Source organism: Vibrio sp. 1731, from assembly GCF_033339955.1.
GTDB lineage: Bacteria > Pseudomonadota > Gammaproteobacteria > Enterobacterales > Vibrionaceae > Vibrio > Vibrio alginolyticus.
Genome location: NZ_JAWOVO010000024.1, coordinates 1 through 57,671 on the forward strand (window position 1 = coordinate 1; position 57,671 = coordinate 57,671).

The 57,671-nt window shown below is 44.0% G+C and carries 55 protein-coding genes and 1 pseudogene (1 of these 56 running past the window's edge); 19 read left to right on the top strand and 37 right to left on the bottom strand.

Annotated features, from left to right (window positions below; genetic code table 11):
• Positions 1-345: 345 nt before the first annotated feature.
• The 3 genes and pseudogenes from R7035_RS20935 to R7035_RS20945 form a co-directional block, all read right to left on the bottom strand.
• Positions 346-867 (bottom strand): annotated as a pseudogene (locus R7035_RS20935) (hypothetical protein); the annotation flags it as partial.
• A gap of 12 nt (positions 868-879) precedes the next feature.
• Positions 880-2,439 (bottom strand): type I restriction-modification system subunit M, encoded by a 1,560-nt coding sequence (locus tag R7035_RS20940; protein WP_318146249.1) that lies wholly within the window; start codon positions 2,437-2,439, stop codon positions 880-882.
• Between the two features lie 62 nt (positions 2,440-2,501).
• Positions 2,502-2,636: a hypothetical protein gene (locus R7035_RS20945; protein WP_318146250.1), complete on the bottom strand. Its 135-nt coding sequence runs from the start codon at positions 2,634-2,636 to the stop codon at positions 2,502-2,504.
• Positions 2,637-3,355: 719 nt separating this feature from the next.
• Here R7035_RS20945 and R7035_RS20950 point away from each other — a divergent pair.
• The 3 genes from R7035_RS20950 to R7035_RS20960 all read left to right on the top strand — a co-directional run bounded on the left by R7035_RS20950 (position 3,356) and on the right by R7035_RS20960 (position 5,458).
• Positions 3,356-4,474, top strand: coding sequence for a replication initiation protein (locus tag R7035_RS20950; protein WP_318146251.1), 1,119 nt, complete (start codon positions 3,356-3,358; stop codon positions 4,472-4,474).
• 176 nt (positions 4,475-4,650) lie between these two features.
• Positions 4,651-5,007 carry a hypothetical protein gene (locus tag R7035_RS20955; RefSeq protein WP_065765541.1) on the top strand — a complete coding sequence of 119 codons (357 nt, stop codon included), beginning with the start codon at positions 4,651-4,653 and terminating at the stop codon, positions 5,005-5,007.
• Between the two features lie 88 nt (positions 5,008-5,095).
• Positions 5,096-5,458, top strand: a complete 363-nt coding sequence (locus R7035_RS20960) for a hypothetical protein (protein WP_139103574.1) — start codon at positions 5,096-5,098, stop codon at positions 5,456-5,458.
• Positions 5,459-5,560: 102 nt separating this feature from the next.
• On the opposite strand, the gene R7035_RS20965 is transcribed toward R7035_RS20960, so the two are convergent.
• The 6 genes from R7035_RS20965 to R7035_RS20990 form a co-directional block, all read right to left on the bottom strand.
• Positions 5,561-5,740: a hypothetical protein gene (locus R7035_RS20965; protein WP_065765539.1), complete on the bottom strand. Its 180-nt coding sequence runs from the start codon at positions 5,738-5,740 to the stop codon at positions 5,561-5,563.
• Positions 5,741-5,828: 88 nt separating this feature from the next.
• Positions 5,829-6,329, bottom strand: coding sequence for a hypothetical protein (locus R7035_RS20970; RefSeq protein WP_153646089.1), 501 nt, complete (start codon positions 6,327-6,329; stop codon positions 5,829-5,831).
• Positions 6,330-6,654: 325 nt separating this feature from the next.
• Complete coding sequence (locus tag R7035_RS20975; RefSeq protein WP_065765537.1) at positions 6,655-8,019, bottom strand: relaxase/mobilization nuclease domain-containing protein; 1,365 nt, start codon at positions 8,017-8,019, stop codon at positions 6,655-6,657.
• Complete coding sequence (locus tag R7035_RS20980; protein WP_318146254.1) at positions 8,016-8,360, bottom strand: plasmid mobilization protein; 345 nt, start codon at positions 8,358-8,360, stop codon at positions 8,016-8,018. Before R7035_RS20980 ends, R7035_RS20975 begins: the two co-directional genes overlap by 4 nt.
• Positions 8,361-8,584: 224 nt before the next feature.
• Positions 8,585-9,373 carry a hypothetical protein gene (locus tag R7035_RS20985; protein ID WP_318146252.1) on the bottom strand — a complete coding sequence of 263 codons (789 nt, stop codon included), beginning with the start codon at positions 9,371-9,373 and terminating at the stop codon, positions 8,585-8,587.
• An 87-nt stretch (positions 9,374-9,460) separates the two neighbouring features.
• A complete protein-coding gene (locus R7035_RS20990) occupies positions 9,461-9,748 on the bottom strand; it encodes a pyocin activator PrtN family protein (RefSeq protein WP_085344359.1) in 288 nt (95 codons plus the stop codon).
• Between the two features lie 720 nt (positions 9,749-10,468).
• Here R7035_RS20990 and R7035_RS20995 point away from each other — a divergent pair.
• From R7035_RS20995 to R7035_RS21015, 5 genes are all read left to right on the top strand, one after another.
• On the top strand, positions 10,469-11,536 hold the full coding sequence (locus R7035_RS20995) for a site-specific integrase (protein WP_005398082.1): 1,068 nt from the start codon (positions 10,469-10,471) through the stop codon (positions 11,534-11,536).
• Between the two features lie 277 nt (positions 11,537-11,813).
• On the top strand, positions 11,814-12,896 hold the full coding sequence (locus tag R7035_RS21000) for a site-specific integrase (RefSeq protein WP_005398080.1): 1,083 nt from the start codon (positions 11,814-11,816) through the stop codon (positions 12,894-12,896).
• A 15-nt stretch (positions 12,897-12,911) separates the two neighbouring features.
• Positions 12,912-13,163, top strand: coding sequence for a hypothetical protein (locus R7035_RS21005; RefSeq protein ID WP_025562229.1), 252 nt, complete (start codon positions 12,912-12,914; stop codon positions 13,161-13,163).
• Between the two features lie 93 nt (positions 13,164-13,256).
• A complete protein-coding gene (locus R7035_RS21010; RefSeq protein WP_005398076.1) occupies positions 13,257-14,318 on the top strand; it encodes a helicase RepA family protein in 1,062 nt (353 codons plus the stop codon).
• 344 nt (positions 14,319-14,662) lie between these two features.
• On the top strand, positions 14,663-15,370 hold the full coding sequence (locus R7035_RS21015; RefSeq protein WP_005398074.1) for a hypothetical protein: 708 nt from the start codon (positions 14,663-14,665) through the stop codon (positions 15,368-15,370).
• A 108-nt stretch (positions 15,371-15,478) separates the two neighbouring features.
• Here R7035_RS21015 and R7035_RS21020 read toward each other — a convergent pair whose 3' ends face one another.
• The 5 genes from R7035_RS21020 to R7035_RS21040 form a co-directional block, all read right to left on the bottom strand.
• Positions 15,479-18,727 (bottom strand): type I restriction endonuclease subunit R, encoded by a 3,249-nt coding sequence (locus tag R7035_RS21020; protein ID WP_318146253.1) that lies wholly within the window; start codon positions 18,725-18,727, stop codon positions 15,479-15,481.
• Positions 18,728-18,806: 79 nt separating this feature from the next.
• Positions 18,807-20,144, bottom strand: a complete 1,338-nt coding sequence (locus R7035_RS21025) for a restriction endonuclease subunit S (protein ID WP_005395687.1) — start codon at positions 20,142-20,144, stop codon at positions 18,807-18,809.
• On the bottom strand, positions 20,137-21,168 hold the full coding sequence (locus tag R7035_RS21030; RefSeq protein ID WP_005395688.1) for an Abi family protein: 1,032 nt from the start codon (positions 21,166-21,168) through the stop codon (positions 20,137-20,139). Before R7035_RS21030 ends, R7035_RS21025 begins: the two co-directional genes overlap by 8 nt.
• 196 nt (positions 21,169-21,364) lie before the next feature.
• Complete coding sequence (locus tag R7035_RS21035) at positions 21,365-23,686, bottom strand: class I SAM-dependent DNA methyltransferase (protein ID WP_005395691.1); 2,322 nt, start codon at positions 23,684-23,686, stop codon at positions 21,365-21,367.
• A gap of 121 nt (positions 23,687-23,807) precedes the next feature.
• Positions 23,808-24,191, bottom strand: coding sequence for a hypothetical protein (locus R7035_RS21040; RefSeq protein WP_229651237.1), 384 nt, complete (start codon positions 24,189-24,191; stop codon positions 23,808-23,810).
• 171 nt (positions 24,192-24,362) lie between these two features.
• On the opposite strand from R7035_RS21040, the gene R7035_RS21045 reads away from it, so the two are divergent.
• Together R7035_RS21045 and R7035_RS21050 are read left to right on the top strand one after the other, a co-directional pair.
• On the top strand, positions 24,363-25,193 hold the full coding sequence (locus R7035_RS21045) for a hypothetical protein (protein ID WP_025562326.1): 831 nt from the start codon (positions 24,363-24,365) through the stop codon (positions 25,191-25,193).
• A gap of 5 nt (positions 25,194-25,198) precedes the next feature.
• On the top strand, positions 25,199-25,495 hold the full coding sequence (locus R7035_RS21050; protein WP_049873555.1) for a hypothetical protein: 297 nt from the start codon (positions 25,199-25,201) through the stop codon (positions 25,493-25,495).
• 37 nt (positions 25,496-25,532) lie between these two features.
• Here the strand turns inward: R7035_RS21050 and R7035_RS21055 are convergent, their stop codons facing one another.
• Positions 25,533-25,814, bottom strand: coding sequence for a pyocin activator PrtN family protein (locus tag R7035_RS21055; RefSeq protein WP_017044173.1), 282 nt, complete (start codon positions 25,812-25,814; stop codon positions 25,533-25,535).
• A gap of 605 nt (positions 25,815-26,419) precedes the next feature.
• Between R7035_RS21055 and zur the strand changes: the two genes are divergently transcribed.
• Together zur and R7035_RS21065 are read left to right on the top strand one after the other, a co-directional pair.
• Positions 26,420-26,884 (top strand): zinc uptake transcriptional repressor Zur, encoded by a 465-nt coding sequence (zur, locus tag R7035_RS21060; RefSeq protein ID WP_005381268.1) that lies wholly within the window; start codon positions 26,420-26,422, stop codon positions 26,882-26,884.
• A 9-nt stretch (positions 26,885-26,893) separates the two neighbouring features.
• Positions 26,894-27,355 carry a chemotaxis protein CheX gene (locus R7035_RS21065; RefSeq protein WP_005381269.1) on the top strand — a complete coding sequence of 154 codons (462 nt, stop codon included), beginning with the start codon at positions 26,894-26,896 and terminating at the stop codon, positions 27,353-27,355.
• Positions 27,356-27,454: 99 nt separating this feature from the next.
• Here R7035_RS21065 and pgi read toward each other — a convergent pair whose 3' ends face one another.
• Positions 27,455-29,107 (bottom strand): glucose-6-phosphate isomerase, encoded by a 1,653-nt coding sequence (gene pgi, locus R7035_RS21070; protein WP_005381270.1) that lies wholly within the window; start codon positions 29,105-29,107, stop codon positions 27,455-27,457.
• Positions 29,108-29,413: 306 nt separating this feature from the next.
• Between pgi and R7035_RS21075 the strand changes: the two genes are divergently transcribed.
• Positions 29,414-29,833, top strand: coding sequence for a secondary thiamine-phosphate synthase enzyme YjbQ (locus R7035_RS21075; RefSeq protein WP_042523680.1), 420 nt, complete (start codon positions 29,414-29,416; stop codon positions 29,831-29,833).
• Between the two features lie 38 nt (positions 29,834-29,871).
• On the opposite strand, the gene alr is transcribed toward R7035_RS21075, so the two are convergent.
• Entirely contained in the window at positions 29,872-30,948 is a 1,077-nt protein-coding gene (alr, locus tag R7035_RS21080; RefSeq protein ID WP_031777284.1) for an alanine racemase, read from the bottom strand.
• Between the two features lie 13 nt (positions 30,949-30,961).
• Positions 30,962-32,362, bottom strand: a complete 1,401-nt coding sequence (locus R7035_RS21085) for a replicative DNA helicase (RefSeq protein ID WP_005382759.1) — start codon at positions 32,360-32,362, stop codon at positions 30,962-30,964.
• 221 nt (positions 32,363-32,583) lie between these two features.
• On the opposite strand from R7035_RS21085, the gene R7035_RS21090 reads away from it, so the two are divergent.
• Complete coding sequence (locus R7035_RS21090; RefSeq protein ID WP_005381276.1) at positions 32,584-33,348, top strand: DUF481 domain-containing protein; 765 nt, start codon at positions 32,584-32,586, stop codon at positions 33,346-33,348.
• A 77-nt stretch (positions 33,349-33,425) separates the two neighbouring features.
• Here R7035_RS21090 and rplI read toward each other — a convergent pair whose 3' ends face one another.
• The 14 genes from rplI to pilM all read right to left on the bottom strand — a co-directional run bounded on the left by rplI (position 33,426) and on the right by pilM (position 44,614).
• Positions 33,426-33,878, bottom strand: coding sequence for a 50S ribosomal protein L9 (rplI, locus tag R7035_RS21095; RefSeq protein ID WP_005381278.1), 453 nt, complete (start codon positions 33,876-33,878; stop codon positions 33,426-33,428).
• 33 nt (positions 33,879-33,911) lie between these two features.
• Positions 33,912-34,139 carry a 30S ribosomal protein S18 gene (rpsR, locus tag R7035_RS21100; RefSeq protein WP_000090472.1) on the bottom strand — a complete coding sequence of 76 codons (228 nt, stop codon included), beginning with the start codon at positions 34,137-34,139 and terminating at the stop codon, positions 33,912-33,914.
• Between the two features lie 16 nt (positions 34,140-34,155).
• Positions 34,156-34,458: a primosomal replication protein N gene (gene priB, locus R7035_RS21105; protein ID WP_005381298.1), complete on the bottom strand. Its 303-nt coding sequence runs from the start codon at positions 34,456-34,458 to the stop codon at positions 34,156-34,158.
• Between the two features lie 8 nt (positions 34,459-34,466).
• The gene (rpsF, locus tag R7035_RS21110; RefSeq protein WP_005381299.1) at positions 34,467-34,856 is read right to left on the bottom strand and encodes a 30S ribosomal protein S6; all 390 of its coding nucleotides are present in this window, start codon (positions 34,854-34,856) and stop codon (positions 34,467-34,469) included.
• A gap of 244 nt (positions 34,857-35,100) precedes the next feature.
• Complete coding sequence (gene rpe, locus R7035_RS21115) at positions 35,101-35,772, bottom strand: ribulose-phosphate 3-epimerase (RefSeq protein WP_149191991.1); 672 nt, start codon at positions 35,770-35,772, stop codon at positions 35,101-35,103.
• A 92-nt stretch (positions 35,773-35,864) separates the two neighbouring features.
• Positions 35,865-36,704, bottom strand: a complete 840-nt coding sequence (locus tag R7035_RS21120) for a Dam family site-specific DNA-(adenine-N6)-methyltransferase (RefSeq protein WP_005382762.1) — start codon at positions 36,702-36,704, stop codon at positions 35,865-35,867.
• A 69-nt stretch (positions 36,705-36,773) separates the two neighbouring features.
• Positions 36,774-38,285, bottom strand: a complete 1,512-nt coding sequence (locus tag R7035_RS21125; protein WP_206954853.1) for an SPOR domain-containing protein — start codon at positions 38,283-38,285, stop codon at positions 36,774-36,776.
• A gap of 52 nt (positions 38,286-38,337) precedes the next feature.
• Positions 38,338-39,438: a 3-dehydroquinate synthase gene (aroB, locus tag R7035_RS21130; protein WP_138939165.1), complete on the bottom strand. Its 1,101-nt coding sequence runs from the start codon at positions 39,436-39,438 to the stop codon at positions 38,338-38,340.
• Positions 39,439-39,470: 32 nt separating this feature from the next.
• On the bottom strand, positions 39,471-39,989 hold the full coding sequence (gene aroK / locus R7035_RS21135; protein ID WP_005381319.1) for a shikimate kinase AroK: 519 nt from the start codon (positions 39,987-39,989) through the stop codon (positions 39,471-39,473).
• 187 nt (positions 39,990-40,176) lie between these two features.
• Positions 40,177-41,922, bottom strand: a complete 1,746-nt coding sequence (locus tag R7035_RS21140; protein ID WP_262652200.1) for a type IV pilus secretin PilQ — start codon at positions 41,920-41,922, stop codon at positions 40,177-40,179.
• A gap of 25 nt (positions 41,923-41,947) precedes the next feature.
• Entirely contained in the window at positions 41,948-42,463 is a 516-nt protein-coding gene (locus R7035_RS21145) for a pilus assembly protein PilP (protein ID WP_005382766.1), read from the bottom strand.
• Positions 42,453-43,046: a type 4a pilus biogenesis protein PilO gene (locus R7035_RS21150; protein WP_033907305.1), complete on the bottom strand. Its 594-nt coding sequence runs from the start codon at positions 43,044-43,046 to the stop codon at positions 42,453-42,455. Before R7035_RS21150 ends, R7035_RS21145 begins: the two co-directional genes overlap by 11 nt.
• The gene (locus R7035_RS21155; protein ID WP_054577259.1) at positions 43,039-43,614 is read right to left on the bottom strand and encodes a PilN domain-containing protein; all 576 of its coding nucleotides are present in this window, start codon (positions 43,612-43,614) and stop codon (positions 43,039-43,041) included. Before R7035_RS21155 ends, R7035_RS21150 begins: the two co-directional genes overlap by 8 nt.
• A complete protein-coding gene (gene pilM / locus R7035_RS21160; protein WP_017821733.1) occupies positions 43,598-44,614 on the bottom strand; it encodes a type IV pilus biogenesis protein PilM in 1,017 nt (338 codons plus the stop codon). The genes R7035_RS21155 and pilM overlap by 17 nt, the downstream gene beginning before the upstream one ends.
• Before the next feature lie 144 nt (positions 44,615-44,758).
• Here pilM and R7035_RS21165 point away from each other — a divergent pair, with 144 nt between their 5' ends.
• Positions 44,759-47,320, top strand: coding sequence for a penicillin-binding protein 1A (locus R7035_RS21165; RefSeq protein WP_005381325.1), 2,562 nt, complete (start codon positions 44,759-44,761; stop codon positions 47,318-47,320).
• A 53-nt stretch (positions 47,321-47,373) separates the two neighbouring features.
• On the opposite strand, the gene oxyR is transcribed toward R7035_RS21165, so the two are convergent.
• Positions 47,374-48,285, bottom strand: coding sequence for a DNA-binding transcriptional regulator OxyR (gene oxyR / locus R7035_RS21170; protein WP_005381326.1), 912 nt, complete (start codon positions 48,283-48,285; stop codon positions 47,374-47,376).
• Positions 48,286-48,454: 169 nt separating this feature from the next.
• Here oxyR and R7035_RS21175 point away from each other — a divergent pair, with 169 nt between their 5' ends.
• The 3 genes from R7035_RS21175 to R7035_RS21185 all read left to right on the top strand — a co-directional run bounded on the left by R7035_RS21175 (position 48,455) and on the right by R7035_RS21185 (position 51,501).
• Positions 48,455-49,183 carry a redoxin family protein gene (locus tag R7035_RS21175; RefSeq protein WP_053350732.1) on the top strand — a complete coding sequence of 243 codons (729 nt, stop codon included), beginning with the start codon at positions 48,455-48,457 and terminating at the stop codon, positions 49,181-49,183.
• Positions 49,184-49,374: 191 nt separating this feature from the next.
• Entirely contained in the window at positions 49,375-50,847 is a 1,473-nt protein-coding gene (locus R7035_RS21180; RefSeq protein WP_053304156.1) for a dihydrolipoyl dehydrogenase, read from the top strand.
• Positions 50,848-51,219: 372 nt separating this feature from the next.
• On the top strand, positions 51,220-51,501 hold the full coding sequence (locus R7035_RS21185) for a DUF3624 domain-containing protein (RefSeq protein ID WP_025768083.1): 282 nt from the start codon (positions 51,220-51,222) through the stop codon (positions 51,499-51,501).
• A gap of 194 nt (positions 51,502-51,695) precedes the next feature.
• On the opposite strand, the gene argH is transcribed toward R7035_RS21185, so the two are convergent.
• The 4 genes from argH to argC all read right to left on the bottom strand — a co-directional run bounded on the left by argH (position 51,696) and on the right by argC (position 56,929).
• A complete protein-coding gene (gene argH, locus R7035_RS21190) occupies positions 51,696-53,570 on the bottom strand; it encodes an argininosuccinate lyase (RefSeq protein WP_138939166.1) in 1,875 nt (624 codons plus the stop codon).
• A 242-nt stretch (positions 53,571-53,812) separates the two neighbouring features.
• A complete protein-coding gene (locus tag R7035_RS21195) occupies positions 53,813-55,027 on the bottom strand; it encodes an argininosuccinate synthase (protein WP_017821738.1) in 1,215 nt (404 codons plus the stop codon).
• Between the two features lie 84 nt (positions 55,028-55,111).
• Positions 55,112-55,903 carry an acetylglutamate kinase gene (argB, locus tag R7035_RS21200; RefSeq protein WP_005381333.1) on the bottom strand — a complete coding sequence of 264 codons (792 nt, stop codon included), beginning with the start codon at positions 55,901-55,903 and terminating at the stop codon, positions 55,112-55,114.
• A gap of 21 nt (positions 55,904-55,924) precedes the next feature.
• Positions 55,925-56,929 carry an N-acetyl-gamma-glutamyl-phosphate reductase gene (gene argC / locus R7035_RS21205; RefSeq protein WP_005382790.1) on the bottom strand — a complete coding sequence of 335 codons (1,005 nt, stop codon included), beginning with the start codon at positions 56,927-56,929 and terminating at the stop codon, positions 55,925-55,927.
• A gap of 144 nt (positions 56,930-57,073) precedes the next feature.
• Here argC and argE point away from each other — a divergent pair, with 144 nt between their 5' ends.
• Positions 57,074-57,671: the 5' portion of an acetylornithine deacetylase gene (argE, locus tag R7035_RS21210; protein ID WP_005381335.1), read on the top strand. 539 nt of this gene lie beyond the right edge of the window; 598 of the gene's 1,137 nt are visible here — the first part of the coding sequence; it begins with the start codon at positions 57,074-57,076; its stop codon lies beyond the right edge, outside the window.

Consider the following 57,671-nt stretch of genomic DNA (forward strand, 5'->3'; position numbering starts at 1 on the left):
GTTACATGGAAGTTACTGAAGAACTTAATGAAAACAGGATGTTAAGTCTTCAGCAACAATTAAAGGGAACATAGCCTGTGTAATAGCTAAAACAGGCAAATCAGAGTTATGATTTTTGTTTGAAATTGAAGCAAACAGCTTTGCGCCTTTTTTCGCTTCCCAGTCAGGAAATTCGCTACCGTCATCTGCCTTAAAACGTAGTGTTGGTGGGATAAAGATTAGCTGCCCATCTTGCTCTTCCCATTTGCCATTGAACAACTGCTGCATCACACCTTTTTTGTACTCAGTAAGCTTGTCTTTCTTCTCGGTGAGTAGTGCAATCTTCTCATCGACCTTAGATAAGAAAGAGGCGATTTTTTGTTGTTCTACAATTGTTGGGAATATATTTTTCGTCGCCTGAAATAGATCTGACTTGATGTAAGGCTGATCACTACCAATCAGTTCTAGATCAAGTTGTTTCATAAATACGGGGGTACGAAGATATTGATACAAGAACTCTGTACCGAGTTTCGCAGTATCAAATTTTAGTTTACCTGCTCGCTGATAAAGCACAGACTCTTCTTTCAAGTAAAACCGACATGCTTTAAGCTGATTATTCGTAATAGGTCTATTCAAGCCCAAAACGATATCACCAAACCCAATCTTCAAATGCTTTGAACCATCAACTGCTACATATTTAGGGGACTCCTCAAGCTCGATTTTATCTGGCTGTATATGTAACCCTTGGATTAGCAAATATCCATTATCTGTATATTCTTGCTGCTTGTACGCATTTCCGGCAAGGATCTTAATCGGTGTTTTGTTTTGGCTCCAAAGTCCATCAAACTCACTAAACCTCAGTGTCGGCACGTTCATTTGCTCTGTCATAACATACCTTCCTTACTCTTTACCTGAAAGAAAGGGGGCCTTGATGCTTAGCTGAGAGCAGAAGTCAGCAATATCAGCGTCTATCGAATGCATTTTCGTTTCTAGATCCGCAAGGTCAGACGCCACTGCATCCAAATCGACAGGCTCTTCGTCTTCAAAGGTGTCCACATAGCGTGGAATATTAAGGTTGTAGTCGTTCTCTTCAATCTCAGTAAGCTTGGCAACGTGTGCAAACTTTTCGATGGATTCACGCTTGCTGTATGCTTCAATAATACGCTCAACGTCTTCATCACGAAGGTAGTTTTGCGCTTTGCCTTTTTCGAAGTGACTAGAAGCGTCGATGAACAACACATTATCATCGTTTTTACGGTTCTTCTTAAACACCAATATACAAGTCGGGATACCTGTACCGAAGAAGATACCCGCAGGTAAGCCAATAACGGCATCTAGGTAGTTCTTTTTCTCAATAAGGTGTTTACGGATGTGACCTTCTGCTGATCCACGGAATAGAATGCCGTGAGGAACAACGACCGCTAGCGTCCCCGTTTCATTCAACTGATGAATCATGTGCAGCACAAAAGCAAAGTCCGCTTTCGATTTAGGGGCAAGCTTTCCGTAATCAGCGAAGCGTTCACTGTTTAGATGAAGCTCGTTAGCACTCCAGTTCGCAGAAAACGGAGGGTTTGCTACTACCGCATCAAAACGTTGCTCTAGGTGCATTGGGTGCTCTAGAGTGTCATCGTTTTTGATGTTGAACTTATCGTAACGCACACCGTGCATCAGCATATTCATACGAGCAAGGTTATAAGTGCTCGGGTTTTGCTCTTGACCACAAAATTCTAAGTTATGGCTGCCAACTTCACGCGCAACACGCAGTAGCAATGAACCAGAACCACAGGTCGGGTCGTATACCGACTTTACATTGCCATCAATGCTCACAAGCTTGGCTAGAATTTTACTGACCTGTTGCGGCGTATAGAACTCACCCGCCTTTTTACCCGCACCAGAAGCAAACTGACCGATAAGGTATTCATAGGCATCACCCAGCAAGTCAATCTCGGTGTTTTCTAGGTGGAAGTCGATGTTATCTAAATGAACCAAAACCTGACTGATTAGCTTGTTGCGTGCGTCAGGGTTTTTACCCAGCTTGCTTGAGTTTAGGTCTAACTCTTCAAACAAACCATTGAAGTCATCGGCAGAGTCCGCCGCTGTGGTGGATTGCTCAATATCAGCAAGAGAGCGATCAAGCTCATCGATAATAAACTCTTGTTTCTTACCACGCCCTGCTAGGCTAGAGAAAAGCTGCTTAGGCGCAATAAAGTAACCAAGGTTCTCGACACACTCTTCACGTAGATCATTGAGCAGCTCTTTATCATCAGCAGCACCAACAAAGGTAATGCCATCTTCAGCAAGAAGCTCATCACAGTAGCGGTTTAACTTGTCAGATAGGTACTTGTAAAAGATAAGCCCAAGAATGTAGTCACGAAAATCGTCCGCAGACATGTTGCCACGCAGCGTGTTGGCAATGTTCCAAAGCTGGGTTTTTAATGCGCGTTGGTGTTGTTCAACCATGGTTTTGATAAGTCTCTAAAAATAGTGCGGCTATTCTAACAAAAAACACCGTGAAGTAAGCGTTATACCCCACGTATTGCGTATAAATTCTTGCTCGGAGAGTTACCAACTCTCGATTCACCGCTGCGAATGCAGCCAACAATCACCATACAACGCATTTTTAGCCCCATTTTCGCTATCAATCTACCGTTTTGCATGTTTACGCCTAGGTTACTCATTGAGTGGGTGAAAATGAGGGCTTTCTGATGTTTGTGCTTTTTGCCATTTCAAAACCCAAGTTGCTACCTACATCGGTTGATGTTCCATTTTCGATTTTAAGTTCAAAACAAGCATTTATTCTTGCATGCACTAACATGAAAGAAAGTATTTTATAATCAATAAGTTATATAAAATTAACTTTGACGTTTAAATTTAAATGAGTAATATAAATTTAAGCACGGGCACACATCGGCGATAGCCGATAACCAATCTCAAAAATACATCGCATGAGGTATAGGTAAGTTGTTGTCTTTAGGAAATAGAAAGAGATTAAGGATCGTAATAACCATTCGTCGTAGTGCAAATACAACTAGTATTCAGATGTTAGGGTTTAATTGTGATAGATCAGGTAATAGCCCCCCTTTCAGAACAACTCTCAAGCCTTATAAATAAAGGGCTGGAGCAGTTTTTTTTTGCAACAACTTTTGTGATATTTAGGCACTGAATTTGTGAGCAAAAAAACAGTAAAAACTCTGTAACCCTATGTGGATAAAGGCTTTGAGGGCAAATTGGATTTAAACACCCAATTTGTGACATTTAAGCACTGATTTTCTGAAAAAAGCTCTAACTAACTGACTTTTTCAATTTAAACACCGGAATTGTGAAAAATATGAGTTCACAACACTTCAATAACCAGCCTAGGAAAAAGAAAACTCGTATGAATAAAGATGGAATATTAGTAAAGGCTCACAAGTACGACCTTGGAGCAATCTGTCCGCCAAATAAATTTGGTGGACAACTGGTAAAGCTAAAGAACGAATTTGTGTTTGCAAAATATTCTCTAGAGGTTCAAGAACAACGCCTTTTGTTTAATGCTATGTCACACTTCGATATCAACCCTTTCCTTAAAAATAAGGATGTACAAGACGAGCTGCAAGGTGATGCTTCTGCAAGGTGGGATTTTAGTAAGGTCACACAAAGCCTTACCGACAGTTACTACTCGTTTATTGAAAAAAGGACGATTATCTTACCAGTTAGGGAAATATTAAGAACTACGGGTTCGAGAAACTACAAGGCATTAGACAAGGCCATAGAATCGCTTCAATCACACACTATGGTTGTCGATGAGATGACGTCGAAACGTATACGTGTAAAGAAAACGATTAATCCTATTGAGGTTGCGTCCAAAGTAGGTAAAGCCGACATTTTAATCACCTTTACGAAGGAGTTTATGCCATATTTGCTGGCACTTTCAGGCTATCAAGCAATTGATTTAAATCTCATAGCAGGCTTCTCATATAAGCACTCATCACGATACTACCATTGGTGTCTTTATGCATTAAATATGAAAGAGAAAGAATCACTGGTTAAATTCGATGTTTCTATTGATAGAATAAGAGAGCGTTTAGAGATTGGCACTAAAGAGCATCAAAGAAATTTTTTCAGTAGAGTGGTTAAAAAATCAGTTGATGAGATCAACGAAAAAACACCAATCTTTATTAAAGTTGACAAGATCATCAAAAAAGACAACAAAGGGAGAAATCTTCGCGGTAATCCAGTATCGAGGCTAACATTTAATGTGTATAGAGATAAAGCCGCAGCATTGGATGCGGCAAAACATATAGTTGAAACATGTGCCTCTCGATATAATTCGCAAATACATGATTCGAACTTTGATAAATTTGCGTGCGAGGACACTACTGAGGAATTAAAGAAAGAGCGAGATACAGCAGAAGCAGAGTTAAGGCGAATAGAGTTGTTGATAGCTACTCAGAATGAGTCGACAATGGTTGGTGCTAGTGCCCTCGGCGATGTTCCTAGTGAGAGTGTACTTTGAACTGATTAGCCAGAACTTGGGGCCCCTTTCGCTTAACACAATAATCCCCCCATATTCAAACGAACAGATGTTGCCGATGATGAAGCATTGGCAACGATGAAACAGATAAAGAAAACGGCTTGCTGCCATTCAGTTTAAATTCCCATCAAAGTTGTTATCCTTATAACAAAACACTTATGGAAAACATTCCTTTCTCTAGAAAACATAACCCTTTCTCATATGAAGCTCTTGATAATGAAGCTAAAGAAAAATACCACAATCTGAGAGTTGAGGATTTGGTGATTGAACACTGCATCGAAACAGGCTTCATTACATCAACCGACGTCACCACCAAGACAAGGAAGTTCTTAGTTCTCAAAGAGGCTATAGAAACGACTCTTAATGCATTCAAATTGGTTGATGACTTCGATGACACGAATATCACTATAGACAACCTTGACGCTTGTATCGAGTACAAAAAAAAGCTAAAACGGCGTGTTTTAAAGGTAGTATCGGATAAATTACTGGCTGGTTTACCTAACTTCCGACGATAGAAATTAATTAACTTATTATAACCCTATGCGTTGCATGGCGTTTTGACTCTAACGTTAGTGCAACGCATCAGATTGATGAAAAGATAAAATGCGCGATGTAGTATCCACAGAGCTGCTTTCAGTATTAGTACAAACTGAGCGATTGAAAGGACAGGGGTACATGATCATGTTTATCAGTGCGTTTGCCGCAACGTTGTCGTATTCGATATTTCCTTTTTTGAATGAATTTTGGTGGTCAAGCGTGATCATAGGCTTGCTTTCAGGTGTGGCTGCGTTCTGTATTTCTGCCCTGTTTTTCACTGTTTGGCTGGTTGAGTGGCGCACCGATAAAGCTTTGGCTCGCTTGCAGCCATCAACCAAAGACATTGAAAAGCTATTAAGCTCGGGGGTGATTTTCTCATCAGAGCAACGCCGTTCATTTGAACGCTATCTAAATACGCTTAATTGCTAGTGAGTTACCGCTCTAACGGTGGCATCAAGATGATGCGCTTTGAAAATGTATACATAAAACAAAACCCACATTTGTGTGGGTCTAAAAAGCGAGTTCCAGTTCTTACACATTTTGATCAAGAACTTTGATAGCAATACGCAACTCATCAGCGTTGGCATCCAGCTTTTTAGCCAAGCTCAACAAATTATTTCCATCGAGTTTAGTACACCAACCCAAGCATTCGTGCTTGGTCATTTTTTCCATCTCAAGCATTTTTTCTTCTGCGCTAGGCTGTGCCGACATTGTCAGCTAGAACCTCATAAATTGCATTTGCTACATAAATAATTTCTCATTTATTTACCTTGTGAACGTGGTTACCAATTTTTAATAGTTAGCATTCTTGGTGTTGAACCAGTTTATTCTTTTGCTTGCGGCTTTTGGCTGCTTTCTTCGCACCATCTTTTCGATTCTTGGCTTTCTCTTTTTCAAAACGTTGTTTGATGTTATCAAACTTATCCGTCACTGCTGCCATCGAATCTAATGTCGCGTAATCAACCCAGCCATACTTGAAAGAACATCCATAACCAATCTCTAAGTAACCCCGTTCAAATAGTTTTTTCCGTTCTGACTTCGAACAATTTAATAATCTCTCAACGTCACATGGGTGAACAGACAAGTAATACCGAGCAGCTTTACTCATAGCTTTGGCAACGTCCTTGCTTTTCGCCGCTTTCAGGATGGCTTCAATCATGTGTTCTTGCTTGCTCATCGCCAATACTGATACATGCATTATTCCTGCATCAACCAGATTCTTTGCAATGTATTTAACTTTGAAAAACGAGGCACTTTTCAGTATCGATGCCAGTAGTGCTTTGAAGGTTATTAATTTCATATTTCTCATCTTAATATTTCGGCAAACTGAATGCCGTCCAATACCGTGATGATAGCTCGTCATTTTCATCCGTCAACGTGAAATATTTATATAAAAACATATAAATCAATAACTTACACTAACATGAAAACAAGTATGAAACATTTCCAATTCCTAAAAAAACATGCGCTTAATAAAATTGAAAACTGACTTAACTTGGTAATTCAGTCTAGTTTTTCATCGAAAAAAACAACCAATAAGTGAGATGAGCATCACATTTATAGCATGCGTAAATATGTGTTCACTACTTGGCTTCAGACCTACAAATAGCAAAAAGCACCCGTTGTTAATCAGATCTTGGTTGAAGGGCACTAATTGTGACTTGGTTGCCGTCACGCTTAAATCTGTGCAACGGCTCTAGCGTGCTTCGTGTCACTCCTCTTGCTTTAAGCATTCGGTCAAGGCGATCACAGTTGAGTTGAGTTGCTTGATAGATGTTTCCAAGCTCTCGCGCCTCAGCTTCTCTTCGGTTAATGCATCCTGCAAGAGATTTAATTGCCTCTCTAAGCTTTGTGAGGACTTCAGATACCCATGTTGAAGGTTTTTTAGATTGGTCAGTATGGTCGTTAGCATATTGGTTTATTGATTTTTTATTATTTTCTTCAATGGCTTTGTGATCTGACAGTACAACCGAGTCGGGTTGTCTTGTGACCTGACTATTTGATGGCAAGGCTGAAATGGATTGATTTCGTATTCTAGTGTCAGATATCGTCCCAATATCACCCCTGATAGTAATGTCATCAGACTCAATAGCATAGGGAGCAACCAATGCTGGCGGCGCTGCCTTGCTAGGTGCAAGTTGATAGATTTTTCGACGTTGGCGAGCGAGGTGCCGATTTCGCTGTTGAAGTTGTTGTTTGTTTTCTTTAATTCGTTCGTGACGCTGGCGTGCAAAGCTCGCAGTTCTTTCTGCCTGTTTTGCTGCACTGCTTTCAATGCCTGAGTAAGATTTGCCATAGAGTTCGCCTTTGAGGCGTATCGGTTTTTGGTATCCTTCTGCTGTAAAAGAGATGGATGATTTAGTATTACGTGTTACGGTAAGGCCTTCGATATCATTCAGCGCATCAATGACATCTTGTTGGCTGTTTAAGGTTCCACCTACTGCAAGATCAAATAGATAATCATCTATTTGTGCCATCAGCTCACGCCTTGGCCTCGGGTTATCCCCCCATGTAAAGGTTCTAGCCTTAGCTGGGTCATTGGGATCGGTAAAGCCAAAAGTGTCATTAGCAATGCTTTTCCACTCATCAATACGCACCATATCTCGCCTATGTACATAAGGCGTTAATGCCTTTCCTGTGGTCAGCTCCATATTCACGATATGGAAGTTCAGTTCCAATCGCCCTTTATCCCGATGCTCGATCCAAACAATATCGTATTGCTCTGGCTTGAGTCCGGTCATCAAGGTTTGTTCAAATGACGCCATCAATTGTTGCTTTTGATGAGCAGGGATATCGGATTCTTCAAAGCTCAAACAGCCATACGTGAAGGCTTTTGAGAAGCGGCTAGCCTGTTTGAGCCATTCTCTTGTTATATCGAGATTTCCTGAGAGCAATACAGGTTTTAATTTGCGGCGCTTGGTGCCACCTTCTAAATACTTTAAGCCGTTCGTCACTGCTGAGTGATCGCCTTTAAAAAATTTTACTATCATGCTGCTGATTTGATTAAGGCGCTTAACAGAGCATTCGTCTGCACAAGCTGTGCCTGTACCGCCATCAAATCAATCAGTAATCCTGCTTTTTTTGCAGTATTTATGTAACGAGCGACTTGATTGAGGTTATTACCAATTCTGGCAACCTCACTTACCAGAGCTGGATCTTGTTTTATTTCTTTGTATCGTTTTTTGTGGTCGCAGGAATTGGGATTGAGAGCCATAGTTCGCAGCCAAACCGAAACATTGCCGTTGGCATTGGCAAAAATTTGTAATTTTTCGTCTTTGGAAACTCGTAACTGAATGCACTCAGTTCGTCTTATTTTTCCGCTGTGGTTCATCACGTTGGGTTTTGTTTTTGATGCTGCGAGGCAGCTTTAGGGAGGGGATTAAAGGGGTAGGAACGCACCTCTTTGCCAGCGATTTGAGAATGTAAGGAACGTCATGACAAATCTATGCTGGCTAGAGAATCACCTCTTTAAAAACATAATACTTCAATCTAGAAAGTGCAAATTGAAAGGCAAAGGGAGGAAAACCATAAGACTTTGAAGGATCTTACTAATGCTCATACTAACAGCTTCATAAACGAGCTATGGGCGGTAAATTCATTGTTGTTGCTTTCTTTTAATACATCTTTAGTGACAGCATAAATAGCGTCAAGCGTCTCAAAGCTTCTAACTAAAGTATCCTCATCAACATTCAGATTTGTGTCGACTAAGGCGACCAAATACTCGCCCGAATCCTGATTTTCAAAAATTGACAGAGAAAAGCCGTTAATGCTTATGCTGAAAACATCCTCTACATACAAGTAATCTTCACCGTTGATAACAATTGTTTTTTCATCACGCTTGATTGCTAAAATCCCTTTCATTGCATACTTAACCCAGCTTGGATACTTGCCTGTTCGCTTCCACTTGATCGCCTCTTGTTGGGTGATACCCATACGCTCACAAAATTCATCTTGACTAATATCTAGTGCTTTTAGGCTGTCATCAAATTCTGTGGCTTTAATAAAGTACACAATGCGTTTTTGAATATCACAAAGAACATCATTTGCAACGTCACCAGCGTCTAACTCGTCACCGCCTCTTTTTGACGCATACACGTCAATTGCATCACGTAGATCGGAGCCGTAATCATCATCGCTATCAATCTCACATTGACTTTCATCATTCATAGTCACGTAGATTGTGTGATCTTTCCCAAGGATAGATATTTGAGTCTCAAGCTGACCATGCTCCTCTGAATCTGCACCATGGACAGCAAGCGTTTCGATGATCTCTCGCGTTACTTCCTCTGCGCTGATGCCGCCTATTTCGATTACTATGTCTTGATTAGTAATTTGTTCTTTCATGATCGGTTCCGTTTAAGTTCATATATTTTATCGGCTCTCGCACTTCACGAGTACAGCACGGTTAAACCCTATTTAATACCCGAGCATTTAATGTCTCCTCGAGCCATTGGTTCTTTTCCATATTTTCTCGCTCTCTAGACGTTGGCGTTCGATAAATTTAACCAAGTCGTCAAAGCTAACAAACCAAGGCGACTTCTGTGAGCTGCCTAAACGAACTACTGGAAACGGTAGGTCTTGCTGCGCAGCTCTGCGCTTGATAGTTGTTGGTGCAATGCCAAATAATGGCTCGGCGACGTCTACTACAGGGATAAAGGGTTGATGATTGAACTGTTGAGCTAAAAGCGATCTTGTGGTCGGTTCAGAACGTGATGTCATTACTCTGCTATTAACGGCTAACGAATACTTAAGCCATAATGTTACAAGGATTAGAAAGGAATAGAAGTATGGCAAAACACTAACACACATCAGTTAAGCAACTGTTAAATAAGAATAATGTTAATTTTCGAGGATAATTTTTTTTTCAAAACACTCAATAAATGTGACTAAAATCACCATTATTCTTGTTATGGCTAATAATTAGAAAGCAATGCTTTCCAGAACGAAGATGATGTTACGATTTAAGACGTTGAGGCTAAAAACAGAGTGCTGATAATTGCAAATTTATTGATGGGGAATACAATGGAGATCTGAAGGCAAAGACGAATGCAAGGCGATAACTTTCTACCCCTATTTTCCCCTTCTTTTTCACACGCAGACTCAAGTTGCTGATTTTAAAAGGTTAAAGGCTATTATCAGTCCAATCTAACATGGGTGCAACGGAAAAGCGGCAAGATGGATACATAAAAAATAAACCCTTAAGTATTAATAGTTTAAAGCAAAACCACTTAAGGGCATTGCAAAAATATTGCGTCCGATTTTAGCTGATTTTAGCTGATTTTAGCAATGAGGGACTGATAGGGGATTGATTGAGGGGCATTAACTATCCCTCAAAAAAACCTTTAGTGGCGCGAAGTATAGCGATTCTCTGTTAGAGCATCAACGTCATCAAATCACACACGCTAAAACACCTCTAACTGAAAATTAAGAGAGGTAAAAATGGCGACTATTAACATAGAAAAAGTTCAACGTAAGACAGGTATTAAATACAAAGCGCGTGTGCGAGCATCACGCCACAATAAGCGGGTATTCGAAAAGTCGAAAACATTTGAGAAAAAAGCACTAGCATTAGCTTGGGCAAAACTAGTGCTTAAGGAGATTACAGAGGAAGGCATTCCCTTAATTGATGTACCGAAGAAAAGTATCCTTATTGGGGATCTCATCACTCTATACCTCAACGACCAAATCACATCAAAGGATATCGGCCGTTCAAAGGCAGCGGTACTCCGAAGATTAAGAAGCTATCACATTGCACTTGTGCAAGCAGATCAGCTAACTGCTACTCACTTGGTGCGCCATTGCCGTGAAAGGCTGAATGAAGCCACTGCTCCTCTCCCGCAAACCGTTTATCAAGATATCACTTACTTACGTAGTGTCATTAACGTTGCTGGGCCAATTTTTGGCTACAAAGCAAACACTCACGCCCATAACGAGGCAATTCCAACCCTAGTGAAATACGGATTGATCGGTCGTAGTGCCAAACGTGACCGCCGCCCAACCAGAGAAGAACTGATTATTGCCGAAGAAGGACTGCGCAAAAGAGAAAATCACCGAGCATCACATATCCCTTTAGTCGACATTTTCCATATTTCGATTTTGACTTGTATGCGATTAGGGGAAATTACTCGCGTGACGTGGAATGATTTAAATGTTGCAGATAGCACCTTAACCATTCGTGATCGCAAAGATCCCCGTAGGAAATCGGGTAACCATTGTACAATCCCCCTATTTCCGGAAGCCTTAGATATCATTCAACGACAACCAAGATCGGACGAACAGATATTTCCATACAACCCCAAATCTATTGGCGCAGCTTGGCAACGTATGTGTCGTCAAGAGGACATCATAGATCTGCACTATCACGACCTGAGGGCAGAAGGTGCCTGCCAACTATTTGAACGCGGTCTGAACATAGTGGAAATCTCAAAGATAACCGGACATCGCGACATCAATGTACTTAACAATATTTACCTGCGTGTTGGTGTGAAGCAAGTTCATCATAAATAAATCTACTGCTGAGCCTGAGCCATACCCTCAGGCTCAAAATGAGACGAAAGTCACACTCCAAAAAAAATCTATCATTTAGTGGATATTAGTAGGTAAATGCAAATCTTCCGCTCTAAGTGCGTGAATCATGTAGAAACCAAACATTCAACCACTTTTCCATTCCTCTACGTAAGTGTGTGAAACAACATAAAAACACATAAAAACCAATACCTTGCCTTTAATTCAGAATGTTTTAGCATCGTCTCCATTAACAGAAACCACACCATATGGAGTTACAATGCCAACAATTTTTATTGATTCAATTCCAAGCAAAAAAGGCCCTGAAAGATACAAAGTCCGTGCTCGTCCACATAAACACGATCCGGTAAGCCGTCAGAAAACACGCAATTTTCCAACAAAGGCGAAAGCCATGGCTTATAAAAAAAAGCTGGATGCACAATTTGAGAAAGGTGATTACAGCTTCTTTTTTGATCACGTGAAACATTACACTCTTGGTCACATAGTAAATGACTATATAAATAACCCTCTGACTAAAGAACACATTAAGAGCCGTCATATTAACCCTCTTAATATGATTCTCCGGACTTCATTTGCTTCAGTAACATCTACATATATCAGTGCTCATGACTGGTTTATGTTAGCTCGAGAATTGAATGAAAACTTACAGGTCAAACCACAAACGACAGCAAATTACTTGTCAATACTTAACTCTGCATTGAAGGATTGCGCGACAATTTTACGTTATGAAATTAATTTAGAAGCGTATTCAACAGGATTATCTACAGCTCGCCGTCTAGGTCTTATTGCGAAGTCCGACGAGCGCACTCGACGACCTACAGAGTTGGAGCTAAATGCAATTACATCGGCTCTCGCCAACGAGGAACAAAACAAACGTCGAACGATTCCAATGTTAGATATTGTGGAGTTTGCAATCGAGACAGCAGCAAGAGTGGGCGAAATATGTGGGGGTAAGCTTGTTTGGCGTAACTGGGACGCAAAAAGTCGTCTCATAACTATCCGCAATAGAAAGAGTCCGAATGGTAAGAAGATACACTCATGCTTCGAGTTATCACCAAAAGCCATAGAGATCATTATGCGCCAACCTCGTGGTAATGACGATGACCCAATATTTCCATACAACCCAAAAACTGTAGGTCAATACTGGCGCGACCTTATGAAAGATTTAGACATTGAAGACCTTCGATTTCACGATCTTAGAGCTGAAGGCCTATGTCGATTATACGAAAAAGGCTGGTCTCTATCTGCCATCTCGAAAGTTTCCGGTCATAGAGATGTAAATATACTCAATAACGTTTATCTACGTTTCTTTCCGGCTCAACTAAGCCCACTGGCTGCTTAATTAAAGGTATATAAAATGAACAATGACACAAACCGTGAACCTGATGGTTATACCTATAACTCTAGAAGAAATATCCGTACTAATTATTGTATAGAGCGGTTGTATAGCGATCAAAATAATAACTTTCTTGCCTTTATTTATTCTGTTGAATACAAAAACTCAGAAGGTAAATGGTGGAAGGCAGGTTCTCGCTGGGCTTTTAACTCTCTTGATACAGCCTTTATTTTAGATAATGGTTTTAGAGAATTCCCAAACACATTTAAATAACCGTCTAAGCACTTAAATAATCACGATTATTCACCTTAACTTTTGGGTGAGTGGTTTCGCTCACCCTAAATTTATCAACTTATTAATTTATCTATGAAAAATACTGTTATTTCATCCTCTTCAGAACATCAATTTATTTTTGGCAAACTACCATTTACAAGTGGTTCTTACGGTTATGATGACCCTGATTCGTGGCTTATTGATGATTTCATTCCAACTGAGTCATTTGGTGTTATTTACGGGCCATCAAGTACTCGTAAGTCATTTATTGCTATTGATATAAGTTGCGCCATCGCAACAAGTTCACAATGGCATAGTTACGACACTCTTGCTGGTGCCGTTATGTATGTTGCAGCAGAAGGAAAGAGAGGGATATCGAGGCGAGTTAAAGCTTGGGAATTTGCCACAGGAAAAAATGCAGAACACGTATATAAACTGGGGAAAAGTGCGTTCGTATCAAAACAATCAGTTAGGGATGACATTCTGGAGGCAGTTCACGACCTCGAAAGCACGAGGGGGGTCAAAATTGAGTTGATTGTTCTTGATACTCTTGCTCGTAATTTTGAGGGGGATGAAAACAATCCAGACGCAATGGGTAAATTTATACGAGGTTGTGACCTGTTAAAAGAAGCAACTAACGCATCAATTCTAGTTGTTCATCATTCTGGCAAAGATGTATCCAAAGGCAGCCGCGGTAGCTCAACACTTCATTGCGCATGTGATTATGAGTTTAGTGTTGCATATGATAAAAAAGCTAATTTGGTAACGTTAAGAAATACCAAACAGAAAGATGCACCAGAAGCACCAGACGTGGTTTTTAATTTTCAACCTGTAGAATTAGATATCTTTAATAAACAAGGTGAACCAGTCACCTCTCTCGCATCGCTGACGCCAGCAACGTTCAAAAACCAAAAAAACAGTACAAATGATGAAAACAACCCTCTGCTTAAAGCACTTCGTGATATTTTTGGGGGGAGCTGTACAAGGGAAGAACTACGTACACATTGCTTTCCTCCGAAAGACGGTGTGGCTGCCAATACAACCACTCAAAAATTCAAACGTGCCCTCACAGCACTGGTAGAAAAAGACCTTGTTTCAGTTCAGCAAAAGGGAGCAATGGCTAATCGAAGCGACATCATCACCGTCGTGGAATAGTTAGAGCTTTTCTAGCCCGCGTTTAATTAGATTGTATGAGGGGGTGACAGATGACGCACATATATATGTGCGTCATCTGTCACCCCCTCTCTGACTTCAACTATTTATTCTTACTGCCTTACCCTACATTCCTAAACGTCTCACATAGTCATTAAGTTCTTGAACTTTAGTCATTTACTATTTATAGTTCTGTACCGCCCTCTCAGGCTAATGGTGCGTTTGCTGTAAACTGAGATCATTTTTAAGTGCTTCATTTAATATTGCTACGACTAGATGCTGGTCATTGGCAAACCAACAAAATCAAACGCGGTGTGTCAAAAAATCCAGCATGATATCGAGGCCGTATGAACGTTAATGCTTATTCTCAATTTTCAGAACTCACTCCAGTACAGTTACTTTCAGTCTTTAAAGATGAGTATAGAACCATCGCCAAAGACAATCGCACATTATCTCTTAATCAAGGCTACCAAGCCCTAGCAAAGCACGCACAGTGCAATAGCCTTGAATCGATGAAGAGCCAGTCGATTATTCTAATTAAAGTCAGCGAATTTATTAACGCATTGATCGCTTGTGGCTTACCTGTTTCAAAAACCACTAATACCGCAAGGTTTGAAAGGCTACTAAAATGCGATGTGCTTTGCCCGCCTTTGAGCGGAGGGCTTTGTGTCGCAATCACTAACGATGGTTTAGTCCTTGAAACACCTTATCTAAGCAATCCTACTCCGTACATTGCTGGTTCTGAGATTTGTCAATTGCAAATCGATATGGTTGATGGAGCTTGGCTTAGCAATGACGATTGGGTCAGTTTTGTGAATAACTTAGAAGATAGTTTGGATTTAGATGGTGATATTCAACAACAAGCTAGCGAACACTGGAGCGAAGTACATGCTGAAGAAAATGTACTAATCCTAGACCCCACTCCCGACTATGAAGAGATGGCGACTTGGTCTGAAGGTCGGTTCAGGCAGTTTGTTCTAGAACACTCTCTATATACACATGTAGATACTGTATACGACTTCTTCGACGAAGAACGCAAAAGGCAATTAGCTTAGCCCTAGAAAAAAGGCTTCGTCCCTTTAATAAACGAAGCCTTTCCGAGTATCCTAGATAAATATCCTAAGAAACAATTTAAACCTTGAAAACGAGTACCTCGTTTACCATTACTTCACCCCACTCAGCATATCGAAGATAACCCGCGCAAATTGCTTGGTTTTGTTCGGGTCAGACAACAACTGCATCATCTGCTCCTGATGTGCTTCGTTACTATTCAAAATCGCATCATCAATCGCACGTGGGAAGTCGCCCAGCATGGCTTGCTCACGCGTGTTGTTGGCTATTTGGCTCATCACCGTTTCGTTTTCTGTGAGTTTGTCACGCACCGTAAAGGCATAATTGATCATGTCTTTGTCAGTCAGGTTGTCGGTGACAAAAACTTCGTTTAATCGCTCAATGATGTGAGACAGGAACTCTTCTTTCTTATCCTTTGGCTTGGCAGTGCCAACATCGTTGCTTGGGTGCAACTTGTACTCAGGCGTATTCTCTTGAAGCTGAATGTCCTGTTGACGGATCTTCGACAGACGATAGTGGCTCATCACCACATTACCAAGGTCAAGTTCATCCTCTTCAATAACCTTCTCGCGCAGCATTGGGCGAAGGTGGCGTGCATACAGGCTCAGTTTCTCTAGCTCTTTATCGTCATAATCGACAATCTGCGACATAAACTCATAGAAGCGGACAAAGCTGCCTAAGTCTTTCTTGAAGATCTCTAGGCGATCTTTCTCCTGCTTGCACTCTTTGAAGGTGTTTTCTGCATTAGCGATTAACACGGCATCGCCTGTTTGCTTGGTGCGTTCAAACACGTTTTTAGCGTGAATGTATGCTTCTAACGCAGAAGTATAACGCTTGCGCCAACGGTCTATCGCTGGCTTGCAGATATTACTGATAGCCGCATTAGATTTGTTCTTGGTAAAGAAGGCATCAACGAATTGATCTACCTCCGACCATAAGAAAATACCACTAGCACACAGCTTCTCTGATAGGTCGAAAATCTTGTCAGGGTCAGTGACATCCTCAAGCTCTGCCACTTGATAATAAGGCTGGAAAGCATCAAGAATATCTTGCGGATCGTTGTAGAAGTCGAGCACAAATGTACCGCATTCGGCTTTGCCCGGATAAGTTCGGTTAAGTCGTGAAAGCGTCTGTACACATTCAACACCTGCGAGCTTTTTATCCACGTACATAGCGCAGAGTTTCGGTTGGTCAAATCCAGTCTGGTATTTATTAGCAACCAGCATCACCTGATAGTCATCACTATCAAAAGCAACTCGCATCTCACGTTTGTTGAGTTCAGGGTTCATGTTGTGCTCAGTGAACTTCTGATCCATAAACGCCATGCTGTCTGGGTCGGCGGCGTTAAATTCCACTTCACCAGAAAACGCGACCATGGCGCGAATACCCGCATAACCATGCTCCGAAACATACTTATCAAACGCCAGTTTGTAGCGCACCGCTTCTTTACGTGAGCTGGTGACCACCATTGCTTTAGCTTGACCACCCAATAAGCCCATGACGTTCTTTTTGAAGTGCTCAACAATCACCTTCACTTTTTGCGAGATGTTGTGGTCATGCAGGCGTACCCAGTTATTGAGCTTCACCTTGGCTTTGCCTGCATCTACTTCTTTATCTTCCGCTTCCAGCTTTTGCTTGAGCTGATAGATCACCTTGTAGTTGGTGTAGTTCTTTAGCACATCAAGAATGAAGCCCTCTTCAATCGCCTGACGCATAGAGTAGATATGATAAGCCACTGGCAAGTTGCGTTTAGACGCAGGTTGCTCTGGATCGGGTCTGCGACCAAACAACTCCAATGTTTTTGGCTTTGGTGTCGCAGTAAAGGCGTAATAACTCAGATTGGCACTGCCTCGACGCGCTGCAATCGTGGCATCGAGAATATCTTCTGATGAAAGTTCGGTGTCATCGTCAGCTTCATCCGTCATCAACACTTCTTTGAGCTGGCGAGCGGTTGCACCTGTTTGTGACGAGTGCGCTTCATCAGCAATGATGGCGTAACGACGCTCTTTGAGTGACGTTGAGTTCTCAATCGCCTTTAACACATGCGGGAACGTTTGAATGGTCACGATGATGATTGGTTGAGACGTTTCCAATGCCGTCGCCAACTTCTCTGATTTAGAGCCATCACCCTCTTTGCGGTTGATACGCCCTACCACGCCATCAGCATGTTCAAACTGATAGATGGTGTCTTGTAACTGATCATCCAACACGGTGCGGTCAGTCACCACAATCACCGAATCAAACTGCTTGTTGCCATTGGCATCATGCAAAGTCGAGAGTTGGTGCGCTGTCCAAGCAATCGAGTTGGATTTACCCGAACCTGCGCTGTGTTGGATCAGGTATTTATTGCCTGTGCCCTCAACAATTGCGGCATTAACCAGCTTGGTTACTACATCCCACTGATGATAACGCGGGAAGATCAGGGTTTCTTTCTTGGTTTTACGCCCCTCCCAATTTTCTTTTTCTTCGATTTGAAGATGGATAAAGCGCCCGATGATATTGAGCAGGTTGTCTGGGGTTAAAACCTCATTCCACAGGTAATCAGTCGCGTAGCGGTTTTCATCTTCGGGAATGTCATTGCCCTTGCCGCCATCATGCGTGCCTTTGTTGAACGGCAGGAAGAATGTTTCTTCACCCGCAAGCTTGGTTGCCATGTAGACTTCATACTGGCTTACCGCGAAATGCACTAACGCACCGCGTTTAAAGCTTAAAAGCGGTTCTGGCTTTTTGGTGGCAGGGTCTTTAGGTAAACGGGTCAGTTTGTATTGCGCAATGGCATTTTCTACCGCTTGTTTGAACTCAGATTTCAGCTCAAGGGTAGAGACGGGAAAGCCGTTAACGAACAGCACTAAGTCAATGCGCCACTTCTTAGCCTTTTTACCTGTTTCCAATTCTTGTTCTTTGGTGGCATACGGACTGTAAACCAGTTCTGGCACAATCCGGCAGATGTTGTGTTGGTAACGCGCCAAGGTTTCAGGGTTGAGGTTATGCTCTGGCTTAAACTGACACAATTCAAAACGGGCATTGCGGATTTTCAAACCATGGCGCAACACGCCCAAAGTGCCAAAGGTGCGTGAAGCTCGGTCAGTCGCGTTCTCGTCGGCTTTTTTAAGCTGCGTGACCAATGCATCAAGGAAGTGACGATCTGAATCTGTCGGGAAGACTTTGCAGAACTTCTCCCACTCTTTCGGCTGCGTCTCCTTGATAAAGGTCAGCACATCCGCTTCATACAATGCCGATTCGCGGTTGTAGCCCTCGCCAGTACCCTGCACCCAGCCATTAGCCACCATCTGGCTGATGATGTCGTCCTGAAATACCCGTTCTTGTGTAGTGTCTTTCATAACCTTGTTCTTCTAATTCTTGTTAGCCAACCAAAGAGAAAAAACCACTCTGCTTTCTTAAGCTAGAGTGGTAATAGGTTTAAGCGGTTTGTTCCAACTCTTGATTCTGAGATGTTGGTGCTTGCCAGTCGCGAACATCAATCTTGCCAGTGACCGCGGCAGAGATTAGGGCTGTGCGACGTTCTTGCATCAAAGCAATCGTTTTAAAAGCCGAAGATGTGAGATCGTCATACTTGGCTAATACTTTTGATAAGTACTCAACTATTTGTGCTTGCTCATCCAGTGAAGGTTCAAATAGTGGAATGTTCTGAATGTCAGCCATATTGAAATGTGCGACTGTACTGCCTTGTGACAGTTGTTTTACAAAGTCATCAGCTAAACCAGAGTAGATAGAATGCAAAACAAACTCAGGTGACACCCTAGTCTTATCTAGCTTAAATAGAACCATTCTTTGTCCAAGGCAGAGTGGGACTTCTCCTGTAAATATGCAGGCTTCACCAGCAGGAGCTTCTCGAGTGAACAGAATGTCGCCTATTTCTGGCTTGCCTCTTTTTGTCCACTCTTCATAGGTAGTACTGTCGGTATACTTTCCACCCTCTATGCGAAGTTTTCCATCTCGAACATTCGTTGTACGACAGACCAGATACTCACCATCGTCAAAATATGGGGCTGTCTTATGTTCAGCATCTACGATTTGATTCGTTATGTGTTTTAACTTAATTCTATCCCAATGCTCAGGCACTTCCCCTAACCACTCCACACCAGAATCTTTCATTGGTGCTTGAGGATTCAAGCCTTTAGTCACAGCGTGGCTGATTACAGCTTGACGCTTTTCTTTCAGCAGCTTAATGAGTTGCTGCTGCTTTTCGATCAAGGTGTCAATCTTGGCGGTTTCGTGATCAAGGAAGTTGGCGATTTGGGTTTGTTCGAGAATAGGTGGTAACGCTAAGTTGAGATTTCCTACCTCTTCCGCAGATACTGCCTCAAATGTACTTCCTGTTGCTATTGCATCAAATTGATATTTATATGATGGCAATACCCACCAAAGAAAAGATTGCGAGATCGCATTGGTTCCTCTAATACTGCAAAGTCCCCTACCTATACCAAAATCCTTATTGGCGAAATTCAGTGACCCTACTGGAGCACGAACGGAAAAAAGCAAATCTCCTGCCTTAGCCACTTTTTTGGGAATAGGGCAGAATTGCTTTTCTGTCGGAGATTTAACACCAAACTCAGCGTTACCTTGTAAGAAAGGAACACCAATACCATCAATATTGCAATCCTCCGAACTTGGCGATTGACCCATGTTGATACTTGCGACATATTTAAGTGGTGTTGTACTCCAACCTATCGGAATCTCGCTCAACCACTCTGCGTTTATTGGTTCGTATTTTGGATACGCCTGATATTTACTCATCTTCCCCACCCCAAAAAATATGTGTACGCCAATCTTCAGGGAATCCCATCGGTGCCAGAGGCACATTTGGATACATTACGGTTACTAAAGCTTTGACTTTGTTATGCCACTGGCTATCTGGGCTAATTTGTCGCATCAAATGCGCCAACATCAACATCACCATATAGATACGACGGCTAGGTTGCACCTTGCTTGGCTCTAGTCGATGCGGAAGTTGCCAGTGCTCACCATGAGGAACTTTGGGAGGTATAGAAAGCTCACGGTTCCAGAGGCGGCTATGGTGCGCGCAACAGTTACGAACAAAATTGAGGGTATGCAGCCAGCTCTCAAACACTTCTTGAGGTACATCAAAACGTTTGGCGATGCCTTTACGATCAGCATCTTTCGACAGCCCTTTATAGAGATGTGAGATAGTCCCGAAGGTCAACTCTTCGACCATAGCCCAGCTTGGCATCAAGCGAGGATGTTGATAGTTGTGCTGATAAAAGCGTGGGTAGCGCTCGCGAACTCTTTTATCTATCCTGTTCGCTTTTTCTTCCCCACTTTGGTTACTTCGATTAATTTTAGTTATGTCTTTTTGCAGATCGATAGAGTCTCGACTTTGGCAATTTTCTACTTCACTCAACATCCGCTTATGGTTGTAGTCACGCTTAAACAAACTTTCATTCAAATACCAATGTGAACCACTATGCTGTTTCTCGGTTTGGTATTTCGTCCCCATATGGTTGTTGAATGTTGCACGTACTGCCACTTCGACTCGTTCAATTGCATCCATGATTAATAGGCGCAGCTCACGATCAAAAGCATAGAGATCAACGATAGATTTAAATTCGACATCGGTCTTAAACTGGTGCGTGTGATCATGCGGAACTTGGAAAGGACGCATATAGCTAGAAAGACGGAAGAAGCTGATCACTTCGAGGTAACGCTTGGCACGTTCTGGATCACGAATTGTTAGACCACGCTCTTGCAGCAAAGCGATTTGTTCATCTAACGTTTTAGCGGTTTTCGTAAATGTTGCCATCAGTTCACCTCCGTGAAGGAGAGGACATGAATAGTTAATTTCGGTAAACTGAAGACATAAAAAAGCCCACTCAATTTGAGCATGCTAAGCATAGGCTTGGTGGGCGTGTTAACGTTATTATTGACCACGCCGTCATTTTTAGTCAAGTTAAATTGTTCAGTAGCACTAAAATAAGCAGCTAGAAAATACGAATTGCTCACGAATGAACCTCACTTAAAAGCCTCATAATATCAGCACTTACGGCATCTAAATCAGCATCAATCTCTTCCAGCGCACGCTGTGGCTGATAAACATAGAAATGGCGGTTAAATGGGATTTCGTAGCCAACAATACCTATCTCATTGTCCTTGTCATCACGCTTATCTGGGTTGATCCACGCATCGGCAACATGTGGCTGCACTTCGCATTTAAAGTAGCTTTCGATTAGAGTTGACGTGCTCACACTTGGGTCAAGTGGCACGTTCTCATTATCACGCAGGTCGCCATCTTGTTGGAACTCAACAACCTTACCCTTATAGTCGAACGCCCCGTATAGCGGCTGTGCGGCTTCCTTTAGCACCTTTTTGATCACAGGCTCGGCGTCTTGGTTCTTCCACGTTACCGCATCAATAAACTGTTTCTTCTGCTTGGCGTCGAACTTGATGCCAGTGGTTTTGAATGCACCTTTGAGGGTCAGCTCAAACTGATTAAAGTCGTCTGATTGTTGCGCCTTACCGCCAAGGTTATCGCCAACAGCAACTTGCAGAACTTTGGCATTATCCATCAACGTTTTTTGGCCTAGCCACAGTTTGCTATCCAGTACATCCTTGATTTGCTTTTCTTTCAGCTCTGGGAAGTCTGCTTTGATCAGCGCACGCACTTCAGCTTCCACTTCAATCAGTGTGCCATAAGTGTCTTCTGTCCATTCAGTGCCAAACTGCTCAAAAACAGCCTGCATCACGGCATTAAATGGCTTAGGTGCAAAGCGCAGTGATTCAACCGCTGTATCGGTGATTTGTGCAGACAGACGCAATGGGCGCTCTATGGTCAGGCGACGATAGCCAAACTCATGCGTATCAAAGATTTTGCTGGCGAAGTGTTTTTGATTGTCCGTCACACCATCTTTGGTCAAGGTGTCGATTTCTTCAAAGTCACCAAAGTTTTTCGTGATGGTGCGAATTTCTTCATCAGTTAAATAGTGACGCTTAGAGCCTAATGACTTACGCATTTTCGTACTTAAGTTAGCGCCATTAATCAATTGCACTTTGCCCTTGCGTGCTGGGTCTTTTTTGTTACTCAGAACCCAAACATAGGTCGCAATACCTGTGTTGTAGAACATATCGGTAGGCAGCGCTACAATCGCTTCAAGTAGATCAGATTCAAGGATGTAGCGACGAATTTCACTCTCACCACTACCTGCACCACCAGTAAATAGTGGTGAACCATTAAGGATGATGCCAATACGACCACCATCCGTGACTTGGTTATCAACGTTTTTCTTGTCACGCATCTTGCTGATAAGGTGCATCAAGAACAGCAACGAACCATCAGAGACTCGCGGCAAGCCTGCGCCAAAGCGTCCATCAAAGCCTTTTTGCTGGTGCTCGTCTTTGATTTCACCTTCAATCTTTTTCCAATCCACACCAAACGGCGGGTTAGACAGCATGTAGTCAAACTTGTCGGCGGGCAGTTGGTCATTTGACAGAGTGTTACCCAGTTTGATGCGGCTAACATCTTGCCCTTTAATTAGCATATCTGCCTTACAGATAGCATAGGACTCTGGGTTTAGCTCCTGACCAAACGCACGCATCACCGCTTTCGGGTTAAGCTCGTGCACGTATTCCATGCCAGAAGAAAGGAAGCCGCCTGTACCCGCTGTTGGGTCATAGATGGTGCGGATGATACCATCCTTGGTTAGGGCTTCGTCGTCTTCCATAAACACCAAAGAGGTGGTCAGGCGCACGATGTCACGCGGGGTAAAATGCTCACCAGCGGTTTCATTCGAGCTTTCCGCAAAGCGACGGATCAACTCTTCAAACACCAAGCCCATATCGTGGTTAGAAATACTGTTTGGGCTAAGATCGGTGGTGGCAAACTTCTTCACCACTTTGTAAAGCAGGTTGGCATCTTCCAGTAAACCAACAAATTCATCGAACTTGAAGTGCTCAAAGATTTCACGCGCATCTTTGGAGAATGACTGCACGTACTTCTCAAGGTTCGCCTTGATGTTGCTTTGTCCCATCTTGCCAAGGTTCATTGGCGAGGTGTTGAAGAATGACAAACCATCAGGTTGTACTGGTGATTGCGTTGCACGCAGCAAGAACTTTTCCTGTGCCTCTTCTGGCAAGTTCATCGCTTTAATACGTTCATGTTCAGCAACCACAGCATCTTTGCTTGGCTCAAGCACACACTCAAGACGACGAAGTAGAGTAAACGGCAGGATCACGCGACCATATTGAGATTGTTTGAAATCACCGCGAAGGAGGTCAGCAACCGACCAGATAAAGGCAGCGGTTTGGGAGAAGTTGTTGTTAGTCATTGTAAACAGCACAATTGAAAAAATTGTGCTGATTGTACCTCACCACTCTCCAAGTCGCAGCGACATACAACAAAAAAGCACCTTTGCAGGTGCTAAAGATCAGAACAATTATGAACAATATCTAGCCTTTATACTGAGGAACACTGTCAAGCACGCACTTAGATAGCAACTCTAAAATCTCATTGACTCGCTGTTCTCTCTCTTCTCTTAATTGTTTGAAATTTGCCATAGTTAACTCCAGTGGCTCATTCTCAATAACAGCCTCCAAATTAAATGCCTCTTCAGCATTCTTAGCGACTTTCTTAATCCAGCTGGATTTATAAGCATAAGATTCATCATGCTCACTTAAAAAGCCTGCTTTTTTTGCCTTTTTGATTACTTGTTCTTCAAGAGTCGTTGATTCGAACTTTTCTAGTTCAATGACATAGCCGATAAGATCGGATGATGGGATAGGATTGTCCATAGTGTTTTTTATAAGCATAAAAACTATTTTAAGCTGCTGCAAATTTATGGTTGCTTTAAAAGGGGAGTTAAGAGGGGAACCCACTCTTGCCAGTGGGACAACATAAGAACGAAGTGAGTTGTCCTATCTGGAACCGCAAAAAATCTTTGATGTTTTTGCTCAGTTATTTGCAAGTGATGAAAATTATTTCTAACCTTCTAAAAAACACATCAGATGATTAAAAATTTCACCCTTATCAGTCAGCCTGTGAAGCTCCAAAGTGATGGTGTAATGATGCGCGAGCGTTATCTACTGAGCGAACAACACGCTAATCACAAACATAGTGACGCACTTATCTCACTGATTGGTTGTGCTGAAACATCCCACCGAATTGCTCTAGCAGGCGAGAAGTTTAGGCTTGAACAACAACTCAAACGCAAGGGCGGGCGGCCGCTCTCTAGCTACGCCATGGAATTTTGTTTGACGCTGCCGAGAGGCCACAGACCGTCTATTGAGCAATGGCAATCCATTACCAGCGATTGCTGCATCAAACTGGCTAAATACTGCAAGCTGACAAAAGCTGAGTTCGCACAGTATCGACAGCAGATCCGCGCTGTATTACACCAGCAAAACCAAGAAGGGCAAAAAGGCACTGGTGATCATGTCCACCTAATCATTGGCAAAGTGGTTCGTGGGCGCGTTTTGATGGAGCTGCAAAAAAAGGGCGCGACAAAACTCTTGAAGCAAACTTTCAACCATGCGGTTTTGCAACATGTCGGCATAGATTACCGGAGCTATGAACCAATTGAAAAAGAGAAAGGACGACGGTTGAGTACTTGGCAGTATCAATATGAAAAAGCCAATCAAGCTTTAGAAATCGAAAAACTGATTAAGAAGATGCAAAGTCAGTTTGATAAATGGCTCAAGGCTAAAGAAGAGCACAATAATAGGCAGCAACACCGACAAAAAAACCGACTGTTAAAAACGTATGAAGAGTTGAAATTGAGAAAGTTATCACCTCTACAACAAGAAAAATTAGAAAAAATAAAACAAAAAATAAAATAAAACTTATGCCTTATTACAATGGAAGATGGCACCGCTATTCGGAAGCTGAAAGACGCGAATATGGTCGCCAACAAAGAGAAATTTACCGCCAAGCATGGCACGAAAAGTGGATATCAAAAACAGGACTGAAAGAAGAGCGGAACTGGACAGACACAATGATAAAAACCTTTCTTGAAGGAAAGTCTGAAAGTGCAGGTAAAATACAAGCTTATAAACGCACGCTGATAACAAAAGTCGAGAAAACGAAAAAATTTCAAGTGGCAATGGCTGAGCGTGTTGCTCGACAGAAGAAAAGAGCCTAAAAACTCAAAGCCCGCCAGATGACGGGCTTCTATAGCATTAACATTGCATGCGTAGCCAATCGCTATGTGAGTTGGCTGATGTGCGTTCAACGTACTCAACAAAGTGCTCAAACTTGACCAACCAAGGTGCTTTTTGTGAATCAGACAATCGTAATACAGGAAATGGAAGGTCGTTAACACGAGCTTTTCGCTTCGCAGTACTCGGAGTTAGTCCTAAGTACTCACCTGCAACATCGACAAGTGAAATCAAAGGTTGATTCTGGAATTTAGCAGCTAGTAATGTAGCAGTGGTTGGGGTACTAAAAGGTACGTTCATCATAACTCCTCTTATTCTTCTGATGAGCGTACGGCATCGCGCCATACCTTTAGTATTTACTGAATTTTTTCCAAGAATCCAAATTTTTAGCCAATTTTTTTGAAAAAATTTTTAGGGGACGTATTATAGGAACGTAGGTGCTTTTGTACGTGTGTGATCTTAAGCAGTCCCTCATCCATCCCCCACCTTTCGACCCAAAAATGCAAGTAACTGTTTTAAAAAACAAGTTCTCAGATGTCATCTCCATCGAGCATTGGTGCTACGGAGAGCCTGCAAGAATGAGTCATGATATAAACACCCGTTTTTATGTTGCCAAGGTCGAGCGCAGCAGTACGCTCAAAAAATAAGTCGGGTATTGTATACCCAAGCACCTCTGGGTGCTAGTTTCAGCGAGAATGATTTGGTTGGCTGACTAGCCAAGTGCTTAGGAATACGCAGAAGTAATACGAATCTGTCATTCGTTGATTCATTCTGTGATGATTATTCCGCCTTCACACCACCACCGACTTGCTTTAATTCATGATTTTCGTTCTGATAGTGGGTAAAATGAAGCATTTCTAAACGAACTTCGTATAGAAATGATTTATCATAGAGCACGTCCGATAGTTATGGTGAAAGGTTTGAACCCAACAATCATTGAACAAATTGAAAGTATCTGCGCAGAGCGTGGAGTACGACTGACTCCGCAACGCCGACGCGTATTTGAACTCATTTGTTCTAATCGCCGCGCCTCAAGTGCGTATGAGCTATTGGAGCAACTAAAAGAGAGTGAGCCTCAGGCTAAGCCGCCCACTGTTTATCGAGCATTAGATTTTCTCCTAGAGCAAGGCTTCATCCACCGAGTGGAATCGACAAATAGCTTTATTACTTGTTGTTCTTTCAATACTCAGCAGCACTTTTTCCAATTACTAATTTGCGATAAATGTGGTGATGTCGTTGAACTCGAAGATGAGACGCTGATATCCTTGTTAGCCGAAAACGCCGAGAAGCATGGATTCAAACTGACCAACCAAGTTATTGAAACTCATGGTGAATGCCAGGCCTGTTCCTCCGAGACGAAAGAAAAAGTATAGAAGAACGTTATGCGCGCTGAATTTGTAAACCCGTTTTTAGCTTCTTTAATGAACGTGCTAAAAACTATGGCTTCTCTTGAGCTGAAGCCACAAAAACCGCGAATCAAAAAAGATGAGATCGCACGAGGTGACGTTTCTGGTCTGATTGGTATGGTAGGCCCACAAACTCGTGGTTCAATGTCGATCACCTTTGATGAAGCACTCGCCCTAGAAATCATGCAGAACATGCTTGGTGAACGTCCAAATGGGCTCAATGAAGAAGTGACCGATATGGTGGGTGAGATCACCAACATGGTTACTGGTGGTGCGAAACGCATTCTGGCGGAAAGTGGTTTTGACTTTGATATGGCAACACCGGTTGTGGTTTCGGGCCGAGGTCATACGATTCGCCACAAGTGTGAAGGCTCAATTATTATCATGCCTTTCTCTTCCCAATGGGGAAATGCCTTTATCGAAATTTGCTTCGAATAAAAGAGAAAAAATAGGTTGACACTGGCCAACCTATTTTGTTTTTGCCTCAGGCAATAAAAAGGTCAGCATTTGCTGACCTTTTCTTTATCTATTCAAACATTAAGCTTTGAACGCTTTAAATGCGTTGATTAGACCATTTGTTGAGCTGTCATGCGAACTGATTTGAGACTCGTCTGCAAGCTCAGGTAGGATTTGGTTAGCCAGTTGTTTACCTAGCTCCACGCCCCACTGGTCAAAACTGAAGATATTCCAGATAACACCTTGTACGAAAATTTTGTGTTCGTACATTGCGATCAAGTTACCTAGCGTACGAGGCGTGATTTGCTTCACTAGAATAGAGTTTGTTGGACGGTTACCTTCAAACACTTTGAATGGCGCAATCGCTGCCACTTCTTCAGCATTCTTACCTACTTTCACCAACTCTTCTTTCACGGTTTCTTCATTTTTACCAAACGCTAGAGCTTCAGTTTGCGCGAAGAAGTTAGACATCAGTTTTTGGTGATGATCGCTAGCTGGGTTGTGGCTAATTGCAGGTGCAATGAAGTCACATGGGATAAGCTTAGTACCTTGGTGAATTAGCTGGTAGAACGCGTGCTGACCGTTGGTACCTGGTTCACCCCAAATGATTGGGCCAGTTTGGTAAGTTACAGCATTGCCGTCACGGTCAACGTATTTACCGTTTGATTCCATGTTACCTTGCTGGAAGTACGCCGCGAAACGGTGCATGTACTGATCGTAAGGCAGAATAGCTTCTGATTCCGCACCGTGGAAGTTGTTGTACCAAATACCGATAAGCGCAAGGATCACAGGGATGTTGCTTTCTAGATCTGTTGATACAAAGTGCTTGTCCATCTCGTGAGCGCCATCAAGCAGCTCAACGAAGTTGTCGAAACCTACTGCTAGTGCAATTGATAGACCGATCGCAGACCATAGTGAGTAACGGCCACCAACCCAGTCCCAGAATTCAAACATGTTCGCTGTATCGATACCAAATTCAGACACGGCTGTCGCGTTTGTTGAAAGCGCAGCAAAGTGCTTAGCCACATGAGCCTGATCACCCGCCGATTCTAGGAACCAATCACGAGCAGTGTGCGCGTTAGTCATGGTTTCTTGTGTTGTAAACGTCTTAGACGCGATCAAGAATAACGTCGTTTCTGGGTTAACTTTCTTCAACGTTTCAACGATGTGTGTACCATCAACGTTAGATACGAAGTGAAGGTTTAGATGATTTTTGTATGGCGCTAGAGCTTCCGTCACCATGTAAGGGCCAAGGTCAGAACCGCCGATACCGATGTTCACAATATCGGTAATTGCTTTGCCTGTGTAACCTTTCCATTCACCGCCGATAACGCGCTCAGTGAATGATTTCATTTTTTCTAGAACCGCGTTCACTGCTGGCATTACGTCTTCGCCATCTACCATAACTGGAGTATTAGCGCGGTTACGTAGTGCAGTGTGAAGAACAGCGCGACCTTCTGTTTGGTTGATCGCTTCACCACTGAACATCGCTTCAATTGCAGATTTCAGCTCGGTCTCTTTCGCAAGAGCAAACAGGTGCTTCAGAGTTTCCTCATTGATGAGGTTCTTTGAGTAATCGACTAGGATGTCTGAGCCGAAACGTGCAGAGTATTTGTCGAAACGCGCTGCGTCTTGAGCAAACAGCTCTTTAAGATCCATATCTTGTGCAGATTCGAAATGCGCCGTTAGCGCTTTCCAAGCTTGTGTTTGCGTTGGATTGATATTTTTCAACATGGTCTTTATCCCGATGTTACAGTAGGTTCCATTCCTTACAGTCTAGCGAAAACTGTGGAATCCCCGATTTAGCAAATAGAATATAAATTAGATGTTTGGGCAAATTGCCACAAAACAAGTCTTTGTAATTTTTTTTCAGGCGCCAATTATGACCGAGAGCTTTTACACTCACATTGAGTTAGGTCACGTTCCCTGCCCTGAAATTGAACAATTCATTTACGATGACAAGAATCATATCATTTACTAATGACAGGCTCTAATTGGAATAGGATAGACGCCAATTTATAAATTTCCAAAGGAACACGTATGTGGGCACAAAAAACACTGCAATTAAAAGCGAGATGCCGCGGTTTTCACCTGATAACTGATGAAATTGAACAACAATTACCACAAATAAACGAACTTTCAGTAGGTTTATTACACTTATTTATTCAGCACACCTCCGCCAGTTTGACCTTAAATGAGAATGCTGATCCAACCGTGCGTATGGACATGGAAGCGCACTTCAATAAGTTTGTGCCAGAGCGTGCTCCTTATTATCAGCACACCTATGAAGGTGACGACGACATGCCGGCACATATTAAAGCATCACTGCTTGGCAGTAGTGTGACGGTACCAATCCAAAATGGTCGATTAGCTTTAGGAACATGGCAAGGTATTTACTTGGGTGAGCATCGAGACTTTGGTGGCGGCCGCCGCGTTATTGCTACGATTAACGGTGAGTAGATAAAACAAAGGCTAACCTTGGGTTAGCCTTTCGTTGTTTATTTTGAGTATTCCATCTCGACGCGAGGCGTTAGCTTAGTCACGAGTTCATACGCAATCGTACCAATGTGACCCGCCACTTCTTCTACTGGGAGCTCTTTCCCCCAAAGAATCGCTTCGTCGCTGACTTTATCCGTTGCGTCTGGTCCCAAATCGACCGTCAGCATATCCATGGAAACTCGACCTGCAATAGGTACTTTACGGCCATTAACCCACACCGGCGTACCGTTTGGAGCACTTCTTGGGTAACCGTCGCCATACCCTACAGCGATGACCCCAACTTTTGTATCTCGCTCACTGGTCCAAATACCACCGTAGCCAACACTTTCGCCCTTCTTCACTTCACGTACCGCAATAAGGTGGGATTTAAGTGTCATGACAGGCTGATACCCAAGATCTTGCGCCGTTTTGTCATCGAATGGCGACACACCATACATGATAATACCCGGACGAACCCAATCTAAATGGCTTTGAGGCCATGCCAATAACCCCGCAGATGCCGCCAGTGAACGTTCCCCTTGGCAACCAGAAGTCAACGATTTAAACAGCTCAATCTGTTGTGGGGTAATATCGCTATCCAGCTCATCTGCACAGCCAAAGTGGCTCATGTAACGCAACGGTTTCGCTACATTTGGACACTCCTTCAGCCGCGTTACAAACTCGTCATATTGTTCAGGACGAACCCCAAGGCGGTGCATGCCACTGTCAATCTTCAGCCACACGACAACCGGAGTTTCAAGGTCTGCTTGCTCCAAGGCGATAAGCTGCTCTTCACAGTGCACCACGGTTTGGATGTTGTTCGTCACAAGAACAGGTAAATCACCAGGAGAGTAAAAACCTTCTAGCAATAGAATCGGCTTTACTACTCCACAAGCGCGCAGTTGCAATGCTTCTTCAATACGAGCCACACCAAACGCATCCGCATGGTTAGCATGTTTTGCAACATGACGTAATCCGTGACCATAACCATTGGCCTTGACGACAGCCATCACTTTACTTTGTGGCGCTTGAGCTTTTACGCGCTGTAAGTTGTGCTGCAACGCAGACAAATCAATGCACGCCTTGGCCGCTTTCATATAGCTCATGGGATTACTCATCATCAATATCGAATGCAGGACCCGCGTAGTTGTCGAAACGCGAATGTTGACCTTGGAAAGTGAGGCGAACAGAGCCGATAGGACCGTTACGCTGTTTACCAATAATGATTTCGGCCGTACCTTTGTACGGACTATCTGGGTGATAAACCTCATCACGGTAGATGAACATGATCAAGTCAGCATCCTGCTCGATGGAACCGGATTCACGCAAGTCCGAGTTTACTGGTCGTTTATCCGCACGTTGCTCTAGGGAACGGTTTAGCTGCGACAGTGCCACAACAGGCACATTTAGCTCTTTTGCCAGCGCCTTAAGAGAGCGCGAGATCTCAGCAATCTCAAGAGTACGGTTATCGGTTAACGAAGGCACGCGCATCAACTGAAGGTAGTCGACCATGATCATCGACAGACCGCCATGTTCACGAGCGATACGGCGAGCGCGCGAACGCACTTCGGTCGGAGTTAGACCAGAGCTATCATCAATGTACATATTTTTCTTCTGCATCAGGATACCCATAGTAGAAGAAATACGCGCCCAATCTTCGTCATCTAGCTGACCCGTACGGATCTTGGTTTGGTCTACACGAGACAAAGAGGCCAACATACGCATCATCAACTGTTCAGCTGGCATCTCTAACGAGAAAATAAGTACGGGCTTCTCTTGTTGCATGGCCGCATTTTCACACAAGTTCATCGCAAAGGTCGTTTTACCCATCGATGGACGCGCTGCGACAATCACCAAATCAGAGCCTTGCAAACCTGCGGTTTTCTTATTGAGATCGGTGAAACCGGTATCGACCCCCGTAACACCATCTTGTGGCGTTTTATACAACAACTCGATACGTTCTAACGTCTTTTCGAGGATGTTGTCGACGTTTTGTGGTCCTTCGTTTTCACTAGTTCGAGACTCGGCGATAGCAAAAACTTTACTCTCCGCCATGTCTATTAAATCTTCAGAACTACGACCTTGAGGGTCATAGCCCGCGTCCGCAATTTCATTCGCGACACCAATAAGGCCACGAACAATCGCACGCTCAGCGACAATATCAGCATACGCATTGATGTTAGCTGCACTTGGCGTATTCTTCGCCAAGTCAGCGAGGTAAGCAAAACCGCCTACATCTTCTAACAACTCATGACGCTCTAGATATTCCGATAAAGTAATAAGATCGAGAGGTTTACCCGCTTCAAGAATGGTTTTTACACCTTCAAAAATCAGGCGGTGTGGACGACTATAGAAATCACTGCTCACAACACGTTCGGCAACGGTGTCCCAACGTTCATTATCCAGTAAAAGACCACCAATTACTGATTGCTCGGCTTCTAGTGAGTGAGGTGGCACTTTGATTGCGTCGACCTGACTGTCTGAAGGTTTGCGATTTCTGTTTTCCGCCATGACTTTGCTCGATAACTACTATTGACCCACGATTATAACCTTAACCTAACTGAGATGCTTCCCCGAAGCGACAATTACTTGTTAAGAAATCATCATGTGAACCACCCGGGTAATAGCCTGGTTCTTCCGCCTAGCTCTAATAAAAATTAACCTACCATTGACCCAACCAAATATCTGTATCAGTATCATGCCCCTCCTTTTTGATTACGTTCGAGGTTGATGTGTCCCGATACTGGTTACTTAGCTTTAGCCTACTGTGCGCTAGTGCATCGTATGCTGACGAATCAGTACAGCCAGAGCAAAATATTGATGTACCCGACCCACTAAAAACCGAGGTGGAGTTCGGCTATCAAGCTCACACAGGTAACACGGACTCTCGTTCCCTGAATGCTCGTTTGAGTGCTGAATATACGTCAGGTCGACACCGTTCTAATGGTGAATGGAAGTACTACAACTTGTACAAAGACGGTGAAGAAGACAAACGCTCATCCACCTACTCCCTACAGAGTGACTACAAGTTAGGCCCTAAGACATATTTGTATGGCAGCTTTAAAGGGGTGGATTCTCGCTACAGTGCTTATTTTAAAGACTATACGTTGTCAGGTGGTTTGGGTTACCAGTTCTCCTACACTGAGAACTTCATTTTAGAGGTAGAGGTAGGCCCTGGTTTTCGCTATCAAGAGCCAAACTTAGACGAAATAGATGATGACGATATTGTCTTTCCCGATATCGTTAGAGAAGGCATTTTTCGAGGAAATATCAACACAACTTGGCATGCGTTGGATAATTTAAGTTTCGCAGCTGATATTACGTTGGTAACAGGTAGAAGTAACACACGTACTGATAGTGAACTCAGTGTAACCAATGATATTACTGAAGATATTGCACTGAAACTGGCGCACTCTCGTCAGTATCACGATAAAGTGCCTGAAGGCTTAAGCAAAGCGGACAGCGTATTTTCCGTTAATTTACTTTTCGCTTTTTAACCCTTTTTCTCTCAGTTTTAGAAATAAAAAAAGCACCTCCAAGGAGGTGCTTTTTAGTATTTCGTCTTGATACTGAATTACTCAGCAGCAACAACTTGTAGGTTCACAGTTGCGAAAACTTCAGAGTGAAGTTGAACGCTGATCTCGAACTCACCAGTTGTACGTAGAGCACCTTCAGGAAGGCGAACTTCGCTCTTAGCAACTTCAACGCCTGCAGCTGTGATAGCGTCAGCGATGTCACGAGTACCGATAGAACCGAATAGTTTGCCTTCGTCACCAGCTTTAGAAGCGATAACTACAGCTTCTAGAGCGTTAACTTTCTCTGCGCGAGCTTCTGCAGCAGCTAGTTGCTCAGCAACTTTAGCTTCTAGTTCAGCACGACGAGCTTCAAACATTTCAACGTTAGCTTTAGTTGCCATAACTGCTTTACCTTGTGGGATAAGGAAGTTACGAGCGTAGCCAGATTTAACGTTTGCAGTATCGCCAAGACCACCTAGGTTACCAATTTTATCAAGTAGAATAACTTGCATTGCTTAATCCTCTTTCTTAATAAAATGAACCGATTACTGATGCTTGTCAGTGTACGGTAGTAGAGCTAGGTAGCGTGAACGCTTGATAGCACGTGCTAGTTGACGCTGGTACTTAGCGCTTGTACCAGTGATACGGCTAGGTACGATTTTACCAGCTTCAGTGATGTAGTTTTTAAGAGTTGCTACGTCTTTGTAATCAATCTCTTGTACGCCTTCTGCAGTGAAACGGCAGAATTTACGACGACGGAAGAAACGAGCCATGGGCTATCTCCTGATCTTAAATTTGAGTAATGTTGTCGGCGTGTAACACTAATTTTCCCACGCCATTTCGGCCGGTTTGATAAGTGACAAAACCACTTACCTTAATGTTACTGCCTTGAACTAAATTCTGAGTTAGTGCTTGTGACCCAAGCCCGCTGACGACTACCGGCATACGACAATAAACTTGTCGAGGTAAGTCAGCTTCGATAATAGTAGAGCGATGCTCCAGCCAAAACCGACAGTGTTCAATGCCACCAGGGCTTTTACTACGAATGGGCGGTTTGGCAATGGTGCCGCTCAGCTCCATTCGATTGGCCATAAGAAAACTTACTCAGCAGCTTCTGACTTAGCTTCAGGCTTAGCTTCAGAACGCTCTTCACGACGTGGAGCACGCTCTTCTTTTTGCTTAAGCATGATAGATTGCTCAGTGATCGCTGCTTTAGTACGCATGATCATGTTACGTAGAACTGCATCGTTGAAACGGAAAGCAGTTTCTAGCTCATCAATTACAGCTTGGTCAGCTTCAACGTTCATAAGAACGTAGTGAGCTTTGTGAAGCTTGTTGATTGGGTAAGCCAGTTGACGACGGCCCCAGTCTTCTAGACGGTGGATTTTACCGCCAGCTTCAGTGATTGAACCAGTGTAACGCTCGATCATGCCAGCAACTTGCTCGCTTTGATCTGGGTGCACCATGAATACGATTTCGTAATGACGCATTGGTTGCTCCTTACGGATTATTCAGCTTCCACAAATGGCTCAGTCGTCCAGAGGAAGCAAGGAACTAAAGATAATTGACTGAGTTTAAGGAGCACGAATAGTACAGAAAGGGCGTAAAATAGGCAAGTGATTATTTGCTCATCGCAGCGGATATTTAATTTCTTCTAATACTAGAAAACACAAAGGCTGCCAACAACCTGGCAGCCTTTAAAATCAGTGTGTTATTGCGCTGGCTTATCGGTGCTTATTTAACTTCAGTCAGTTCAGCGCGCATTTGATCGATCACTTGTTTGTAATCTGGCTCACCGAAAATCGCCGAGCCTGCGACAAACATGTCTGCGCCCGCTTCTGCAATTTCACGAATGTTGTCAACCTTCACACCGCCATCGATTTCTAAGCGGATATCACGGCCAGACTCGTCAATCATCTTACGAACGGCACGCAGTTTATCTAGTGTATGAGGAATGAATGATTGACCACCAAAACCAGGGTTTACCGACATCAGTAGAATCATGTCGACTTTATCCATAATAAACTCAAGACTTGCAAGTGGCGTTGCTGGGTTTAGTACCACACCAGCCTGACAGCCGTGCTCTTTAATTAACTGCAGTGTACGGTCTACATGATCAGAAGCTTCTACATGGAACGTAATCATCGACGCACCCGCTTTTGCGAAATCAGGAATAATACGGTCAACGGGTTTCACCATTAGGTGAACATCGATTGGCGCTGTGATGCCATAATCGCGTAGTGCTTTACACACAGGCGCACCAAAAGTCAGGTTTGGTACATAGTGGTTATCCATAACGTCGAAATGCACCACATCCGCACCCGCTGCGAGTACTTTTTCTACATCTTCACCGAGACGAGCAAAATCTGCCGATAAAATGGATGGAGCAATAAGAAAATCTTTCATACCTGACCTCAGTAGTAATGAGCAAACAATCTGCGCGCAATTCTACCGAAGCCAGTGGGGAGATCCACTATTTAGATATAATAGTGTGAGAATTAAGAGCTTGATTTATCCATGTCTGGGGCATGAAAAAGCGCAAGTAGCTCATCAACTTTATTACGACCGTTACCATTACGGCTAATGGTACGCTTTACTTTTACCACATTAAGATCCGCACCGTGATACAACCGACGTGTCAAGGTAGTGTCGTGGTTAGAAATCAACACAGGAATGCCACGTTCAGTCGCTGTTCTTTCAGCAATGTCTGCTAATGCAGCTTGGTCGTCCAACGTGAAACCATTACCTGCGTATGAGGTGAAATTTGCCGTATTTGAAAGCGGCGCATAAGGTGGATCGCAATACACGACGCTCCCTTTGCGCGCACGACGAAATGTTTCAGGATAACCTTCACAAACGAACGTAGCTTTTTTGGCTTTTTCTGCAAAAAACTCCAATTCCGCCTCAGGGAAATACGGCTTTTTGTAAGAGCCAAACGGTACATTGAAGCCACCTTTTTTGTTGTAACGGCATAGGCCATTAAAACCAAAGCGGTTCATGTACAAAAACGCTAAAGAGCGGTACATCACGTCATCGGTTTTATTAAATTCAGCGCGAATGTGTAGGTAGGCTTCTTTGCGGTTGTTCTCAGCGACAAACCAACGCTTCGCTTCAGAGATATACTCTTCAGGGCGTTCTTTCAGCAGGTTGTACAGATTGATCAAATCTGGATTGATATCTGCAAGTAGATAATGGTCATAATCGGTATTCAGAAACACTGAGCCCGCACCAACAAAAGGTTCAACTAGCTTTCGAGCCGGCGGCAAATGACGTTGGATGTCTTCAACCAGTCCGTATTTTCCTCCTGCCCATTTAAGAAAGGCTCGTTGCTTTTTCATCTACTGCTCTATCTATCGACCAAAAATTAAGGCTGCGGAATGTAACATATTTTTCAGGGAAGCTCAGGTTTATTTCACTCGTTCAATTTCACGGTGAACCTGACGGAGTGATTTTGCCCAAGGACTCACCGACTTAACCGAATCTGGCAAGCTTGCGACGGCATCACGAGCCATTTGAATTGTCGGATAATCTTGATATGTGATGATATACCACTCGGTGTCATTACGAACGGTAGGATAAATTCGCACTTGATTATTCAGTTTATGCTCATTGAGAAAGGATTGTACATCTTCCATTGAGGTCATAGCTGCGAGTTGTAAAGTATAAGCTCTTGGCGATAGCGCTTTTAGTTCTTCACGAGCAAATGAAAACTTCACAACAGGTTGGTTTGCCTCACCCTCTTCTGACTGAGCAGGTGCTTGCGCCATATCTTGATTCGGTTTTACGACTTTAATCAAAGGAGAGCTAGTTTCATCGGCGGTTTCTGTTTTCTCAGTACCTACGACGTCATCAATCGCTTTTGTGTCTGCTGAATCAGTTTTACCTTCAAGCAATGCATCGACCACATTCGACTCAATCACCACTCTTTGTTGATTGTCATCACTGCCTACGCTCGCTACTTCTTCTGTCACTGCTGGCGGTAATGAATCAGAATCATCAACCGCACCAGAGTTATCAAGACTGCTAGAGCCATCGGTTACAGGTTGCAGTGAAGATTGCGCTGCACTGATTACTGACTCTTCAAAAGTTGGAATAGCCGTTTGCTCTAAACCACCAGCAATTTGCTGCGCTTTATCATCAGGACTTGGTTGACTAAGCATCCACCAATAGCCACCCGCAGCAAGCAACAGTAATACTAATACCACCAACGCAATATTCAGGGGTGAACCGACAATCGAGCGGATAATGATCCTTTTTTCCACTTTCATCTCTCCTAACGCCATGATGTCACCCGGTACTGGGTCGACTTTTTTAAATGCATCTCTAACCCGTTTCTCAGACTCATCATCGACGTAGCGCGCAACAAGTGACTCAAAGAAACGACGAGCTTCCACTTCGGACAACATATCAATATCAAGCTCAACAGGCTTTATCTCTTGTCCATAACTGAGACGTGCTAGCAAACCTTCTAAACGTCCAGACTGTGTAAACAGTAGGATATTGATGGTCCAATTTGGCTTATGGTGCGCCTCTAAGACCAGCATCCAAAGCTCAGAGATAAGTGTCTCACTCAATAAATGCGCATCATCTACAACAATTGCAATGTCACACGGCTCATCACCTAAAAGCCTTTCAAGGCTATCAAGTAAAGGCTCTTGCTGATTAAACAATGCGTCTGAAACCAGTTGACTCAAAATAAGGACGCGATGCTGCACATCGTCTTGATTAGAATGACAAAGTAACAAACATTGATTCTTGTTACTGGCACCCACTTCAAGGTATCGCTGCGCTAACCAAGATTTCCCATACCCATCATGACCATTAATCGCAATGAGATTGGAACCAAAGTTAGTCAATAGACCTAATCTATCAAGCAACTCGATTTGAGAATCTAATTCCAGTACGTGAGCAACACTCATCTAATAACCTTAATACACTACAAGAATGACGCCCAAAGGCGCCATTACAAGGTTAAATATCGCGACCGAAGTCTATTGCCTGTTTGAGTACGTCTTGCGTCGTATCAGCAATTACCTCGGCAGTGCCAATGCCTGTAGGCAAAACCAATCGTAATTGACCAGAGAGGACTTTCTTATCTCGCATCATGTGCTTGATGAAGTCATCGAAATTCATACTGTCTGGAGTATGCACAGGCAGTTTTGCACGACGCAAAATCGCAACAATACGCTCAAATTGCTCTTCCGAGATCAGACCGCGTAGATGCGACGTTTTAGCCGCCATAACAGTGCCGGAAGATACCGCTTCACCATGCAGCCAATTGCCATAGCCAAGTTCCGCTTCAATCGCATGACCAAAGGTGTGACCTAAGTTAAGCAAAGCACGGATGCCCGACTCTTTCTCATCCTGAGCCACCACTTCCGCTTTTATTTCACAGCAACGTGCGATCGCATAAGTTAGTGCTTCTTCATCCAACGCATACAAGCGCTCAAGATTGTCTTCTAACCATACAAAAAAATCTGCATCGTAAATAATGCCGTACTTAATGACTTCGGCGATACCCGCAGCGAACTCACGTTCAGGCAACGTCGACAGGCAGTTGGTATCAATGATCACGGCTTTAGGTTGGTAAAACGCACCTATCATGTTCTTACCCAACGGATGGTTAACCGCGGTTTTTCCACCAACCGAAGAGTCCACTTGGGATAGTAATGTGGTCGGTATTTGAATAAAGTCGACCCCACGCTGGTAACAGGCAGAAGCAAAACCCACAAGGTCGCCAATAACGCCACCACCTAACGCGATGATCACAACATCACGAGCATAACTCCCTTCCAGTAAAAAGTTCATTACTTGATTAAATACATCCAAGTTTTTGTACTGTTCACCGTCAGGCAATTCTAACAAGGATGCACTATAACCGAGCTGCTCGAGTTGCTTTAAAATTTTGTCTGCATACAAAGGTGCCACTGTGACATTACTGATCACAACAACTTTTTGTTTTGCATTTTTGTTTGAGAGAACTTGAGAGAGGTACGCCGGGTCCTCAAATAACCCGGCGCCAATAGAGATTGGGTAGCTACGCTCAGCTAGGTTGACCGTAATCCGTTCCATCGGTTTGCTCCAATTAAAAAAAAGATAAAGACTTATCTCTCTTCTAGCATTTTTACGATCTGGTTGGCTACCACTTTTGCACTTTGATCGTCAGTGCGAACAGTGTAATCCGCTACTTCTTCATATAAAGGATTACGTTCTTCAGCTAATTGCTCCAGTACTTCGCGAGGGTTATCCGTTTGAAGTAAAGGACGCTTCTTGTCGCGGTTTGTACGCGCAAGTTGCTTTTCAATCGTCGTTTCTAAGTAAACAACAACACCACGTGCCGAAAGACGATTGCGGTTTTCTTTGCTCTTAACAGAGCCACCGCCAGTCGCAAGCACGATGCCTTGCTCTTGTGTTAGGTCTTCAAGTACCGCTTCTTCACGCTTGCGGAAGCCTTCTTCACCTTCTACATCAAAAACCCAAGAGATGTCTGCACCAGTGCGTTCTTCGATCACTGTATCGGAGTCAACAAACTCCATATGCAGTTGCTGTGCTAGATGTCTACCAATTGTACTTTTGCCGGCGCCCATTGGGCCAACAAGGAAAATATTACGTTTCTCAGCCATGTTTAGCAGTAATTTACAACATTGATTCAATAAGATCGCCACAAGAAAACACAGCTAAACTGCTGTTCTACAAGGCTTGTGGCACCAGTTCCTCACAGATAATTCGTGATAAGACCCGAAATTATCCAAGCATGGTGCCACTATTGCAACTTTATTTTTGATTTAATCAGTTTTTCCCGAGACAGAACTACTGAATCACCACCTTAGGCGTGACGAAAATTAACAGCTCACTTTTGCCAACATTCTCATAACTTCGACGAAAAAGAGCACCTAATAGCGGCAGGTCGCCCAACAAAGGTACTTTGTCCACCGAGTTAGTAATGCTGTGCTGAAAAATACCACCAAGAACGACCGTTTCACCGTTATTCACTAACACTTGCGTCCCGATACGTTGAGTATCAATCGCAACAGCTTCACCAGTGCCTGTCTTCACGACTTGTCCAGGTCTATCTTGCGTGACACTTAAATCCAACACTAAGCGGTTATCCGGTGTGATTTGCGGGGTCACTTTCAAACTTAATACCGCCTTTTTGAACGTCACCGTCGTTGCACCACTTGATGATGACTCAAGATAAGGAATCTCTGTACCTTGTTCAATATAGGCAGGCTTCTTATTGGTAGTGATCAAACGTGGGCTCGAGATAATCTCAGCTTTAGACTCTTGTTGCAGAGCAGAAAGCTCAAGATCCAACAAGGTGTCTGAACCTAACTTTGCGACCTGAAAAGCAATGCTGGTCGCATTCGGGCTGGTTGCAGCTAAGTTTACATTTAGGAAGTCATCGATCCCTACTCCATCACCGTCACCACCGTCATCACCCCCTTCTCCATTATAGAGACCGATCGTGGCGAGGTTGTTCTCAATAGAACCGCCCACTGTATTACTGCCATTAATAGACGTAAAACCCCAACGAATCCCTAACTCGTCCATGTTACCTTCATTGATGGTCACAATACGCGCCTCAATTTGAACCTGTTTAACTGGAATATCCAAAGACTCAATAATTTCTCGAATCACCTCGATGTTTTCAGGTAACTCTCTAATCAATAACGAGTTAGTTCGCTCATCAATGGTCATACTGCCGCGCTCTGACAGCATGCTGATATTTCCTTCACCATTGATCATCTCCGCAATGTCTGATGCTTTAGCAAAATTAACTTTGATGATTTCAGATGAAAGCTCTCCCATTTCTTCCGTAAGTTTTTGTTTTTCTAACTGCTGCTTCTCACGCAAGTCCAGCTCATCAGTCGGAGCAACTAAAATCACGTTGCCATCAACACGCTTATCTAACCCCTTAACTTGCAAAATAGTATCCAGCACTTGCTGCCAAGGGACACCATCAAGACGAAGCGTGAGGTTGCCTTCTACAGAGTCGGAGACAACCAAATTGAATTGGTTGTAATCAGCAATAAGCTGCAAGACGTTTCGCACAGGAATATCTTGGAAGTTAATCGAAATAAGCTTACCTTCTCTTTCTAAAATGCTTTTATCTGGGGCTTTCTCATTGGGTTTGATCTTCGCTACTTTGATTTCCAAAAAACGCCCCGTTAAACGGTAATCATGCATGTATTCTTCATTGATGTGCGCAACCAAGCGCGTCGTCGAGGTGTCGCGAAACACTTCTACGCTCTCAACCACAGTCGAAAAGTCTTTCACGTCTAGGAGATACAATTGCTCGTCTTTTACTGAAGTGTTAAGCAAATCGATACTTAACCCTTCCTGTACACGCTTGATATCTACAATCGCGGCCGGTGACGCCAATTCGACGACAATCACGGCGTCTTTATCTTTATTAGTTCGAAAGTCGATACTTTTTAGGGCATTGGACGAAACTTCTTCAGCTGCCGCTAAAGGGGCTAAAAATACAAACAACCATAAGGAGAAGAGCCCAGTAAGTATCCTTTGTGTACGTGTTAATCCTTGTCTCATTTTCATTACTCAATATCAAAAATAAATGGGGCTATCTCAAAGCCAACTTAACTTTACGTTTTTGCCAACATCCTAAGCCGTCGGGCAACGTTTCATTAATCAACAAGTAGGAGTGGCTGACATGGGTCACTTTGCCATTATTGCGTCCGAGGTATTGACCCGGCTTAACTTTATAGACGGTGCCATTGGGAGCCTGAACAAGGCCAGAAACCGTGTTATCCATGCCCATGACACCTTTCAAACGTAATTGGCTTAATGGGAATTTTTCTAATTTACCAGTTCGCCTTCTTGAGGGCGGTTGCCAACAATCTTTTCTTGCAACTGGCTGAGTCGCGATAGTGGCTTCTTTGGGTAATTCAAAGGGTGCACGCTGTACTTCCGGTGCGTACGTGACTGCAACATATTTGTCTGCGGGCTTAAGCTTCTCGACCTCTCGACGCGCCTGTGTTTCCACTCCTCGAATAAAATCCGTCAATGATTCATCATTCGCCTGGCAACCCATCAATAGAGAACCCATCAGTACCAGCAACAAAGACTTACTTGTCATTTTTCGTCTCCTCCGGCTTAAACTGATAGGTGTTAGCGCGCACCCGAAAGTGCAGGGTTTCACTCTCTTGGCTGACACGTTGCCAAGTCACATCTTTAAACGTGATGATTCGAGGTAGCGTCGCTATCGCCTGAGAAAAATGGCCGATGTCATGAAAGTCGCCCGTTAACTCTATGTTTAAAGGAAGACGATAAAGGAAGTGCTCTGATTGTTTTTCGCCCCAGTCGATTCGGGTGAAAGTCAGCTTATTGTCGATGCCAAGCTCATTCACTGAAGCGAGCATTGTAGCCAGCTCTTTTTGCGCAGGCAGTTGTTGCAGTAATAACTCGTAACGAGTGGTAAGTTCATCCAATTGAGATTGAAGCTGAGGCAACGCTGCCACTTTGTTCGCTTTGATCTTCAATGCCACCTTGAGTGTCTGCTCCTGCTGGATCAAGTGATTCAACTGTTCTTCTTTCGGTTTAAGGTAAAACCAATAACCTAAGCCTTGAATCGCCATGATCAGAAGCGCGATTACTACAATCTGGGGCAACAATGGCCACTCGGCCATTTCATCTATTTCGAGATCCTGCCAATCAACCACGTTGAGCCTCCAATTTCTTCTCCGTTACTTTGAACATGAAAGACACTTTGAATGTTTGAAACTCTTTCCCAAAACGGGCTTTGCCGTGAACGATGGAATGCATTTCTACGTCGTTCAACTTGGCCGAGCGCTCCATGTTGTCCAGCATCGTGGCAAGTTTTGGAGTGCTATCTGAGATCCCAGAGATCTCAATTTCCAGATCATTCATTTTGATCTTGTCGACATATACACCTTCAGGGATAACGGCAGGCATTAAGTTCATGAACTCGGTCGTTTTGTTTCGTCCGTTTTGTAAACCTTCAACGACCTTTAGACGTTCGAGGATTTTGCTGTGCTCTTGCTCTGCAATTTTCATTGCTTCAATACGCTGGTCGAGTTCGGCAATGTAGTGAGTGAGGTAATCGAGCCGATCCTGTTGTTGATCTTGTTGGTACTCAAAAAACTTTCCAATACCCCACTGGATGCCAACAGCGACCAACATGCCTAATGCGACCAAACTGATGAAACGACGTCGGTGCTCTTCTCTTTGATTCTCTCGCCAAGGAAGTAAATTAATGCGATAAAGCACGGGCGCCTCCTAGCCAATGAATGCCACGAACGGCCAGTCCGGCTGCTGTTGAGAAATGCTGCCAATCCACAGCACGACGCTTACGCTTAGACACCTTCATCTCAAATAGCCCTAGCGGATTTAGCAATTCACACTCTAACGACAATTGTTGAGACAACTCCTCTGCGAGCATGGGAGTGGAGGCCCCTTCCCCTGATAACCAGATACCCTTGATGTTTTGTGAGCCATTGATTGAGGTATAGAGCTGCATCTGGCGCTTTACTCGCTCTATGATTTGACGGTTAAACAGCTCTGTTTTCTCCTGAGCATCATCGGACAGAAAATCGACTGGAGAAGCGCTGTTTGCTCCGCGTGTGCCGTAAGCAAACTCTTTGTGAAACAGTTCACCTTGTTCGGTAAACATGGTGAAGGAGCTCGATAAGGTGCCAATATCGAGTAAGCAGTATTTGTTTTTGTCAGGAAAGCGATCGGCGGTGAGCTTCCAGATATGACCAAGGCTTTGCGAATGCACGTCCACTAAAACAGGTTTTAGTCCGGACTTTTGTAATGCATCGACTCGGCCTTCTACCACATCTTTTCTTGTCGCAAACACTTGATAGCTATCACTGCCACTCTGCCCGCCCTCAGCGCGAAGACGAACGAAGTCTAAACTCAGCTCTTCGACAGGGAATGGCGATTGATGAGAAAAGGCTTGTATCACTGCAAACTCAACTTCACTCTCTTCAAGATTTTGTTCTATTTGCAGTTTCTTGCTAATTACCGAGTTATCAGGAACTGAAATCGCAACTTTTTTAGCGCCAAAAGGCAGTTCTTTTTTTATCTGCTTGAGGGTCTTTACAATTTCTTGATGATTTATGGTGTTATTTTCAGCGACAATACCTTCCTTTAGTAATATTTCTTTGTAACCCAACAGAGCGTAATTGTTGCCTGTGGGTTTAAGTACTACGGCTTTGAGGCTGTTATGGCCTATATCGATGCCGGTAACGATTAGCTTATCCATCTCTTACTCTCGCTCCGAAATTTCTTCGTGCAAAGGTTGTTATTAGCATCCAAATAAGAGTTAATATCTCTTATGTGCTAAATTTTTGACCTAAGAGTACAAGGGTTTGCCGTTACACAGCCTCAACCAATCAGGGATTCTCCGGTGAAGTTCATAAAGCGTTTATTATTTTTAACATTGATTTGCATAATTCTTGGAGTCACCACAATATTTGGCTTCTATCAGTACGTGAAGCCTGAATTGCCAGATGTTGCAACTCTAAAAGACGTTGAATTACAAACACCTATGAAGGTGTTTAGTCAAGACGGGAAGCTGATCGCACAGTTCGGTGAAAAGCGTCGTATTCCTGTTACTTATGACGAAATTCCTCAAGACTTAATTCACGCGCTCATCGCAACCGAAGATAGCCGTTTCTACGAGCATCCCGGTATCGACCCTATCGGCATCACTCGTGCAGCTGTTGTTGTTGCGGTTTCAGGCTCGGCTAAACAGGGTGCAAGTACGATTACGCAACAGCTAGCTCGTAACTTCTTCTTATCTAATGAGAAGAAGATCATGCGTAAGATTAAAGAGATTTTTATTGCTATCCATATTGAGCAGCTTTTAAGTAAGCAAGAAATCATGGAGCTTTATGTCAATAAAATCTTCCTTGGTTACCGCTCATATGGCTTTGGTGCTGCCGCTCAAGTGTATTTTGGCAAGAGCCTTGATGAATTGACGTTAAGTGAGATTGCAACACTCGCTGGTATGCCAAAAGCGCCATCAACCATGAACCCAATTTACTCTCTTGAGCGTGCAACAAAACGCCGTAACGTTGTATTAATGCGAATGCTTGATGAGAAATACATTACACAAGAGCAGTATGACGAAGCACGCAATGAACCTATCGTGGCGCGTTATCATAGCGCTGAGATTGAGCTTTCCGCACCTTACGTAGCAGAGTTGGCTCGTGCATGGGCAGTAAAAGAATACGGTGAAGAAGAAGCTTACACCTCTGGCTTGAATATCTACATGACTGTGGATTCTAAACTGCAAGATGCTGCAAATACGTCTGCGGTAAATAACCTCTTGTCATACGATGAACGTCACGGCTACCGTGGTGCAGAAAGTGTGCTTTGGAAAGAAGGGGAAGCGGCCTGGGACAATGAGCAAATAGAAAAGCACCTGAAGAAACAGCCAACTTATGGTGACCTTTACCCTGCGGTTGTGACGAAAGTCGATGATAAGACGGCGCAAGTATGGGTTAAGAACCATGAAGAGCAAACCATCCCTTGGACTGGAATGCACTGGGCACGTAAGTACATTACTGATAACCGCCAAGGCTCAACACCAAAGTCAGCGCATGATGTGCTAGCGACAGGTCAACAAGTTTGGGTTCGCGAAGTAAGTGAAACCGATGAAGATGACAACACAACACTGAGCTGGAAACTGAGCCAAGTGCCGACAGCAAACACCGCGTTTGTTGCGATGAACCCAGAAAATGGCGCGATATTGTCGCTGGTTGGTGGTTTCAACTTTGTTCACAGCAAGTTTAACCGTGCAACCATGTCAGTACGTCAGGTTGGTTCAAGTATCAAGCCTTTCATCTACTCGGCAGCAATTGACAAAGGGCTGACTCTAGCCACTTTGATTAACGATGCGCCGATTAACAAGTGGGATGCAGGTTCGGGTTCAGCTTGGCGACCAAAAAACTCACCACCAACTTATGGTGGTCCAACGCGTCTTCGCCTCGGCTTAGCTCAATCAAAAAACGTCATGGCAGTGCGTACACTCCGTGAAGTTGGCCTCGAGGAGACACGTCAGTACCTTACTCGTTTCGGTTTTGATATTAACCAAGTACCACGTTCAGAGACCATCGCGCTCGGTGCTGGTAGCTTAACACCAATGAAAGTAGCACAAGGCTACTCTGTATTTGCGAACGGAGGTTATTACGTCGAACCGTTCTACGTAGAACGCGTGGAAGATGCATTCGGTGAAGTGCTGTTTAAAGCGAATCCAAAGAGCGTTTGTCATAAGGATTGTCCGCAAATGAGCGAGCAGCCAGAAAATCGCTACGCTGATGAATTTGGCGAACAAGACGTCGCAATTGATGGCCTAGCAACAGACAATGCCCTTGAAAATGATGAACCTCAATATGCACCGCAAGTTATCTCTGAACAGAATGCATTCTTAATGCGTGAGATGATGTACAGCAACATTTGGGGTGGCGGTAACTGGCGTGAAGGCACAGGTTGGAATGGTACAGGCTGGCGCGCGCAAAAACTTGGTCGTCGTGATATCGGGGGTAAAACGGGTACAACGAATGATTCCAAGGATGCTTGGTACAATGGCTATGGACCTGGTGTCGTTGCGATAGCTTGGGTTGGCTTTGATGATCACTCACGTGCACTTGGCCGCACCACAGTTAACAGCAACCTAGGGCAAGGCCAAATTTCTGGTGCCGAGTCGGGTGCGAAAACCGCAGAGCCTGCTTGGATTGACTTCATGCGTGTTGCGCTAGAAGGGACGCCGGAGCAAGGTAAAAATATTCCAGAGGATATTATTCGAGTTCGTATTGATCGCAACAGCGGTATGCTAACGCACAAAGTAGATAGCACATCAATGTTCGAATATTTTGAAAAAGGCACGGAGCCTACCGAATACGCTGGCGACCGTTTAGAAGATAGTATTTATTCTTCAGGCTCTGGCGCAGAAGAACTGTTCTAAATCACAAAAGCACAAGGGAGAGCATCAAGCTCTCCCTTTTTTATTTCTGCTTTTTATGCTGCAGCATTCAATGATGGATAAGAAGCCAACACCTCTTTAATCTTCGCTGCTAAAGCTTCAAACCTAGCTCGTAATGGTGAGCCCGGACGGTATACGAGAACGATATTACGCGAGGGGGTTGGGTTAACAGCTGGTACGTAGCATACGCCATCTTTTTGCTTCTCATTAGGGATAGAAAGCTGAGGCAATAACGTAATCCCCGCACCGGCAGCAACCATGTTGCGTAACGTCTCCAAGCTGGTGGCTTTAAAACGCTCATCGTCTTTTGCACCAGCGGCAAAACAAAAACCTAACGCTTGATCTCTCAGACAGTGGCCGTCTCCCAACGCTAAAACGGTTTTACCATTCAGCTCCAACATATCAACATGGTCGAGAGAGGCCCACTCGTGGTCACATGGCACTGCGACACTTAATGGCTCTTGATACACTTCGATCTCTTTAAATGGCGCAGTTTCATCAACCGAAGCTAAAACTAAGCAATCTAGTTTACCTTCTTCCAATTGACGCACTAATTGATGTGTCTGAGCTTCGTGCAGAAATAGCTCCAGCTCAGGAAATGCTTCTTTTATCTGCGGCAGAATTTTGGGTAATAGATAAGGCCCAACCGTCGGGATGAAACCAATATGCATCGGTCCAGTCATGGCTCCGCTTTGACCGCTTGCCATATCTCTGAAGGTTTTCACTTCACTTAAGATGCGTTTAGCCTGCTCCACCAGCTGTAACCCTGAATCGGTAAACAAAACACGTCGGCTGCTTCGCTCTAAAAGCGTGGTCCCGAGTTCATCCTCTAGTTTACGAATTTGCCCACTCAGTGTTGGCTGACTAACAAAACATGCCTCTGCCGCTTTGCGAAAGTGCTTATGTTCCGCAAGTGCAACTAAGTACTCAAAATCTCGAATATTCATACTTCACGCTTCGCTTCTATAACAATAGCTAATACCTATCAAAACCATAACACCAAACGATTAGAGCTATCAAAGGATTTTTACAATAATGGGCTCAACAAAACGAAACAGAGCGACGAAAAACGCTAAGCTCTATACGCATAATTTAAAATAGTTAAAGGAAATCATTATGTTTGTATCTAAAGAAGGTCAACAAGTCCCTCAAGTTACTTTTCCAGTTCGTCAAGGTGACGCTTGGGTGAATGTAACGACCGATGAGCTATTTAAAGGTAAGACCGTCATCGTATTTAGCTTACCGGGTGCATTTACTCCAACCTGTTCATCAAGCCATCTACCTCGTTACAACGAATTGTTCCCTGTATTTAAAGAGCACGGAGTGGATGAGATTATTTGTGTCTCGGTCAATGATACGTTCGTGATGAATGCATGGAAACAAGACCAAGAAGCAGAAAACATTACCTTCATCCCGGATGGTAATGGTGAATTCACCGATGGCATGGGTATGTTAGTGGATAAAAATGACATCGGCTTTGGCAAACGTTCATGGCGTTACAGCATGCTAGTAAAAGATGGCGTAGTGGAAAAAATGTTCATTGAGCCAAACGAACCAGGCGACCCATTCAAGGTGTCAGACGCAGATACGATGCTGAACTACATAGCGCCTGACTACAAAACGCAAGAATCCATCACGGTGTTCACTAAACCAGGCTGCCCTTTCTGTATGAAAGCGAAACAAAATCTAATTGACCACGGTCTTCAATATGAAGAAGTAATTCTGGGTAAAGACGCAACAACAGTTAGTCTACGAGCTATATCTGGTCGCACGACTGTTCCACAAGTCTTTATCGGTGGCAAGCACATCGGCGGTAGCGAAGAGCTAGAAGCGTATCTAGGCTAAGCTGTCCATAGCCTACACCCTCGGTCTCCGGTGCCTTTTGGCTCGGAGGCCAACCCTAAACCACTTCTTCTACTAGTCTAGATAAGTAGTCATCTGCCAATAAGGTGACTACTTATCCAGATTCAACTATCCAATTCACTCTCCAAGCTCAATGTAGCTAGCTTGGCTTAAAACAAAAGCGAGAGTTCACGATGAAACAAGTTAATGTCGACGTAGCGATTATTGGTGGCGGGACGGCTGGTCTTGGTGCTTATCGAGCAGCAAAAGCTCATACCAACAGCGTGGTAATGATTGAGGGCGGTCCCTACGGAACAACCTGTGCTCGTGTCGGATGCATGCCGTCTAAGCTGTTAATTGCGGCAGCAGAAAGTGTTCATCAAATCGAAAAAGCACCTGGATTTGGGATACACCCGCAAGGTGAAGTACGAATTAACGGACGAGAAGTTATGGATCGTGTAAAGCGCGAACGCGATCGTTTTGTTGGCTTTGTGCTTGAAAGTGTCGATGATATTCCCGCTGAAGACAAACTATCGGGCTACGCGAAGTTTGCCGATGACCACACTCTCATCATAGATGATCATACTCAGGTCACCGCACAGCGCATTGTTATTGCGACAGGATCTCGTCCAGCATATCCGGCAGCTTGGAATGAACTGGGTGATCGCCTAGTGATTAACGATGATGTATTTGACTGGGATGACTTACCAGAGTCCGTGGCAGTATTTGGCCCAGGAGTCATCGGCCTTGAATTGGGTCAGGCTTTACACCGCCTAGGAGTAAACGTGAAGCTCTTTGGCCTTGGAGGACAAGTGGGCCCACTGACAGACCCAGAGGTGATGGCGTATGCAGATAAAGCCTTTAAGGAAGAGTTCTACCTTGATGCAGATGTAAAAGTCGAAAGTATGAAACGCATTGCTTCGTCAGACAATGACGGCGAAGACAAGGTCGAAATCCAATTCATCAACCATGATGGTGAATTAGAAACTTTCGTTGTCGATTACGTATTGGCCGCAACGGGTCGTCGTCCAAACGTCGATAAGCTGGCGATCGAGAACACCAATGTGGCTCTCGATGAACGTGGCGTACCAACGGCGGATCACTACACATTGCAAACTTCGGTAGAGAGCATCTTCATCGCAGGTGATGCAAGTAACCAAATTCCACTGCTGCACGAAGCCGCTGACCAAGGCCGTATTGCTGGAGACAACGCAGGCCGTTTCCCAGATATTCGTGCGGGTCTGCGTCGCTCACCAATTTCAGCCGTGTTCTCCGACCCTCAAATTGCTATGGTTGGAGAAACATATAAACAACTAGAAACACGTCTAGGCACATGTGGATGTTTCGCAACCGGTGAAGTCTCGTTTGAAAATCAAGGACGTTCGCGCGTCATGCTTCGTAATAAAGGCATTCTGCATGTCTACGGAGAGCAAGGCACTGGACGTTTTTTAGGTGCAGAAATGATGGGCCCGAATGCAGAGCATCTTGCTCACCTTTTAGCATGGGCGCACCAAAATAGGATGACGATTTCTGAGATGTTAGATATGCCCTTCTATCACCCAGTGATTGAAGAAGGCGTCCGCACCGCTCTACGTGATTTGAATGCAAAACTACACTTAGGGCCAGAAATGGTGAAACATTGTCTTGACTGCGGCCCTGGCTGCTAACGCTTTCAGGCTTCTATCTAAATATAAAGCAAAGCCTCATCATCAACGAGGCTTTGCTTTGTTACTTCGGCGCAATAAAATCTCTCTTACGCTGCCATCATTGCATAGCGGCTGACCATATAAATCGCGACAACACCGATCATAAAGAACCCACCAGCGATACTCAGCGCAAGTTTCAACTCTGTCGACATCATTATATTTCCTGTTAAAGACTGACAGCACACCATACATCAATTACGTGCCACAAAGCTTTTACAAAGCTAACTTTCCATTTTTGGTTGTGTCATGGCGCTCTAAGCCCGTGTAAGAAACGCTTTCCACCATTTAGTTAGATATATAATCTGAAGCAACACTAATGGTTTGGAAAACACTATGACTTGTCGCCGCTGCGAGGAACATTGGTTTTGGAAAAAACTTGGACGTTGCCAACGATGCTTGGATCAATTGACGGTACTTTCTGTACTGTGTTGGATTGTGTGGTGGTTTACGCTCAAAGATGATCCACAAAGCATCGAGTCGATCGCTTTGATCTTTGCCGGCTTCGCTTTCAACGTTTTGTTGTTTCTACACTTATGGATGCGTTTTGTCATCTTGCCTTGGCAACGTCGAAAGGGACAAAAAAAGGCCAATAAAAAAGAGAAAAGTGACAGATAGAAAAAAGCCCCAAAACCAATGTCAGTTCTGGGGCTCTCTTAGATTCTTCTAAGAAAAAGCAGTGGTACTTTAATAGACCGGGCTTCCTCTCAAAGGTTCCAAATTTTTTCGATTTTTTTAGCGAATACTGATGTAAGTAAACAGGAAAATGACTATGTCATTGAATGCTAATAAAATCACTCCACAACTTCAGTTCATGCCACATGCGTTTTTTGGATCACTTGCTCCATTAAATTGATCTCAAGCGCTACCTCATCACATGCATGTTGACGTGGGCACTGATCGCAATCTTTCAGAACTTTCTCCGGCAGTAATGACTTCGATGTAGGTAAAAAGCTTTGCTTCATAAAGAACTCAGGCGTTCGCGTTAGAACAAAGACTTTCTTGATCGCCATCTGGCGCGCTTTCTCAACCAAATAGTTCACAATCGCACTACCCTGCCCTTGGCCTTGCCAGCCCGCTTCGATACCAAGAGAGCGTATTTCTGCCAACCCTGAGTCATACACATATAGAGAAGCGCAACCCGTCACTTCACCATGATGCTCAGCCACCGCAAAAGAGCCAATATCTCTCACGAGCTCATTACGAGAGCGCGGAAGATTCTCACCAAGGTTCGCCCAGTAAGCAACCATACCTTCCAACGTTTCAATGTCCGTCAAACGTGCAGGACGCACTTTCACCGCCGAGCTGTCACGCTGGCTCAGGCGCTTATCCGCTTGTTCTACCGCGTAAGCGACCTGGTGAGGCGAAACACCACCCAAAGCACAACGCTTTTCCAAACACGAATCGATAGTCAGGATGTCATACACATCCGCTTCAATGACCTCTGAGAAGGCTTTTAACTCTTCGATAGACAGTTCTTCTAGCGCACAACCTTTAGCAATAGCACCAACGACCGCGACACCGACGATGTGGTGAGCTTCACGGAATGGGATGCCTTTCGCCACTAAGTAATCAGCTAACTCCGTCGAGTTTGCGTAACCTTGTTTCGCCGCTTCTAGTGTGCGCTCGCCATTCACTTTAATACCGTCAAAACACAGAGCTGCCATTTCCATGCAGTCGTTCCATGTATCTAAAGCGTCAAACAACCCTTCTTTATCTTCCTGCATGTCTTTGTTGTACGCCAATGGCAAGGCTTTAACTGTCATCATCATGCTCGATAATGCGCCATAGACACGCCCTGTCTTACCACGGATCAACTCAAGTGCATCTGGGTTTTTCTTCTGTGGCATTAATGACGAACCAGATGTCACCGTATCCGCTAACTCAATGAAGTTTGACTCGCCTGAATTGTAGAAGATCATATCTTCGGCGAGACGAGAAAGGTGCAGCATAGAAATCGAAGCCACCGACATCAGCTCCATCACATGATCACGATCTGAAACCGAATCGAGTGAATTACGCGTAGCACGGTGGAAACCGAGATTATGTGCTAATTGTTCGCGATCAATCGGATAAGCCGTTCCCGCTAACGCACCCGAGCCAAGTGGACAAGTATCGAGACGCTGTAAGGCATCATTCAGACGAGAGTAGTCACGCTCGAACATTTCAACATAAGCCAAGCACCAGTGAGCAAAGGTTACAGGTTGAGCACGCTGAAGATGAGTATAGCCTGGCAATACGGTGCCTTGGTGCTGTTTAGCAACATGGACCATTTGTGCTTGTAGGCGATCTAAAGCAATCAACAATTGCTGACCTTGCTGACGACACCAAAGTTTCAAGTCTGTGGCGACTTGGTCATTCCGAGAACGCCCAGTGTGGAGTTTTTTACCTAAATCTCCCACTTTACTGATTAGCTGCTGCTCAACCCAAGAGTGGATATCTTCTGCACCAGAGCGAAGAATTTGGTGAGGGTCTTCCATCACTTCTAACTTCAGCTCATTTAAAGCAAGTTCCAGTTTTTGCTGTTCTTCTGCCGATAGCACATCAACAGAAAGCAGAGCTTTAGACCATGCGATTGAACCTACGATGTCTTGCTCAGCCAATCGGTAGTCAAAACGCAACGAATCATTGAACTCTTTAAATCTGGTGTCTGCCGCTTGGGTAAATCTTCCGCCCCATAATGCCATTGCGTCTCTCCTGATGACTATTGCTTACTCTAACGTTCTCGAATGAGTAGTAACCAATTTGATGGTCATTTGCTCACTTTTTCTTATGGGTCAACGTTACGGCAATTTCGATAAAAAATAAAGTATAAATTCAATATTTTTACATATATATTCAAGACAAATTTAGGTACCCGCTTTTAGAAACCAAAAGACCCGCCTATAAATGGCGGGTCTTTATTCAATCCAAGATGGATGTTAAGGGATTATTTCTTCTGGCTGTTCAATGCACGAATACGGCTTGATAGCGAGTAAAGACGGATGAACCCACCTGCATGGCTTTGGTCGTAAACTTCATCTTCACCAAAAGTCGCGAACTCTTCTGAATACAAGCTGTTGTCAGAACGTTTTTGCGTGACTGTCGCTTGACCTTTGTAAAGCTTAACAACCACTTCACCGTTAACGTCTTGCGCTAGCTCTTCTGAAGCAGCAAGGATCGATTTACATAGTGGCGTAAACCAACGGCCATCGTATACAAGGTGAGACGCTTTTAGACCTAGCTCCTCACGGAACTCGAATGATGATTTGTCTAGCACAAGCTGCTCTACAGCGCGCAGCGCTTCCATCATGATGGTGCCTCCCGGTGTTTCATAGCAACCACGAGACTTCATTCCAACAAGACGGTTTTCCACGATATCGATACGGCCAACACCGTGCTTAGCGCCCTTCTCGTTTAGGTAAACCAGTGCGTTGTATGGTGTCATCGCTTCACCATCAACTTCGACCACTTCACCTTTTTCTACTTTCAGCGTGACGTATTCCGCTTCATTTGGCGCTTGCTCTGGGTCGACAGTCCACACCCAGCAGTCTTCGTTTGGTGCGTTCCACGTATCTTCTAAAACGCCGCCTTCCGTCGAAATGTGCCATGCGTTTGCATCACGTGAATAGATCTTAGTAAGAGACGCAGAGCAAGGAATGTTACGCTCAGCGAGGTAATCCAAACACTCTTCACGGCTCACTAGGTCCCACTCACGCCAAGGTGCAATCACTTGTAAGTCCGGTGCTAGTGCTGCGAATGCACCTTCGAAACGCACTTGGTCGTTACCTTTACCTGTACAGCCATGACACAGAGCGTCCGCGCCCACTTTACGTGCCACTTCAACCTGCGCTTTGGCAATGATTGGACGCGCCATTGATGTACCTAGCAGGTACTTACCTTCGTAGTACGCGCCGGTTTTTAGCGTTGGGTAAATGTAGTCTGCGACCATTTCTTCTTTCAGGTCAGCGATGTAGCATTCAGAAGCACCGGAGGCTTTTGCTTTCGCTTCAATGCCTTCTAGCTCTTCGGCACCTTGACCAACATCGGCAACGAAAGCCACTACTTCACAGTCGTAGTTCTCTTTTAGCCACGGGATAATTACTGAAGTATCTAGACCGCCTGAGTATGCGACTACCACTTTATTTACGTTCACTTTGCTCATGTTTTTTCTCCAAACTTAACTGGCGCTGCGCTCGGCGGTCAGTGCCAACTACGACTTCCTAATATTGAATTCTTTTGCTGATGCTTATTGAGGCAAGAATTGAGTACCAATACTTTCACCAGCGAATAACTGTGCTAATTTTTCTGGGTAACGCCAGGTCGCGACTTCAATTGGACGGCCAAGATCATTGGCGGCCTCCAAAGCGGCTTTAACTTTGACGATCATGCCATCGGTGATCACATGTCCATCGATCAACGAGTTAGCTTGCTGCTCTGACAGGGTTTTGATCAAATGGCCTTTTCCATCTAATACACCACTCACGTCTGATAACAGGACTAACTCCGCATCTAATGCGCCCGCAACCGCGACTGCTGCTTGATCAGCATTCACATTCATCATCTGGCCATCTTTGGTTAAACCAATTGAACTGATGATCGGCAGTGCACCTGTGTTTAGCACCGCTTGTAATAGTGCTGAGTCACCCGGTGATGCTTTGCCTACCGCGCCGAGTTCTGGGTCAAGTTCTTCAACAAGACACAAACCACCATCCGCAAGGCTAAGGCCCACAGCGTTAAGACCGTCCGCAATCGCTTGACCTTGAAGTAACTTATTCGCAGTGCCTGCAAGCGCGCCTGCAATCACAGGAATTTGATCGTAAGGCGTTACGCGTAAACCGTTTTTCTTAACGGTTTCAAGCTGAAGCTTTGCCATCAACTCATCAACTAGGTAGCCACCGCCATGAACGATGGCGATTTGTCGCTGTGCCGATTTTTGGTAAGCCGCAATGGCACCAAAAAGTTGGCTTAAGGTTTGAGTGCATGATAGAGCTGCACCACCTAGCTTAATGACTAAAGGAGCTTGATTGGTTTGCGTCATCGCATTTCCCTCTTTCAACGACTACAGCAACGCTGTCAGTTCTGGGTAACCGTAATGAATATTGAGACATTGCATCGCTTGACTCGATGCACCTTTAAGTAGGTTGTCGATAGCTGAAATCACAATGATGTGTTCGCCTTGTACCTTCCAGCCGATATCACAGAAAGGGGTATTTTCGACATCCTGAATACGTGGAATACCGTCGCCTTTAAGACGCACCGCAGGCTTGCCTTGATAAGCTTGTTCAAACGCCTGTGCCACTTGTGCTTCTGTCACACCTTGCGCAAGCTTCATGGTGATAGTGGCAAGAATGCCGCGTTTAAAGTTGCCGAGGTGCGGAGTAAAAATCACATCGCAACCCAAGTGCTGAGCAATCTCTGGCTGGTGACGATGGTTAAATACACCATAAGGTTGCAAGCTCACTTCACAGAAGCTGTTAACCATGGAGGCTTTACGCCCTGCACCTGATACACCACTGGTTGCGTTGATCACTGGCCATTGGTTGGTATCAAGCAACGCATGTTCTAATAAAGGTTTGATTGCAAGCTGTGAAGCGGTTGGGTAGCAACCTGCTACTGCAATCAAAGGAGTGGTTTTTATTGATTCTTGGTTCCACTCTGCTAAGCCGTATGCTGCTTTATCTAGCCAGTTGTTATGTTGATGTTCGAAGCCATAAAAAGTGTCGTAAAAGCCTTCACTTTTCACACGGAATGCACCCGATAAATCGAATACCTGACAGCCTGCCTCCAAGAAAGTTGGGGCTAAATCATGGCTGACTTCGTGAGCCGTTGCCAAAAACACCACGTCCGATTCTTGAGCGATTTGCAGTGGATCCGTTAGTGGTAAAACTGGCATATCAATGATGCCCGCTAGCTTACCGTGCAGCTGCGCGATGCTCTTTCCCGCATCAACACTGTTGGCGGAAACGTATAAACCTGATAGCGTGAGTTGTGGGTGTTTATTAACCATTAACGCTAACTCTGCGCCGGTGTAACCGCTGGCTCCAATAATCGTGGTTTTTAGCATTGTGTAACATCCATATACTTAAAGGCTCAAATGACTATTCATATTTAATTTTTGCTTTATTTTGATTTTTTATTCATTAAATATGATTTAATATGTGTTTTACATTTTTGTGGTCTGTCTGTCAACAGGAGATTTGAAGAATCCATGCAATTACCAACTTTTCTAGAGGTCTATGAAGGACTCATCAGCACCTCTTCTATCAGCTCCACGGATCCGAGCTGGGATCAGGGCAATGCAAAAGTCATCGAAAAACTCGCATCTTGGTTTAAAGATCTGGGTTTTAGCGTTGAAGTGATCGAAGTCGAGCCAGGCAAGCACAATATGATCGCACGTATGGGTGAGGGTGAAGGTGGCCTTTTACTTGCTGGCCATAGCGATACCGTGCCATTCGATCAAGGGCGATGGAATTTTGATCCGCATAAACTGACGGAAAAAGACAACCGCTTCTACGGTTTAGGCACAGCAGACATGAAAGGCTTTTTCGCCTTTATTTATGAAGCAGTGAAGAAAGTCGATTGGAGCAAGCAGAGCAAACCACTTTACGTATTAGCCACTTGTGACGAAGAGACCACCATGTTGGGCGCGCGACATTTCACAGCAAACGCCCCATTTAAGCCGGATTACTGCATCATTGGTGAACCCACCAGCCTTGTACCAATTCGAGGTCATAAAGGGCATGTGGCAAATGCCATTCGCGTAACAGGCAAGTCCGGTCACTCATCGGACCCAGCGCTTGGCGTTA

Coding starts and splice junctions, on each gene's coding strand:
- R7035_RS20940 (WP_318146249.1), bottom strand. CDS start 2,439: ATGGTTGAACAACACCAACGCGCATTAAAAACCCAGCTTTGGAACATT.
- R7035_RS20945 (WP_318146250.1), bottom strand. CDS start 2,636: ATGCAAAACGGTAGATTGATAGCGAAAATGGGGCTAAAAATGCGTTGT.
- R7035_RS20950 (WP_318146251.1), top strand. CDS start 3,356: ATGAATAAAGATGGAATATTAGTAAAGGCTCACAAGTACGACCTTGGA.
- R7035_RS20955 (WP_065765541.1), top strand. CDS start 4,651: ATGGAAAACATTCCTTTCTCTAGAAAACATAACCCTTTCTCATATGAA.
- R7035_RS20960 (WP_139103574.1), top strand. CDS start 5,096: ATGCGCGATGTAGTATCCACAGAGCTGCTTTCAGTATTAGTACAAACT.
- R7035_RS20965 (WP_065765539.1), bottom strand. CDS start 5,740: ATGTCGGCACAGCCTAGCGCAGAAGAAAAAATGCTTGAGATGGAAAAA.
- R7035_RS20970 (WP_153646089.1), bottom strand. CDS start 6,329: ATGAAATTAATAACCTTCAAAGCACTACTGGCATCGATACTGAAAAGT.
- R7035_RS20975 (WP_065765537.1), bottom strand. CDS start 8,019: ATGATAGTAAAATTTTTTAAAGGCGATCACTCAGCAGTGACGAACGGC.
- R7035_RS20980 (WP_318146254.1), bottom strand. CDS start 8,360: ATGAACCACAGCGGAAAAATAAGACGAACTGAGTGCATTCAGTTACGA.
- R7035_RS20985 (WP_318146252.1), bottom strand. CDS start 9,373: ATGAAAGAACAAATTACTAATCAAGACATAGTAATCGAAATAGGCGGC.
- R7035_RS20990 (WP_085344359.1), bottom strand. CDS start 9,748: ATGACATCACGTTCTGAACCGACCACAAGATCGCTTTTAGCTCAACAG.
- R7035_RS20995 (WP_005398082.1), top strand. CDS start 10,469: ATGGCGACTATTAACATAGAAAAAGTTCAACGTAAGACAGGTATTAAA.
- R7035_RS21000 (WP_005398080.1), top strand. CDS start 11,814: ATGCCAACAATTTTTATTGATTCAATTCCAAGCAAAAAAGGCCCTGAA.
- R7035_RS21005 (WP_025562229.1), top strand. CDS start 12,912: ATGAACAATGACACAAACCGTGAACCTGATGGTTATACCTATAACTCT.
- R7035_RS21010 (WP_005398076.1), top strand. CDS start 13,257: ATGAAAAATACTGTTATTTCATCCTCTTCAGAACATCAATTTATTTTT.
- R7035_RS21015 (WP_005398074.1), top strand. CDS start 14,663: ATGAACGTTAATGCTTATTCTCAATTTTCAGAACTCACTCCAGTACAG.
- R7035_RS21020 (WP_318146253.1), bottom strand. CDS start 18,727: ATGAAAGACACTACACAAGAACGGGTATTTCAGGACGACATCATCAGC.
- R7035_RS21025 (WP_005395687.1), bottom strand. CDS start 20,144: ATGAGTAAATATCAGGCGTATCCAAAATACGAACCAATAAACGCAGAG.
- R7035_RS21030 (WP_005395688.1), bottom strand. CDS start 21,168: ATGGCAACATTTACGAAAACCGCTAAAACGTTAGATGAACAAATCGCT.
- R7035_RS21035 (WP_005395691.1), bottom strand. CDS start 23,686: ATGACTAACAACAACTTCTCCCAAACCGCTGCCTTTATCTGGTCGGTT.
- R7035_RS21045 (WP_025562326.1), top strand. CDS start 24,363: ATGATTAAAAATTTCACCCTTATCAGTCAGCCTGTGAAGCTCCAAAGT.
- R7035_RS21050 (WP_049873555.1), top strand. CDS start 25,199: ATGCCTTATTACAATGGAAGATGGCACCGCTATTCGGAAGCTGAAAGA.
- R7035_RS21055 (WP_017044173.1), bottom strand. CDS start 25,814: ATGATGAACGTACCTTTTAGTACCCCAACCACTGCTACATTACTAGCT.
- zur (WP_005381268.1), top strand. CDS start 26,420: ATGGTGAAAGGTTTGAACCCAACAATCATTGAACAAATTGAAAGTATC.
- R7035_RS21065 (WP_005381269.1), top strand. CDS start 26,894: ATGCGCGCTGAATTTGTAAACCCGTTTTTAGCTTCTTTAATGAACGTG.
- pgi (WP_005381270.1), bottom strand. CDS start 29,107: ATGTTGAAAAATATCAATCCAACGCAAACACAAGCTTGGAAAGCGCTA.
- R7035_RS21075 (WP_042523680.1), top strand. CDS start 29,414: ATGTGGGCACAAAAAACACTGCAATTAAAAGCGAGATGCCGCGGTTTT.
- alr (WP_031777284.1), bottom strand. CDS start 30,948: ATGAAAGCGGCCAAGGCGTGCATTGATTTGTCTGCGTTGCAGCACAAC.
- R7035_RS21085 (WP_005382759.1), bottom strand. CDS start 32,362: ATGGCGGAAAACAGAAATCGCAAACCTTCAGACAGTCAGGTCGACGCA.
- rplI (WP_005381278.1), bottom strand. CDS start 33,878: ATGCAAGTTATTCTACTTGATAAAATTGGTAACCTAGGTGGTCTTGGC.
- rpsR (WP_000090472.1), bottom strand. CDS start 34,139: ATGGCTCGTTTCTTCCGTCGTCGTAAATTCTGCCGTTTCACTGCAGAA.
- priB (WP_005381298.1), bottom strand. CDS start 34,458: ATGGCCAATCGAATGGAGCTGAGCGGCACCATTGCCAAACCGCCCATT.
- rpsF (WP_005381299.1), bottom strand. CDS start 34,856: ATGCGTCATTACGAAATCGTATTCATGGTGCACCCAGATCAAAGCGAG.
- rpe (WP_149191991.1), bottom strand. CDS start 35,772: ATGAAAGATTTTCTTATTGCTCCATCCATTTTATCGGCAGATTTTGCT.
- R7035_RS21120 (WP_005382762.1), bottom strand. CDS start 36,704: ATGAAAAAGCAACGAGCCTTTCTTAAATGGGCAGGAGGAAAATACGGA.
- R7035_RS21125 (WP_206954853.1), bottom strand. CDS start 38,285: ATGAGTGTTGCTCACGTACTGGAATTAGATTCTCAAATCGAGTTGCTT.
- aroB (WP_138939165.1), bottom strand. CDS start 39,438: ATGGAACGGATTACGGTCAACCTAGCTGAGCGTAGCTACCCAATCTCT.
- aroK (WP_005381319.1), bottom strand. CDS start 39,989: ATGGCTGAGAAACGTAATATTTTCCTTGTTGGCCCAATGGGCGCCGGC.
- R7035_RS21140 (WP_262652200.1), bottom strand. CDS start 41,922: ATGAAAATGAGACAAGGATTAACACGTACACAAAGGATACTTACTGGG.
- R7035_RS21145 (WP_005382766.1), bottom strand. CDS start 42,463: ATGACAAGTAAGTCTTTGTTGCTGGTACTGATGGGTTCTCTATTGATG.
- pilM (WP_017821733.1), bottom strand. CDS start 44,614: ATGGATAAGCTAATCGTTACCGGCATCGATATAGGCCATAACAGCCTC.
- oxyR (WP_005381326.1), bottom strand. CDS start 48,285: ATGAATATTCGAGATTTTGAGTACTTAGTTGCACTTGCGGAACATAAG.
- R7035_RS21175 (WP_053350732.1), top strand. CDS start 48,455: ATGTTTGTATCTAAAGAAGGTCAACAAGTCCCTCAAGTTACTTTTCCA.
- R7035_RS21180 (WP_053304156.1), top strand. CDS start 49,375: ATGAAACAAGTTAATGTCGACGTAGCGATTATTGGTGGCGGGACGGCT.
- R7035_RS21185 (WP_025768083.1), top strand. CDS start 51,220: ATGACTTGTCGCCGCTGCGAGGAACATTGGTTTTGGAAAAAACTTGGA.
- argH (WP_138939166.1), bottom strand. CDS start 53,570: ATGGCATTATGGGGCGGAAGATTTACCCAAGCGGCAGACACCAGATTT.
- R7035_RS21195 (WP_017821738.1), bottom strand. CDS start 55,027: ATGAGCAAAGTGAACGTAAATAAAGTGGTAGTCGCATACTCAGGCGGT.
- argB (WP_005381333.1), bottom strand. CDS start 55,903: ATGACGCAAACCAATCAAGCTCCTTTAGTCATTAAGCTAGGTGGTGCA.
- argC (WP_005382790.1), bottom strand. CDS start 56,929: ATGCTAAAAACCACGATTATTGGAGCCAGCGGTTACACCGGCGCAGAG.